This is a genomic window from Clostridiales bacterium (assembly GCA_018333995.1).
Taxonomy (GTDB): domain Bacteria; phylum Actinomycetota; class Coriobacteriia; order Anaerosomatales; family SLCP01; genus JAGXSG01.
Window position 1 is genome coordinate 1 of record JAGXSG010000023.1, and the last position, 48,522, is coordinate 48,522.

At 62.7% G+C, this 48,522-nt stretch carries 50 protein-coding genes; 22 read left to right on the plus strand and 28 right to left on the minus strand.

The window, feature by feature from the left end; all coding sequences use genetic code 11:
* From KGZ40_06800 to KGZ40_06825, 6 genes are all read right to left on the minus strand, one after another.
* Window positions 1-416, minus strand: a 416-nt coding sequence (locus KGZ40_06800) for a hypothetical protein (GenBank protein ID MBS3957220.1), incomplete at its 3' end; no start/stop codon positions are given.
* Window positions 416-1,126: a response regulator transcription factor gene (locus KGZ40_06805; protein ID MBS3957221.1), complete on the minus strand. Its 711-nt coding sequence runs from the start codon at window positions 1,124-1,126 to the stop codon at window positions 416-418. The genes KGZ40_06800 and KGZ40_06805, both read right to left, overlap by 1 nt.
* A gap of 143 nt (window positions 1,127-1,269) precedes the next feature.
* A complete protein-coding gene (locus KGZ40_06810) occupies window positions 1,270-2,067 on the minus strand; it encodes a hypothetical protein (protein MBS3957222.1) in 798 nt (265 codons plus the stop codon).
* A 169-nt stretch (window positions 2,068-2,236) separates the two neighbouring features.
* Window positions 2,237-3,226: a 2-hydroxyglutaryl-CoA dehydratase gene (locus KGZ40_06815; protein MBS3957223.1), complete on the minus strand. Its 990-nt coding sequence runs from the start codon at window positions 3,224-3,226 to the stop codon at window positions 2,237-2,239.
* Window positions 3,223-4,308 carry a hypothetical protein gene (locus KGZ40_06820; GenBank protein ID MBS3957224.1) on the minus strand — a complete coding sequence of 362 codons (1,086 nt, stop codon included), beginning with the start codon at window positions 4,306-4,308 and terminating at the stop codon, window positions 3,223-3,225. Before KGZ40_06820 ends, KGZ40_06815 begins: the two co-directional genes overlap by 4 nt.
* Window positions 4,309-4,319: 11 nt before the next feature.
* Window positions 4,320-5,252 (minus strand): hypothetical protein, encoded by a 933-nt coding sequence (locus KGZ40_06825; protein MBS3957225.1) that lies wholly within the window; start codon window positions 5,250-5,252, stop codon window positions 4,320-4,322.
* A 164-nt stretch (window positions 5,253-5,416) separates the two neighbouring features.
* Between KGZ40_06825 and KGZ40_06830 the strand changes: the two genes are divergently transcribed.
* The 9 genes from KGZ40_06830 (at window position 5,417) to KGZ40_06870 (ending at window position 10,749) form a co-directional block, all read left to right on the plus strand.
* Window positions 5,417-6,886 (plus strand): phosphoenolpyruvate carboxylase, encoded by a 1,470-nt coding sequence (locus KGZ40_06830; GenBank protein MBS3957226.1) that lies wholly within the window; start codon window positions 5,417-5,419, stop codon window positions 6,884-6,886.
* Window positions 6,887-7,017: 131 nt separating this feature from the next.
* Window positions 7,018-8,202 carry a radical SAM protein gene (locus tag KGZ40_06835; GenBank protein MBS3957227.1) on the plus strand — a complete coding sequence of 395 codons (1,185 nt, stop codon included), beginning with the start codon at window positions 7,018-7,020 and terminating at the stop codon, window positions 8,200-8,202.
* A gap of 243 nt (window positions 8,203-8,445) precedes the next feature.
* Entirely contained in the window at window positions 8,446-8,670 is a 225-nt protein-coding gene (locus KGZ40_06840) for an addiction module protein (GenBank protein MBS3957228.1), read from the plus strand.
* Window positions 8,667-8,963: a type II toxin-antitoxin system RelE/ParE family toxin gene (locus KGZ40_06845; GenBank protein MBS3957229.1), complete on the plus strand. Its 297-nt coding sequence runs from the start codon at window positions 8,667-8,669 to the stop codon at window positions 8,961-8,963. Before KGZ40_06840 ends, KGZ40_06845 begins: the two co-directional genes overlap by 4 nt.
* Before the next feature lie 95 nt (window positions 8,964-9,058).
* Window positions 9,059-9,268, plus strand: coding sequence for a type II toxin-antitoxin system RelE/ParE family toxin (locus KGZ40_06850; protein ID MBS3957230.1), 210 nt, complete (start codon window positions 9,059-9,061; stop codon window positions 9,266-9,268).
* A 14-nt stretch (window positions 9,269-9,282) separates the two neighbouring features.
* A complete protein-coding gene (locus tag KGZ40_06855; GenBank protein ID MBS3957231.1) occupies window positions 9,283-9,681 on the plus strand; it encodes a HigA family addiction module antidote protein in 399 nt (132 codons plus the stop codon).
* 125 nt (window positions 9,682-9,806) lie between these two features.
* A complete protein-coding gene (locus KGZ40_06860) occupies window positions 9,807-10,049 on the plus strand; it encodes a type II toxin-antitoxin system PemK/MazF family toxin (protein ID MBS3957232.1) in 243 nt (80 codons plus the stop codon).
* A gap of 116 nt (window positions 10,050-10,165) precedes the next feature.
* Window positions 10,166-10,441, plus strand: a complete 276-nt coding sequence (locus KGZ40_06865; protein MBS3957233.1) for a type II toxin-antitoxin system Phd/YefM family antitoxin — start codon at window positions 10,166-10,168, stop codon at window positions 10,439-10,441.
* Window positions 10,442-10,446: 5 nt separating this feature from the next.
* The gene (locus tag KGZ40_06870; GenBank protein ID MBS3957234.1) at window positions 10,447-10,749 is read left to right on the plus strand and encodes a type II toxin-antitoxin system RelE/ParE family toxin; all 303 of its coding nucleotides are present in this window, start codon (window positions 10,447-10,449) and stop codon (window positions 10,747-10,749) included.
* Window positions 10,750-10,782: 33 nt separating this feature from the next.
* Here KGZ40_06870 and cysK read toward each other — a convergent pair whose 3' ends face one another.
* The 5 genes from cysK to KGZ40_06895 form a co-directional block, all read right to left on the minus strand.
* A complete protein-coding gene (gene cysK / locus KGZ40_06875) occupies window positions 10,783-11,778 on the minus strand; it encodes a cysteine synthase A (GenBank protein MBS3957235.1) in 996 nt (331 codons plus the stop codon).
* On the minus strand, window positions 11,775-12,647 hold the full coding sequence (locus KGZ40_06880) for an ABC transporter ATP-binding protein (protein ID MBS3957236.1): 873 nt from the start codon (window positions 12,645-12,647) through the stop codon (window positions 11,775-11,777). The genes cysK and KGZ40_06880 overlap by 4 nt, the downstream gene beginning before the upstream one ends.
* On the minus strand, window positions 12,647-13,531 hold the full coding sequence (locus tag KGZ40_06885; GenBank protein MBS3957237.1) for an ABC transporter permease: 885 nt from the start codon (window positions 13,529-13,531) through the stop codon (window positions 12,647-12,649). Before KGZ40_06885 ends, KGZ40_06880 begins: the two co-directional genes overlap by 1 nt.
* Before the next feature lie 3 nt (window positions 13,532-13,534).
* Window positions 13,535-14,431, minus strand: coding sequence for an ABC transporter substrate-binding protein (locus KGZ40_06890; GenBank protein MBS3957238.1), 897 nt, complete (start codon window positions 14,429-14,431; stop codon window positions 13,535-13,537).
* A gap of 76 nt (window positions 14,432-14,507) precedes the next feature.
* Complete coding sequence (locus tag KGZ40_06895) at window positions 14,508-15,497, minus strand: ABC transporter substrate-binding protein (GenBank protein MBS3957239.1); 990 nt, start codon at window positions 15,495-15,497, stop codon at window positions 14,508-14,510.
* A 400-nt stretch (window positions 15,498-15,897) separates the two neighbouring features.
* Between KGZ40_06895 and KGZ40_06900 the strand changes: the two genes are divergently transcribed.
* From KGZ40_06900 to KGZ40_06910, 3 genes are all read left to right on the plus strand, one after another.
* Window positions 15,898-17,040, plus strand: a complete 1,143-nt coding sequence (locus KGZ40_06900) for a PLP-dependent transferase (GenBank protein ID MBS3957240.1) — start codon at window positions 15,898-15,900, stop codon at window positions 17,038-17,040.
* 202 nt (window positions 17,041-17,242) lie between these two features.
* Window positions 17,243-17,791: an ACT domain-containing protein gene (locus KGZ40_06905; GenBank protein ID MBS3957241.1), complete on the plus strand. Its 549-nt coding sequence runs from the start codon at window positions 17,243-17,245 to the stop codon at window positions 17,789-17,791.
* Between the two features lie 262 nt (window positions 17,792-18,053).
* Window positions 18,054-18,287, plus strand: coding sequence for a hypothetical protein (locus KGZ40_06910; GenBank protein MBS3957242.1), 234 nt, complete (start codon window positions 18,054-18,056; stop codon window positions 18,285-18,287).
* Between the two features lie 28 nt (window positions 18,288-18,315).
* Here KGZ40_06910 and KGZ40_06915 read toward each other — a convergent pair whose 3' ends face one another.
* From KGZ40_06915 to hisF, 4 genes are all read right to left on the minus strand, one after another.
* The gene (locus tag KGZ40_06915) at window positions 18,316-19,659 is read right to left on the minus strand and encodes an adenylosuccinate lyase (GenBank protein ID MBS3957243.1); all 1,344 of its coding nucleotides are present in this window, start codon (window positions 19,657-19,659) and stop codon (window positions 18,316-18,318) included.
* Between the two features lie 93 nt (window positions 19,660-19,752).
* A complete protein-coding gene (locus KGZ40_06920) occupies window positions 19,753-20,430 on the minus strand; it encodes a hypothetical protein (GenBank protein ID MBS3957244.1) in 678 nt (225 codons plus the stop codon).
* Between the two features lie 137 nt (window positions 20,431-20,567).
* Window positions 20,568-23,804 (minus strand): carbamoyl-phosphate synthase large subunit, encoded by a 3,237-nt coding sequence (carB, locus tag KGZ40_06925; protein MBS3957245.1) that lies wholly within the window; start codon window positions 23,802-23,804, stop codon window positions 20,568-20,570.
* Window positions 23,805-23,812: 8 nt separating this feature from the next.
* Window positions 23,813-24,580 (minus strand): imidazole glycerol phosphate synthase subunit HisF, encoded by a 768-nt coding sequence (gene hisF / locus KGZ40_06930; protein ID MBS3957246.1) that lies wholly within the window; start codon window positions 24,578-24,580, stop codon window positions 23,813-23,815.
* A 163-nt stretch (window positions 24,581-24,743) separates the two neighbouring features.
* Between hisF and cobT the strand changes: the two genes are divergently transcribed.
* A complete protein-coding gene (cobT, locus tag KGZ40_06935; protein ID MBS3957247.1) occupies window positions 24,744-25,847 on the plus strand; it encodes a nicotinate-nucleotide--dimethylbenzimidazole phosphoribosyltransferase in 1,104 nt (367 codons plus the stop codon).
* Between the two features lie 29 nt (window positions 25,848-25,876).
* Here the strand turns inward: cobT and cheB are convergent, their stop codons facing one another.
* From cheB to KGZ40_06980, 9 genes are read right to left on the minus strand one after another with little or no spacing between them, the layout of a single operon-like run.
* Window positions 25,877-26,947, minus strand: coding sequence for a chemotaxis-specific protein-glutamate methyltransferase CheB (cheB, locus tag KGZ40_06940; GenBank protein ID MBS3957248.1), 1,071 nt, complete (start codon window positions 26,945-26,947; stop codon window positions 25,877-25,879).
* A 37-nt stretch (window positions 26,948-26,984) separates the two neighbouring features.
* Window positions 26,985-27,815, minus strand: a complete 831-nt coding sequence (locus KGZ40_06945) for a protein-glutamate O-methyltransferase CheR (protein MBS3957249.1) — start codon at window positions 27,813-27,815, stop codon at window positions 26,985-26,987.
* Window positions 27,812-30,256 carry a HEAT repeat domain-containing protein gene (locus tag KGZ40_06950; GenBank protein MBS3957250.1) on the minus strand — a complete coding sequence of 815 codons (2,445 nt, stop codon included), beginning with the start codon at window positions 30,254-30,256 and terminating at the stop codon, window positions 27,812-27,814. Before KGZ40_06950 ends, KGZ40_06945 begins: the two co-directional genes overlap by 4 nt.
* Window positions 30,249-31,133 carry a protein-glutamate O-methyltransferase CheR gene (locus tag KGZ40_06955; GenBank protein MBS3957251.1) on the minus strand — a complete coding sequence of 295 codons (885 nt, stop codon included), beginning with the start codon at window positions 31,131-31,133 and terminating at the stop codon, window positions 30,249-30,251. The genes KGZ40_06950 and KGZ40_06955 overlap by 8 nt, the downstream gene beginning before the upstream one ends.
* Before the next feature lie 12 nt (window positions 31,134-31,145).
* Window positions 31,146-33,185, minus strand: a complete 2,040-nt coding sequence (locus KGZ40_06960) for a methyl-accepting chemotaxis protein (protein ID MBS3957252.1) — start codon at window positions 33,183-33,185, stop codon at window positions 31,146-31,148.
* A gap of 25 nt (window positions 33,186-33,210) precedes the next feature.
* A complete protein-coding gene (locus tag KGZ40_06965) occupies window positions 33,211-33,744 on the minus strand; it encodes a purine-binding chemotaxis protein CheW (protein MBS3957253.1) in 534 nt (177 codons plus the stop codon).
* Entirely contained in the window at window positions 33,744-35,783 is a 2,040-nt protein-coding gene (locus KGZ40_06970) for a chemotaxis protein CheA (protein MBS3957254.1), read from the minus strand. Before KGZ40_06970 ends, KGZ40_06965 begins: the two co-directional genes overlap by 1 nt.
* A gap of 11 nt (window positions 35,784-35,794) precedes the next feature.
* On the minus strand, window positions 35,795-36,166 hold the full coding sequence (locus KGZ40_06975; protein MBS3957255.1) for a response regulator: 372 nt from the start codon (window positions 36,164-36,166) through the stop codon (window positions 35,795-35,797).
* Window positions 36,167-36,169: 3 nt separating this feature from the next.
* Window positions 36,170-36,502 carry a hypothetical protein gene (locus KGZ40_06980; GenBank protein ID MBS3957256.1) on the minus strand — a complete coding sequence of 111 codons (333 nt, stop codon included), beginning with the start codon at window positions 36,500-36,502 and terminating at the stop codon, window positions 36,170-36,172.
* Window positions 36,503-37,032: 530 nt separating this feature from the next.
* Between KGZ40_06980 and KGZ40_06985 the strand changes: the two genes are divergently transcribed.
* Both KGZ40_06985 and KGZ40_06990 read left to right on the plus strand, forming a co-directional pair.
* Complete coding sequence (locus tag KGZ40_06985; GenBank protein MBS3957257.1) at window positions 37,033-38,082, plus strand: rhodanese-like domain-containing protein; 1,050 nt, start codon at window positions 37,033-37,035, stop codon at window positions 38,080-38,082.
* Window positions 38,083-38,215: 133 nt separating this feature from the next.
* Entirely contained in the window at window positions 38,216-39,100 is an 885-nt protein-coding gene (locus KGZ40_06990; protein ID MBS3957258.1) for a GerMN domain-containing protein, read from the plus strand.
* Window positions 39,101-39,126: 26 nt separating this feature from the next.
* Here KGZ40_06990 and KGZ40_06995 read toward each other — a convergent pair whose 3' ends face one another.
* The 3 genes from KGZ40_06995 to KGZ40_07005 are packed head-to-tail and all read right to left on the minus strand — an operon-like array spanning window position 39,127 to window position 40,434.
* Window positions 39,127-39,552 (minus strand): YbaN family protein, encoded by a 426-nt coding sequence (locus KGZ40_06995; GenBank protein ID MBS3957259.1) that lies wholly within the window; start codon window positions 39,550-39,552, stop codon window positions 39,127-39,129.
* A gap of 8 nt (window positions 39,553-39,560) precedes the next feature.
* Complete coding sequence (locus KGZ40_07000) at window positions 39,561-40,004, minus strand: GatB/YqeY domain-containing protein (GenBank protein ID MBS3957260.1); 444 nt, start codon at window positions 40,002-40,004, stop codon at window positions 39,561-39,563.
* 16 nt (window positions 40,005-40,020) lie between these two features.
* A complete protein-coding gene (locus KGZ40_07005; protein ID MBS3957261.1) occupies window positions 40,021-40,434 on the minus strand; it encodes a hypothetical protein in 414 nt (137 codons plus the stop codon).
* A 128-nt stretch (window positions 40,435-40,562) separates the two neighbouring features.
* On the opposite strand from KGZ40_07005, the gene KGZ40_07010 reads away from it, so the two are divergent.
* On the plus strand, window positions 40,563-40,895 hold the full coding sequence (locus tag KGZ40_07010) for a MoaD/ThiS family protein (GenBank protein ID MBS3957262.1): 333 nt from the start codon (window positions 40,563-40,565) through the stop codon (window positions 40,893-40,895).
* Window positions 40,896-40,899: 4 nt separating this feature from the next.
* Window positions 40,900-41,628 (plus strand): hypothetical protein, encoded by a 729-nt coding sequence (locus KGZ40_07015; protein MBS3957263.1) that lies wholly within the window; start codon window positions 40,900-40,902, stop codon window positions 41,626-41,628.
* Here the strand turns inward: KGZ40_07015 and KGZ40_07020 are convergent.
* The gene (locus KGZ40_07020) at window positions 41,623-42,858 is read right to left on the minus strand and encodes an inner membrane CreD family protein (GenBank protein MBS3957264.1); all 1,236 of its coding nucleotides are present in this window, start codon (window positions 42,856-42,858) and stop codon (window positions 41,623-41,625) included. The two genes, KGZ40_07015 and KGZ40_07020, sit on opposite strands and share 6 nt — an antisense overlap.
* A 246-nt stretch (window positions 42,859-43,104) precedes the next feature.
* On the opposite strand from KGZ40_07020, the gene KGZ40_07025 reads away from it, so the two are divergent.
* From KGZ40_07025 to KGZ40_07045, 5 genes are all read left to right on the plus strand, one after another.
* The gene (locus KGZ40_07025; protein MBS3957265.1) at window positions 43,105-46,005 is read left to right on the plus strand and encodes a cation-transporting P-type ATPase; all 2,901 of its coding nucleotides are present in this window, start codon (window positions 43,105-43,107) and stop codon (window positions 46,003-46,005) included.
* On the plus strand, window positions 46,002-46,649 hold the full coding sequence (locus tag KGZ40_07030) for a TrkA family potassium uptake protein (GenBank protein ID MBS3957266.1): 648 nt from the start codon (window positions 46,002-46,004) through the stop codon (window positions 46,647-46,649). Before KGZ40_07025 ends, KGZ40_07030 begins: the two co-directional genes overlap by 4 nt.
* A 13-nt stretch (window positions 46,650-46,662) precedes the next feature.
* The gene (locus tag KGZ40_07035) at window positions 46,663-47,079 is read left to right on the plus strand and encodes an NAD-binding protein (GenBank protein MBS3957267.1); all 417 of its coding nucleotides are present in this window, start codon (window positions 46,663-46,665) and stop codon (window positions 47,077-47,079) included.
* A 100-nt stretch (window positions 47,080-47,179) separates the two neighbouring features.
* Window positions 47,180-47,992: a Ku protein gene (locus tag KGZ40_07040; protein ID MBS3957268.1), complete on the plus strand. Its 813-nt coding sequence runs from the start codon at window positions 47,180-47,182 to the stop codon at window positions 47,990-47,992.
* Window positions 47,989-48,522: DNA ligase (locus KGZ40_07045; GenBank protein ID MBS3957269.1), on the plus strand; the 534-nt coding region annotated here is incomplete at its 3' end. The genes KGZ40_07040 and KGZ40_07045, both read left to right, overlap by 4 nt.

Consider the following 48,522-nt stretch of genomic DNA (forward strand, 5'->3'; position numbering starts at 1 on the left):
ACCACCGGCTCGCGCGGCATCCCGCCAGTCGCCTGCGGAAACGAGACCACGCCCCCCATGAGCTCGCCGGCGACCGAATCGTCGTAGATGACGAAGTTCTCTTCGTTCAAGACGTGCAGTCCAAGTCCGCTCATGATGCCAAATCGCGGCATCTGCGAAAATGCGTGCACGGACCAGCCGCCGTCCCGCTCATAGTACTTGCCGATGATATGAGCCGCGCCAACGGCCGTGGACTGCAGGCCGTCACGCACATACTGGTCGAACAACTGAGCCCACACGGCCGACAGAATGATCGCCGAGAGCCCTGCGGTAAGCAGCGCGACTGCGGCAAACGCGACTGTAAGCCGCGTCGTGAGCGTACGGAACACCCGTCCGAGCATGGGCGAGAGAGACACCGCTCGAACCGGGTCGCCCATCACTCGTCTCCGGCCGCCTGATACTCGAATCGATACCCGACGCCGTGGACGGTGCGGATGAAGGTGGGATCACGCGGGTCATCGTCAAGCTTGGCGCGCAGGTTCTTGACGTGACTGTCGATGGTGCGCTCGTACCCCTCGAAGTCGTACCCAAGAACCTTCTCGACAAGCTCCATGCGCGTGTACACGCGGCCTGGATACCGGGCGAGCGTCACGAGCAGCTTGAACTCGCTCGCGGTCAGATCTAGCTCCCGCCCGGACAGAAACGCCTTATGCGCGGCGACGTCGACGTCAAGAACACCGAAGGTCAGCCGGTCTCGCTGCGGTTCCTCACCTGCGTGCGCCCTACGCAGGAGCGCGCGAACCCTAGCGACGAGTTCCCTCGGCGAGAACGGTTTGACCAGGTAGTCATCGGCGCCAAGGGAAAGGCCAACGATCCGATCCTCTTCCTCACCTTTGGCGGTGAGCATGATGATCGGCACGTCGGAGGTGTCGCGGATGTCCCTGCACACGTCCTCGCCACTCACCTTGGGCAGCATGAGATCGAGTATCACCAGATCGAAACGACTGCGCTCAAACGCGTTGAGCGCTGCCTCGCCATCAGCGACAGCGATCACCCAGTACCCCTCTCGTTCGAGGTACGCGGTGACGACATCCCGGATGGACTTCTCATCTTCAACGAGCAGGATGCGGCGCGCGGGGTTTGCCATGCGATGTCTCCCGTCGACGGTGCACGCGGTCAGACAAGCAAAGTCTAATCCTTCGTACCCGCTTGGGGCCGTACCTCCACGCTAACTCCACGTACGCAATGCGTTGCCCATTGGTCTGGAACACCCGGTGCATCCTCAGTGCCCTACGCGTCAGTGCCTCGCGTCGAATCGTCGGCAGCGGCCGCGTTGGCACGAGACTTCGACGCCAACAGCGCTAGCACCGAGCCCGCGAAGACAATGGCGAGGAAGATGATGAGGTAGGACGGCACCGCGGACCCGCCTTCGCCAGTCCGCATGCCCTGTGCCGGGGATATCATTGATACCGTGTAACTAAGAGAGAGTGCAAGCGTGTCGCCTGCGGCCACCAGTGGCACATCCTTGTAGTAATACGTGTTCTCGTCGGGCCCAGTCGAGGCGAGAATACCCTCAGGAAGCAAGCTCACCTCGCCACGCGGAGACAGGGCGATGGCGAGGCGCGCCGTCTGAGCCGGGTTTGGTGTTACGAATGAGAATCCAGCCTCGATCTCGCCGCCTTCGATTGCGCGCGTAGCGTCGGGGTACACGACTTCTACCTGTGCGATTCGCGAGGTCGTCAGCGTGAACACGGCAACCGTCGCGCCGTCACGCTCCTCGATGACCGCGTCAGCTTCGATGTCGTTCTCGATCGCGCCGCCCATGATCTCTCCCGCCCACTCGATCTGCGAACCCGTGGGGACGGGCAGGGCGACTTCCACCGGCAGCGGCACATCATCGGGCACGACCGCGCTCACGAGGAGCAAAGGACCCCCGGCTTGGGCCTCGGTCAGAAGAGAGACGCCGAGGGACGTGTAGGTGATCGGTTGCGCATACGCGGCTGGAGCGATCGCGCACAACACCGCGAACGCGACGAGGGCGGCTGAAAGTGTAGGGCGTGGTCGGAGCGCTCGGGTCAGGCCGGACATGCGTCTACCTCCGTGGGTACGAGACAACGTGTGGGAAACGATGATACAGCGAGGAAGCCGGATCTAAGATCGTAACGGTCGATTCGGGCGACAGTGTCTCATACCACGGGTGCAAAATCACCGTGGCCACACGCAGTCACCACATAAACACCACGGTTACGGCGTGGTGCTAACGGATCGCGGCCGCCTCCTCGGGAAGGAGGTGCGTCCGGACCCTCTCCAAACCGCGAGAGCACCGGTTGCCCCATCCGTCGAGAAATGCGCCGTCGCACACGACGATGACGACCTCGCAGTCGTTGGGACAACCTCCGCACTCCTCGCCGAGCGTTTCGAACTTCAAGTCACGCACCGCGAAGTCGAAGGGCTCCTCGACTCCCTCTTCTCGCGCAACCAGCGCTACGCCCAGCGCGCCCATGAGGTGGCCGTCCTCGTCCACGAGGATCTCGTGCCCGGTCGCGTCGTGAAACGCCTTGACGACGCCCACATTCTTGCTAACGCCTCCCTGGAACACGATGGGGCTGAGTATCTCCTTGCCCTTGCCCACGTTGTTTAAGTAGTTGCTCACGATCGCGTTGCACAGTCCCGCGATGATGTCTTCGACGGGATGCCCGATTTGCGCCTTGTGAACAAGGTCTGACTCGGCGAACACCGTGCATCGTCCCGCGATCTTGGTAGGGCGCCTCGACCGCAGGGCGTACTCACCAAACTCCTCGACAGGCACGTCAAGCCGACGTGCCTGCGATGACAAAAATGAGCCTGTGCCCGCCGCGCACAACGTGTTCATGGCGTAGTCCACGGGGACTCCGTCCCGCACGATGATGATCTTGGAGTCCTGCCCGCCGATCTCAAAGATCGTGCGGACGTCCGGATGGCGAGAAAGAGTCCCCACCGCGTGAGCAGTGATCTCGTTCTTCACGACCTGAGCGCCTAAGACCGCGCCGATCAGCTCACGAGCCGAGCCCGTGGCCCCGACCGCGACGATCTTGACCTCTGGCCCGGTCTCAAGCTGTGTCGAGAGCTCCCCTAGCAAGCGTTTCACCGCTCGCAGCGGGTTTCCCTCCGTCCACAGGTACGAACCCGCAAGCACCGTTCCCTCGGCACTAACGACAACGCCTTTAGTTGAGATCGAGCCAACATCCACGCCCAGATACGCCTTCACGCGCCCATTCCCACCTTCCGTTTCCTCATCCTCAACATGTCACAAAACGCATCGAGCCGGGTCGCAAGTCCCGTTTCGGATGTCTGCGCATCGAAACTGATGAACAGCACCGGAAACGTGTGCTCCCGGGAAAGCCGCTGGAGCGCGGCCATCGCGTTTACCTCGGGCATGCAGCCAAACGGCTTGAGATGCAAGACGCCGTCGAACCCTTCACGCATGAGCGTGTTTGTCATAGCGACGCTCTCGGTGCCATGAGCGCCGATGTGATAGCGCAGGTAGGGATCTGCCTTCGCGATGATGTCGCGAAGGTGCTCGTGCTTCCGCGGACCTGCGTGGTCGATCATGCTGGTCACCGTTGAGAATCGGTGCACCTCGACACCGCGCTTCGCGAGTTCACGCTCGATGAAGAAGTTGGAAAACGGCTCCAGGAGCACGTATATCTCGCCTACCACGCCCACCCGAAGCAAGTCGTCGCGATGCTCGGTGGGCAGTGCCTCAAGTTCAGTCCGATGAGCGGTTTCAACTTGTTCGACCTCACTGATCGTTCGGGTTGTAGCGAGAGCAGCCAAGAACCGCTCGTGCACCCGGTCAAACGAGCCAGGCTCGAGTTCGAAACCCGACCGCTTCCGCACGATGTCTTCGATTAGGTCGAGCGCGCGGGTCTGCCGAGACGCAAGCCGGTACGTCTTGACGGCACGCACCATGTTGAGGCGGGAGTTTCGCGACTTGAAAGCGTTGTAGTGCTCGAGAACCGTGAAGCCGCCCGCAAGCCGTACCATCTCGAACTCGTAGCCGAGATCGCGAAGAATCGCCTCCTGGACCTCGCCGTAGTATCCAAACCGGCAGCCGCCTCCCGCCTGAAAGAGCAGATTCGCCCCCATCTCAAGGGCTTCGATGTAGTTTCCAACGTTGTACTTGAACGGGACGCACACGAACTCGGGACTATGCCGAGCTCCAAGCTCGAGCGTACGTCTCGTCATCTTTGGCGGCGGGACAATTTCGCAATCGAGCATCCCCGCAAGCGTGACGACCGGGATGTCGTAGTTGCCCATATGCGGAAAACTCGCCCGGAATGGGCCCACCCTTCGCCTTCTCACGACGCGGCCTTCGCGCGGGCTGCCGCTTTCAGAAGATCGACAAAGCTCTCAAGCCGTGTCTTGAGACCCGCCTCTCCCTGGAGCTCATCGAGTATGATCGTGATCGCCGGCGTGCCCGGCAGACGCCTGATACACAACTCCGTCATGAGAGAGTCCGGACCGCACGGAAACGTCACGAGATACACGATACCGTCGACGCGCTCACGGTACAGTTCCACCGATCCGAGCAACTGCTTGTTGTACGTCCACGGGATGTCGGTCGAGATTCTGCGGGCGAGTTTGCGCGCAAGACGCATGTTAGCAAGCTCAGAGCAGACGACCGAGACCCCCTGCTCTCGAAGGATGCGCATGAGCGGCACGCCGAGCAACTCGTCGTACAGGTTGTACTCGTGCCCCACCACGAGAACTTTCACGCCGTCGCCCTGGAGAGCGGCGACCTGTTCGCGCTCGAGGGCACGACCGTGCGCCTCGTGCGCGGCCCTAGCGTCCCGATAGGCGCGCCTAACCGCCCTGCCGCTGTCAGAGAAGCGCGCTCCCAATCGGCAGAGCTCGGCTCGCTCGGTGATTCCATTTGCGACATCGACGTTGTACTCAATCAAGTTCACGCCAGGGACCGAATTGCGGGCGACATCAAACGCCCCCCAGAACTTCACACATGCGGTCTCCTGCTTGGTAAGGGTCACGACGCGGGGCACCAGGATGTGCTCAGCCTTGCCACGCAACGCGTCAACGTGGCCGAGAAACACCTTGAGCGGCAGGCACGTCTCGTCGACCGCCAGATCGATACCGCGCTCAAGGATCGCCCGGTTACTCGGCGGGCTCGTGATGGTGCTGACTCCAAGGCCCTCGAAAAAAGTGCTCCACAACACGTGGTACTTGTGGAACAGCAACGATCGCGGGAACCCAACAGTCGCCTGCGAGCACTCCACCGTCTGCCGCCCCTCTTCAATCGTGCGGTCAATTCCTTCCTAGTCAGGGTAGTGTACCCACTTCAAGCCCTTCCCGTTAGCATTGCGCCGTGAAGCGGGAACAATCGTCCTACACCCGACCGCTCCAACCAGCCCGATCCACCACCGCCACGGAAGAGACGCCGATGCCCCGAGCACCGCGCTGCATGAGCACCCAGCACCCCGACAATGTCACCGTCCCGTTCTTCGCGGAGCGTGCCGATCTCGGCGGAGAAGATGAGGTGACCGAGGCGTACTACGCGTACTCGCATCTTGGCTGCGACGAGCAGATGTGGGACGTCGAGGGCAAGGAGGTCGACGCCTTCGTCGTCAAGAAGCTGCTCACGCGCTATGAGGACTACTTCCACGCCAATCGGCTCGGAGACGATGTTCGCCTCACCCTCCGCGTGCCAAACCCAACCGTCGAGCGCGCGGAAGCGAAGGTGCTGCTCGAGACCCTTGAGAGCATCCCGCGCTCGTACGATGCTGCGCGTCTGTTCTACGGCGGGGAAGATATCCCGCCGCCGATCTTCGAGGTCATCTTGCCGATGTGCGCCTCCCACCTCTACGTGGAACGCATTCGCCGCTACTACCGTGAGCACATCTACAAACGCCAGTTTCTGCCGTTCTTCGACGGCGACATCACCATTGGCGAGTGGATCGGGCAATTCCTTCCCGCTGATATCGAAGTCATCCCTCTGTTCGAAGATCGCGACCACATGCTCGCGGCGGACACGATCCTCAGCCGCTACCTCGACTCGTTCGAGGGTCCCGAACAACGCGTCTTCCTAGCCCGCTCGGATCCCGCCATGAACTACGGAATGCTCAGCGCGGTCCTGCTCAACAAAGTCGCGCTCGCTCGACTCCACCGCCTTGCCGAGAGCCGTGGCATCACCATCCAACCGATCATCGGCGTAGGCTCCGCACCGTTTCGCGGCAATCTCACGCCACGCACGGTACATCGAGTGGCCGAAGAGTACCCGAGCGCTGTGACGTTCACCGTGCAATCAGCGTTCAAGTACGACTACCCCCCGGCCGAGGTCGTCGAGGCCGTGCAAAGCCTGCGCGAGCGAGAGGTGAGGAGGCCCGCGGAGATTGATGAGGAGCGTGCGGTGGATCTCATCGATCGTTTCGCTGCGGAGTACCGCTCACACGTCGTGGAGCTCGCGCCGCTCATCAACTCGACCGCCGCCCACATCCCGTCCCGTCGGCGCCGCAAGTTGCACATCGGCTTGTTTGGATACGCGCGTGACGTCGAAGGCATCACCCTGCCACGAGCCATCTCGTTTACGGGCGCGCTCTACTCACTTGGCGTACCGCCTGAGCTGTTCGGCCTTTCGGCGCTCACCGACGACGACGTCCGGTTCCTTGAAAACGCGTATCCCGGCTTCATGTTCGATCTCGCGGACGCGGCTCGCTACTGGGATCGAGACAGCGACCTCATGCCAGCCGCCGTCCGCGCCGCCGCCGGGCGCCTTGGCCTGGACGGAGTCGAGCGCGACGAGGCACATATCGCGCTGTCTCGAAACATCCGGGCGACCATCGAAGCTGGCGGGCGGGAAAGCGCCACGGCACAGCTCGTGGCGGCGGGGCAGATTCGGCGATTCCTCGGCTGATGCGCCTGCGAGGGCTGTTGTGAACTGGCGCATGAGCGGTGTAACAATTGTGACATTGTGAATGGTGGCACAATCGTTGCGTCCCTGGTATCGTTGACCCGCACACGTACGCTCTATCCTGGAGGATTTCCATGGCCCACGTCCGCTCGCTCTTCTTCGATGGACCGCTCACCGAGGTTGAGAACAAGTCGGTCGCCGCCTACAAACTCGGCCGCCCCTCCGAGGTCATCTGGAACATCACAAATCGCTGCAATCTGCTGTGCGAGCACTGCTACATGGCCGCCGATGGTCACGCGCTGCCCGGCCAGCTCACCGACGAGCAGACGATCGACCTCGTAGACCAGATGGCCGATTCCGGAGTCCCGCTGCTCTTCTTGACGGGCGGCGAGCCGTTCATGCGCGGCAACTTCTGGGAGATACTCGCGCGTGCCCGCGCGCACGGCATCCGCGTCACCATCTCAACGAACTGCACATTCATCGACCGCGATGTCGCCAAGAGGCTCAAAGCGCATGGCGTGGGGTATATCGGCACGTCACTGTATGGCCCGGCGGACTTCCACGACAGCCTCGTTCGCGTGCGCGGCACTCGGGACCGCGTTATCGAGGCGATCAAGATTCTGCGCGAAGAAGGTGTCGGCGTCGCGCTCAAGACGGCTATTTCCACCGACACGTGGCCGCACATCTACGACCTCATCCAAGAGGCCAAAGATCTCGACTGTGGGCTCATCTACCTGTGCGACCTTATCGTGTCGGGCCGCTCTGAGGGTGAGGCCGACGGGCGCATCTCGGCGGACCAATGGCGTGAACTCGCTGACTTCATCGCTGACGACATCACCAACCCCGCGAGCAAGCTTGAGTACGACATCGGCGCAATGCCCTCTTTCGTCCCCTATGTCGCCGAAAAGCTCATCGCGCGCGGCTACGACCTCACGCGCGGACTCGAGCGCCTCAAGATCATGAGCGCGTGTCCCGTGGGCAAGGGCCACATGAACATCAACTCCGAGGGCGGCATCATGCCATGCCAATTCGCCCAGGACTGGACGATCGGCAACATCAAGGAGATGTCGCTCGCCGAGGCAACCCGAGAACTGTTCAAGCTCGCCGACTCGCCAACTACCGGCATCTGCGCCGAGGAGAACTGCGAGTATGCGCAGATCTGCCGAGGCTGCCGAGTGAAAGCGTTCCACCAGTACAACGACCCGTTTGGCCAGGACACCACGTGCATCGTCAAGTCCGCGGGCGCGAGTGCCCCCCACGCCGCGCGGCACGAGGCGCCTCTCGCGACGCTCCCCTGCGGCGGTCCGAGCTGCGGCTAGAAGTGGTTGTCGTACCGCGGGCGTGCGCTGCTGGTGCGGGATCTGCGGCCGGAAGAGGCGCGATACGTCACCGAGATGGTGCGTCGGATCGCAACGCTCGTGCTGATGGGGCCGGAACTCGATGCGAACTACGAGCGCGTGAAGGCGGATGTGTGGGAGTGGCAGTCTCGCCGGGTCTGGCTCTGGTGTCAGGGCGCGTCGTATGATTGCAGTCGCACGAATACACTTGAGAGGTGATTCGCGATGACCATCGATGAGCTGAAGCGCGAGGCGTTAAGCCTCGACCCTCCGAGCCGCGCCAGTCTCGCCAGGGACTTGCTCTCGAGCCTCGACGATCTGCCGGAAGACGAGATCGAGCAGCTCTGGGTCGAAGAGGCGCTGCGACGCGACGCGGAGATCGATGCCGGCACCGCGCGCAGCATTCCGGCAGACGAGGTGTTCGCCGCCGCCCGGGCTCGTCTGCGTTGAGGCACTCACGCACCTTCCACGAGGAGGCCGCAGCCGAGTTCGATGCGGCTGCTGCTTACTACGCTGTAGAACGCGCCTCTCTGAGCGAGGCGTTCATCTCGGCGGTTGAAGGTGCCGTGGCCCAAGCTCTGCGCTACCCCGAAGCTGCGCCCCTGATTCGCGGTCGCGTCCGCAGTCTCCGCGTCGAGCGCTTTCCGTACTCCGTGAAGTACTCCGTTGTTGACGAAAGCATCAGGGTCCTTGCGGTGGCGCATGATCGTCGCCGTCCGTTCTATTGGGAGGGTCGCCGGTAGGTGGCGTAAGGTTCGAACAAGCAGTTCGAGCGGACTCACTTCGTTCGCCGCTCAACTGCTGCACGTTTGGCGAACACCCGGGAGCGTGGACTTGACTGTTGACGAAGCGAGCCCGCCGTCGGCTGGAGTACGTGGACTACGCATCGTGCATCGAGGATCTGAAAGAGCCGCCTAGCAACCGGCTTCACGCCCTCGGCGGCGACCGCAAAGGCCAGTTCTCCATCTCCATCAACGACCAGTGGCGCATCTGCTTCCGGTTCGAAGACGGGGACGCCTACGACGTCGAGATCTGCGACTACCACTGAGAGAAGGTGTGACCATGGCAATCCCCAACACCCAAGAGCGCACCGTCCGTCCGACGCATCCGGGCGAGATGCTGCGTGAGGACTTCATGCCCGACTACGATCTGACGGTCGCCAGCATGGCAGACGCCCTCGGCGTCTCGCGCCAGACCGTCAACGAACTCCTGCGCGAGCGTCGCGCCCTGAGTCCCGAGATGGCACTGCGGCTCTCCCAGCTGTTCGGCAATTCGCCGGAGTTCTGGCTCAATGCGCAGCGCGCTGTCGATCTTTGGGATGCGAAGCAGAAACTCAAGCGCAAGGGCGCTCACATCAAGCGAGTCACCGCCGCGCTCAACGCCGTGTGTGATCAAGTCGCAACTGAAGACTCCGCGTTCATCGCTGAGGCTGCGCGTCAGGCAGGCGAGCGTATCGAATAGTGATCTCCCAAGGCGAGGTATGATGGGCTGATCTCGGTCGGCCCGTCGGCTCGACCCCCGGCTTCAGGCGCCCGGTTGTAATCGTCCAGAACGACTCGTTCAGCCGCAGCCGGATCGCGACGTGCGTGGTCAGCAACGACCTGTTCAACAAGCACACGGGGCTGTGCATCGCATGCCCGATCACCAACACACATCGCGGCTACCCCTTCCATGTCGCGATCCCCGAAGGCCAGAAGGTCACTGGTGTGATCATGGTTGAGCAAGTGAAGTCCATCGATTTCCGCTCACGCGACGTGAAGCGCATCGCAAGCGCACCGGAAGCAGTCCTGGAGGAAGTACTGTCGATACTCGACGCGTGCATCTACTGAGCTGAGCCCTGACCTGCGGAAGCAACCCTACCAGCTTCGCTCGCAGCTGACGCCCAAGGACGTTAGCCACGGCACCCTGTGTGGTATCATTGGTTGTACCTTAGGAGGTGCATCCAATGAGTACTCTTCCCGCGATCATCCCGATTTCCGATCTCCGTCAGGACACCGCTGGTGTCATCAAGCGTGTCGTTGCCACAGACGAGCCGGTCGTCATCACTCAGCGTGGGCGTGCCTCGGCGGTGCTTGTGAGCGCGGATGCCTACGAGCGCACCCAGTACGAGAACGAGCTCTTGCGGGCCCTCGCACGAGGTGACGCGGAGATTGCCGCCGGAATCGGTCGCGATGCAGAAGACGTGCTAGCTGAGGCTCGAGCGCTGCTCAGGACGGAGTAGTCTCGATGTGCGTACGCTTCACGCCGCAGGCCGACCGCCAGTACCTCGAAGCACTTGCCTACCTGCAGAAGAGGAACCGAGTCGGCGCGCTCACCGTCATGCAGCGCGCTGAAGCGGTGATCGCCCAACTGCGGGAGCATCCGCATTCCGGTCACGCAATCCCGGAGTACCCCGATCTGCCGCACCGCGAGCTGCCAGTCCCACCGTACCGGTTCTTCTACCGTGTCGTCGGAGACACGGTGTGGATCGTTGCGGTGTGGCATGCGCGACAACTGCCGGAAGATCCCGACGATGTGGCGCGCGGCTAACCGGTAACAAGCTTCGCTCGCGGGTCATGCGCCCTACCGCTCGCTGTCGGACAACTGCGTCGAGATGTAGCGCTCGCCCGAGTCCGGAAGGATCACCACGATCATCTTGCCGTGATTCTCCTGGCGTGTGGCCACTTGCACCGCGGCCCACACTGCGGCGCCACAGGAGATACCGACGAGTATACCTTCGGTGCGCGCGACCTTTTGCGCGGTGTCGAACGCATCCTCGTTGGTGACGCGTACAATCTCATCCACTATCGAGCGGTTGAGCACCTTGGGCACGAACCCGGCGCCGATGCCTTGGATGCGGTGCGGACCCGGGCGACCTCCCGAGAGTACTGGCGAAGCATCGGGCTCAACGGCGATCATCTGTACACTCGGCTTGCGCGCCTTGAGCACTTCGCCAACCCCGGTGATCGTGCCGCCGGTGCCAACGCCTGCCACGACTATGTCGACCGCGCCATCGGTGTCAGCCCAGATCTCCTCGGCGGTCGTCTCACGGTGCACCTGCGGATTAGCGGGGTTATCGAACTGCAGTGGCATGTAGCTGTCCTTGACGTGCCTCGTGAGCTCCTGCGCCTTCTTGACGGCGCCCTCCATGCCGTCAGGGCCTGGGGTGAGCACCAACTCAGCGCCGAGCATCTGCACGAGCTTGCGTCGTTCGATCGACATCGTCTCGGGCATGGTGAGGATGAGCCTGTAGCCCTTCGCAGCGCAGGCGAAGGCTAGCCCGATGCCGGTGTTTCCGCTGGTCGGCTCGATCACCGTGGCGCCGGGTTTGAGCTTACCGGTGCGCTCGGCCGCTTCAATCATCGCCGCACCGATGCGGCACTTCACGGAGTTGGCGGGATTGAACGCCTCGATCTTGCCGTACACGTCCGCGAACAGACCGGCCGACAGTCTCCCCAGCCGCACGAGCGGGGTCGCTCCGATCGCCTCCGTGATTGACTCGTACGTTCGACCACGAAACGCGGCCACGCGCGCGCCGCTCGAGCCGAAGGCGCTATTGGTAATGGGGGTCTCGCTCATATCGAGTACTCGCTTTCGTGGTCGGTGTCGTATTTGAACAGGGCGTCGATTCGGCTGTGCAGTTCGGCGAGTACCGGATCACTGCGTCTGCGTGGCCGCGGCACGTCGATCTCGAAGCGATTGCGGATCGAGCCCGGCTGCGGAGAGAACACAACCACCTCATCGGAGAGGTAGAGCGCCTCACCAATGTCGTGGGTCACCAGCACGATGGTCACTCCCGTCGAGCTCCACAAAGCGCAGAGGTCGTCTTGAAGCCGCTCGCGTGTCAGTGTGTCGACGGCCGCGAACGGCTCGTCCATCAGTACGATCTTCGGCTCGACCGAAAGCGCCCGGGCGAGAGCCAAGCGCTGCCGCATTCCGCCGGAGAGCTGAGAGGGGTACTTGCCGAGCGAGTCGGTGAGCCCCACCATCTTCAAAAATTTCAGCGCCTGGGGTTCACGCTGAGCAGCGGGCAGACCCCGCAACCGCAGCGTGAAGGTGACGTTCTGCAGTACCGTCATCCAGGGAAAGACCGCATAGTCCTGGAAGATCATCGCGATGTCATGCTTAGGCTGATCACGGAAGACGCTGTTCGCGAGCGGCGAGATGAAGCGATAGCGCCTACGGTAGGCCTCCATCTCCTTGCGCGTCGACGGTAGCGGCTCAAGCACGCGCACTCCATCGATGTATACCTCCCCCTCGCTGGGTGCTTGCAGGCCACCTAGAATCTCGAGGAACGTCGACTTACCGCTGCCCGAGGGACCCAGCAAACTCACAATCTTGCCGTCGGCGATCGAGAGCGATACCGAGAGCACCGCGGTGAGTCCCGCAGCGGTGCGGTCCGCATTCATGATCGAGTGGAACTTGCTGATGTTCTTCGCCTCGATCATCAGCGTCCCACCTTCCACACCGCGAGCTTGACCTCGGCGAACTTGAGCACCTCGATGAGGAACCAGCCGATGATCCCGAGTGTCACCATGCAAACGACCATGACGGGGATCTGGAAGAACTCCTTGGCCTCCATCAGCACATAGCCCATCCCAGAGCGCCCCCCGTACATCTCGGCGATGACGAGCATCACGAGCCCCATGGCGACCCCGGTCTTCACACTCATAATGATCGCTCCCAGGGCGTCCCAGATGTAGATGCGGGTGATGAGCGTGAACTCGCTCGCGCCGAAGACCCGCGCCGACGCCAGGTAGCGAGGGTCGGTGTCTTTGACCGCCTGATAGGTGTTGAACAGAATGGGATAGAACGCGCCCAGGAAGATCAGGAACGTCTGCATCGGCAGCCCGATGCCGAAAATGATGATGGTGATGGGCACCCACGCGGGTGGTGGAACCGGCGCAAGAAGCTGGAAGAACGGCAGAACCCGCTTGCGCACGGCGATGTTCCAGCCCATCAGGACGCCGATAGGAATCGCCGTGGCGAGCGCGATGGCGAGCGCGATGAAGAACTTACCCATGCTGTGAGCGATGTGCATAAGGTACTCGCCTGAGACGGTCATCTCCCACGCGGTGACAGCGACGGTGCTGAGCGGGGGTACCAGCGTACTCGGAACCACCCCCGCGCGGGGCAGTACCTCCCACAATGCAAGCGCAGGCACGAACACCACGATGAACTCCGGCGAGAAGATGCTCCCAAAGGCGTTGCGGAAGAAGAAGCCCGTCTCGCGTAGGACGAGGCGGGGTCCTTTGACGCGGTACTCGGTCATCGCCTCACGTCCGTCCTCGGCGGACAGCCCCGTTTGCCCCGAAGCGCCGAGTGCGAACAACGCCTAGTTCTCATCCTCGCCCTCCCGGTCGTCATACCCAAGCAACTCCTCGACGAGCCCACGATCGGCCACCTCGAAACGACCGACGGGCAATCCTTCGAGAGTCGCGGTCGGTATCCCCGTCGCACGCGCGACGGCCGAGCGCAGATCTGCCTGAGAAGCCAGCTGGTAGGACTCGAGCAGCTCCGGCAGCACACGCAGTGCATCCGTGTTGTCGCGGTGCGCGAGCAGGATGGATTCGACCTGATCCGTCGTGGGTGGGCAGCAGCCGTCGCCAACGCTTGGATCGTTGCCCGTCTCCTCTACCTCCCAATTCTGATACAGGATCGTGTGGCCCTCCTTGATGGCCACGGCCGCGAGCGCGCCTCTGAGCACCACCGCGTCCACAACGCCCGCCTCAAGCGCGGGGATCATCGCATCGAAATGCATGGCCTGTAGATCAAACGACCCCGCGTCGACACCAAGGCGCTCGGCGTCGGCCTTGAAGGTGTCCCACAGGACGCACTCCGGTTGCGAGATGCCCACCTTCTTGCCCTCGAGATCGCTCAAGCGGAGACTGAGACCCTCGCGGACCACAAGCGTTGCGCCGAATGGGTAGGTGATCTTGCCTACGACGGAAAGTGTCTCGAACCCAGGAAGTCTCTCGATTTCCTCGTAGCGAGCGGGGTCTATGAAGCCCGCATCGAGATCGCCCGAGAGCAACGCGTATCCCACATCGGCAGGTGTTCCAAACCGGCTTAGCTCGAAGCGGTCGCCGAACCCGGGACTGCCTTCGGCTACGTAGGCCGCCGCAAGGAGCGGGCCGCCGCTGTGGCCGATCACCGCAGTGTCGCGCTCACTGCAGCCGCTAAGAGCGCCGGCTGCAGTGAGCAGGGCGACGAGCGACAGCAGAGGCGACATCGGTAACCGTCGATGTGATCTGAAAAGCGCGCACTTCATGTGTCTGCTTCCTGACTCGGAGTGATTGCGTGTCGAGCTACCAGGTGATGCCTTTGAACGCCCGTGAGAACAGGGCTTCGCCCGGGTTCTCGTTGATGTTCCCGAGCGTGACGAGATCGTCGCCCAGGGACTTCAGCCCCACCGTATCGAGCTCGATGTCGAACTTCAGCCGGTCGTTGCCCTTCACGATCGCGTCCGCGGGCGCACTCGTGTACTTCACGGCGATAGCGACGATCTCATCTGAGGTCGGATCGGCCAGAATGATCTCGTTCGCCTCGTCGATCGCCTCGATGAAGAGCTTGTACTCTTCAGGATTGCTCTCGATGACCGCGTTGCGCACGTTGATGGTGCGGCACGGGATGCTCTGCGATACCTCCGGGAACAACACCTTGAAGCCCTTGAGCTCGGCGACGCTGACATGGGGCTCCTCGAGGATCGCGCCATCGACCGCGGCGCCCTCGAGCGCCGCGATCGCTTCTCCGCCCGCAAGCTTCTCAAGCTGGAATTCAACGCCCGCCTTCTGTGCTACACGGGTGTAGGAGATGACCGCTTCGCACGCGGGTGAGATGCCCGCAATGCGCTTGCCTGCAAGATCCTTGATCTCAACAATGGGCGAGTCTGCGGAGACGACCAGGACCGAGGTGCAGGGCTTCTTGACCTGCGCGATGGTCTGGATGGGCGCACCGTTGGCGATCGCGGCGATCGCGACCGTTGGGCACGACCAGAATGCATCAGCCTCGCCCGACACGACGAGGTCGCGCGCGGCCGTCAGGTCCGCGGACTCGACGATCCTAACGTCAAGGCCCTTGGCCTCGAACAGGCCCTTCTCCTTGGCCACGTACAAGTTCAGATGGTGGGTGCTCTTCGCGTCCGCCACGACGATCACGAACGGTGCCGCATCAGCGCCCCCTGTCTGCTCTGGCGCGTCGGTCTCGGCATTCGGTGCGCAGCCGACGAGTCCGCTCAACGCGAGCAGGGTCGCGAGGCATACCTTGAGATATCCCTGTCGCCTTGTCATGCGAATCATGTCTGTTCCTCCATAGTCATCCGCCCCGCAAAGGCGTTCGTCTGTCAGCCGATCTCGCCCCGAACGGAGCGATCCTGCTTAGGCCGGACTATGGGTGCGGCGCAACCCACCATCAACTACGACTAAGGTGCGGAAATTGTGCGGAGCGAACTGCCGAGGTACTACCGTCATCACGCAAGAGGCGCCGTGGACAAACGTTTCCCCTGCTCAGCGCCTGTCGCGAGGCATTCTCTGAACCGGTGGCACAACATGCGGATGTGGCAAGATGCGCACTCGAATAGTGCGCGATCGAGTGACCGCGGTACCCTTTGCGCGACCCTCCCTATCCGATGCTCGACAGGTTACAATCTCCACTCGCCGTTGTGCTGCACACATCGCCCGCGAGCCCGAGGAGCCACCCATGAAGTTCGAGACACTCGCCATCCATGCCGGACAGGGCCCCGACCCCGCCTACGGCGCGGTCATGCCGCCGATCTACCAGACCTCGACGTTCGCCTTCAAGGGATTCGACACGCCCGGCGAGTTCGACTACACCCGCTCCGGCAACCCCACCCGCAAGCAGCTCGAGGACTGTCTTTCGGCGCTCGAGGGCGGGACGAAGGGGTTCGTCTTCTCCACCGGCATGGCGGCGATCGCCACCGCGCTGTGGAGCTTTGATGCCGGCGACCATCTGATCGTGCACGACGATCTGTACGGCGGCACGTACCGGCTACTGACCTCGGTCGTGGCCGAGAAGGGCATCGAGGTCGACTTCGTGAACTTGCGCGACATCGCGGCGGTCGAAGCAGCGGTCGCGCCCCACACCAAGGCGATTTGGATCGAGACTCCGACAAACCCGCTCATGAATCTCGTCGACCTCGCCAAGATCGCCGCTTTCGCCAAGTCGCGCAACATTTTGACGATCTGCGACAACACGTTCCTGTCGCCGTACTTCCAGCGCCCTCTCGAACTCGGCATCGACATGGTGATGCACTCCACCACGAAGTACATCAACGGACACTCAGACGTCGTCGGTGGCGCGCTCATCGTCAACAGCGAGGCGCTCGCTGAAAAGATCGGGTTCCTGCAAAACGCGCTCGGTGCCGCGCAGGCGCCCTTCGACTGTTTCCTCGTACTGCGCGGAGTCAAGACGCTCGCGGTGCGGATGGAAGTCCACAACCGTAACGCGCTCGCGCTCGCCCGCTGGCTCGAATCCCATCCAAAGATCGCTCAGGTACTGCACCCGGGCCTCGAAAGCCACCCGCAGCACGAGCTCGCCCTGCGCCAAGCGACCGGTTTCGGGGGCACGTTCTCTTTCAGGATCAAGGGCGGGCAGGACGAAGCTCGCCGTTTCCTTGAGGCGTGCGAGTTGTTCGTTCTCGCCGAGTCCCTCGGCGGCGTGGAATCGCTCATCGAGCAGCCGTACACAATGACGCATGTGTCGATGCCCGAGGACGTACGCCGTACTATCGGCATCACCGAAGACCTGATCCGTGTCTCGGTGGGCATCGAGCACATCGACGACCTCATCGCGGACGTGGAGCGCGCGCTCGCAGCAATCTGACGGTTGAGCAGGCTGTCCGAGCGCCGAGCTCTCGTCGGTTAACGGATTGGTGGGGCGATGATGACGAGCACGGCGGAAGTCGTCCGGGAATCCTGGTCGGGGCGATGGTACTCTCTGTCATGGAACGGTCGTGCGGCCCGCCCGCGCCGGTACCCGCTCAACTCGCACGCAGCGAGCGTCACTGAAGAGAGGAATCGCCGAGATGCGCAGTGATATCGTGCTAACCCTGACGGGTCCTGACCGCGTCGGTATCGTCGAAGAGGTGACCGGGGTCCTGCTCGGTATCGAAGGGAACGTCGGCACGGGACGGATGGCGCGTCTGGGCGGGGAGTTCGCGATGCTCCTGCTCGTCTCGCTTCCCGCCGCCAACGTGTCTCAGATCGATGCGGCGTTCACCTCTCTCGCGCACGAAGGCTACAAGATCACCTTTGGAGAGACCGCGGCGGCGGCAAAGGCTTCACCGGCGGCTTTCGACGTGTATCGGATCGACGTGCGCGGGGCAGACCACGAGGGCATCATCCACGAGATTGCCCGCGAACTCTCCCGGCTCGGCATCAACATCGAGTCCGCCGAGACGGGCACGGTGGAGGCGCCGGTCACGGGCGTGCCGCTCTTCTTCATGAAGACGCTCGTCCACGTTCCGGCCCAACTCGCCGAAGCCGAGTGGATGGCCGCACTCGATGAGGCCGCACGCGCCTCCGGCCTCGATATCGACATCTCCTTCGAGCCGGCGGCGGACCCTGGCTCTTAGCGGGTCAGCGGTTCGAACACGAGAACCTCGTCGCCCCCGGCGTTGGAGAGCGCCAGCCGCTCAGCGGTCACCTCGTAGGATGTCGCCTCAGCCAGGAGCCGGAAGTACGACGTTCCCGTGGCTCGCACGGTTCACGCTCCCTAGGTGAACTTCTTGCGCAACCGCGCGACTGGACCGATACTAATCTAAGATAAGGAATTCGTTCGTATACTCCCAAACGACACCATCCCTCTTGCGAGATGACCCGTGAAGGAGGAACACCGTGCGACTCGACGCGTCCGACATAGACCCTCACGACAGCAAGCCCGTGCATATTCGTCTCGACCTGATCAGCCGCACCGGCGGCTCCGGGCTGTGGTGGGTCGCACAGCAGTTCGAGGACGGCACTCGGAAGCCAGAAGGGATGTTCACCGAATTCGATGCCGCACGCGCCCTCGCCACCGAACTCGCTGCATCGCTCGGAATCCCGATCATCGAGAAGGACTTCGCTTCCTGAGTCGGCCCGTCGTGCGAGACGCCCTCGGCTAGAACTCGCACCCCCCGAGCCGCTCGAAGACCACATCGACGCGGCGAAGGAAGGTGCGCGGGTCGAAGAGCTCGTCCAACCGGTCTTCGGTAAGTGCGCATCTCGAATCGGCTTCGAGGCGCTCACGGAAGGTGGCACCGGGACGCGCCTGCTGAATGTCGTCCCACACGCGCATCGCGTTACCCTGCACGATCGCGTAGGCGTCCTCGCGCGTCATGCCGGTATCGACGAGCGCGAGCAAGACGCGGCTGCTGTAGATTAGCCCACGCGTCGCCTCGAGGTTCGCCCGCATACGCTCAGGGTAGAGCACGAGCCCATCGAGCACCCACGCAAGCTTGTCGAGAAGGTAGTCGAGCGCGATCGTCGAGCCGCTGAGGACCACACGCTCCGCGCTTGAGTGACTGATATCGCGCTCGTGCCACAGCGCGACGTTGTCGAATCCAACCTGCGCGCCCGCCTTCACGACCCTCGCGAGCCCGCAAATTCTCTCGGCGGTAATGGGATTGCGCTTGTGCGGCATCGCACTCGAGCCCTTCTGTCCGCTTGTGAAGGGCTCCTCGGCTTCGAGCGTTTCACTCTTCTGGAGGGCGCGGACCTCGGTCGCGATCTCCTCGGCGGTGGCCGCGAGGGTTGCCAGCACCGCGAGAAATTGCGCGTGCCGATCGCGTGGAATGACCTGTGTCGAGAGCGGCTCGGGCGTGAGGCCGAGACGCTCGCACACGTACGCTTCCACGAACGGGTCGATGGTGCTGTAGGAGCCCACCGCTCCCGAGATCGCGCCAACCGCGACGACCTCGCGGGTGCGCTCGAGCCGATCGAGCGCTCGGCGCATCGCCCAGGCCCAACGCGCGAACTTCATGCCCATCGTCATCGGCTCCGCGTGAATGCCGTGGGTGCGGCCTACGCAGAGCATCTCTCGCGTTTCAAACGCACGGCGCTTGCAGACTTCGCCCACCCGTCTGACGTCATCGATGAGGATGTCTAGCGCTTGCGTCATCTGAAAGCAAAGCGCGGTGTCGCCAAGATCGCTTGAGGTCATCCCATAGTGGACCCAGCGGCTCGGTTTGGGGTCACCTTCGCTGATATCCGCGTCGATGTTCTCGGCCATGGCGGTGAGAAACGCGATGACGTCGTGGTTGGTGGTGCTCTCTATCTCGTCGATCCGCTCGATCGAAAAAGCGGCGGTCGCGCGAATGTGTGCGGCGTCCTTGGCGGTGATACCGATCTCGCCGAGCGCCGCCTGGGCCTCGCACGCGAGAAGTTCGATCTCCTTCCAGATCTCGAACTTGTTCTCGAACTCCCAGATGCGGGCCATCTCGGGGCGTGAGTAGCGAGGGATCATCGGCGGAAACCTTCCGGCGCTCGGGGATGCATGACATCGAACCAAACCGCCGTGCGCGGCTCACTCGTATTATCGCCGAGACGCCGCCGCCGGTCATCCCGTCCAGATAACCGCGCTCTTCGCTCTAGCGACAGGCGCGACGCTGACTGCCGCCAACGCGGACGCTGGCGTCGATCCCAATCCCTTCAGGGGCTCCCCGAAGATGTCGGCGACCTCGCCGTACATCGTTTCGGCGTACTCCTGGTGCCAGTCATCGAGCGAGAGGTAGAACAGCGGCGAGAAGGCGAGTCCCATAGCGGCAACAAGCTCGACGATGACGGGCAGCAGCGTGACGCGCGCAAACAGCAGGTCGATGATTACCGGGTTGAGGTAGTCGCCCTCATGGAAGGGCATCCACATGTGCGTGAGCCCGTCCACACGCACGACGATGTCGTAGCAGTGATTGCCCTCGCCCAGCAAGACGATGGTGTAGTGCCCATCCGGATCCTCGCACTCCCTCTCCCAGCCATGACCCGCCCGTTCGAGAGCCCAGATGCCAGCGAGTGTCTCGAAGTCCGTCGGCATCGTGAGAGGGCATCTCGGCAGTTCTCTAATCGACTCGCGGATGTTAGCGGCGTACGTGAGATGCTTCTCGCAGATGGCGTCCCGGGCGAGCGTCATCGCAAGACTCGCCTCAAACCACGAGGCCGAGTTGATGACCGTACGGAGAAGGTCCGGGTCATTGTGATAGTGCGCGCGAATCGCGCCGATCAGTCGTGTGAGCGGTTGCACAGTTCACTCATTCGGTCGTGTCGGTTCCGCGTGGGAAGTATCGACACGCTTCGCGCCGATGATGAACGCACGCGATGAACGGCGGCCAGCGCGAACCAGCGAGCCGCCTCCGCACCGCAGGGCGACGGCGCCGGAGTCTACTCGATATCTGCGTGGTACGCCTGGAGCGAGCGCACGCCGTCGCGGGACTCTCTGTAGGCAGCAATGCCCGTCGCCGCCGCAAGGGCTGCCGCGGTGGTGGTGATGTAGGGCACTCGGTGGCGGATCGCCGCCTTGCGGATGTACGAGTCGTCAAACTCGCTTGATTTGCCCGCCGGCGTGTTCACGACGAGTTGAATGTCGCCGTTCTTAATCGCGTCTTCGATGTTTGGGCGTCCCTCGTGCACCTTCAGGATCGGCTCGGCGAAGATTCCATGCTCGCCGAGGAACGCCGCGGTTCCACCGGTCGCCCGGATGGAGAATCCTAGCGCGGAGAACTCCCGCGCAGCGGGAAGCACGAGTTCGCGGTCTCGCTCGGCAACGGTGATCAGAACGGTCCCTGTGTCCGGCAGGTGCTGTCCGGCGGCCTCCTGCGCTTTGTGGAACGCGAGCCCAAACGAACTCGCCAAGCCGAGCACCTCTCCGGTCGAACGCATCTCGGGCCCGAGCACTGGATCGACCTCGGGGAACATGTTGAACGGGAACACCGACTCCTTGACTCCAAAGTGCGGCACTTCTCGCTTGACAAGCCCGAGACTGCCGAGCGGCTCACCCAACACGACGCGCGTCGCGAGCCCAGCCATCTGCACATCGCATACTTTTGAGACGAGGGGCACGGTGCGCGACGCCCGCGGGTTCGCCTCAAGCACGTACACGGTGTCTTCAGATATCGCGAACTGCACGTTCATGAGACCTACCACGCCGAGTTCTATGGCGATTCTTCGCGTGTGCTCCTCGATGGTTGCCAGGTGCTCTTCTGCAATTGAGACCGGCGGGATCACGCACGCCGAGTCACCCGAGTGCACGCCCGCGTACTCGATGTGCTGCATGACGGCGGGAACGAAGGCGTCCGTGCCGTCGCAGATCGCATCCGCTTCGCACTCGAGCGCGTTTTCAAGAAACGAGTCGATCAAGACCGGCCGCTCGGGCGCAAGCATCGCCGCGGCGGCCATGTAGCGAGCGAGCATCTCCTCGTCGTGTACGATCTCCATACCTCGGCCACCAAGAACGTAGCTCGGTCGCACCATCACCGGGTAGCCGATCTGGCGGGCCACCTCTCGCGCGTCTTCAAACGTCGAGGCCATCCCTGAGGCTGGCATCGGAATACCGAGGCGCTCCATGATCTCTGAGAAACGGTCGCGGTCCTCGGCAAGGTCAATCGTCTCGGGAGAGGTGCCGACGATCGGCACACCGGCCGCCTCAAGCTCTCGCGCGATGTTAAGCGGTGTCTGACCGCCAAACTGCACGATGACGCCCTCGGGCCGCTCCTTCTCGTAGATCGCGAGCACGTCTTCGACGGTGAGCGGCTCGAAGTAGAGCTTGTCGGAGGTGTCGAAGTCGGTCGAGACTGTCTCGGGGTTGCAGTTGACCATGATCGTCTCAAAGCCAGCTTCGCGAAGCGCGTATGCCGCATGCACGCAGCAGTAATCGAACTCGATGCCCTGGCCGATACGATTGGGGCCTCCGCCAAGCACCATCATCTTACGCCTGCCGCTCACCGGCACCGTGTCGGGCGCGTTGTATGTCGAGTAGTAGTACGCCGCTTCGGCCACGCCGGACACCGGAACCGGTTCGTAACCGTGCACGACACCCAGGCCGATGCGCCGCCTGCGAATCTCGGCTTCCGGCGTGCCGAGCAGGCGCGCGAGGTACGCGTCGGCAAAGCCGTCTCGCTTCGCGCGCGCGAGGAGATCGCCTGGAAGCTCCTCTCCCGCTCGCCCGCCCTCGCCACGCACGCCACCAGCACTCGCGTAAGAAAGCACCTCTTCCTCGAGCGCGACGAGCTCAGCCATCTGCTCGATAAACCACCGCTTGATCTGAGTGCGCGCGTAAAGCTCGTCTACGCTCGCACCCTGCCTGATCGCCTCGTACATGATGAACTGCCGCTCACTCGATGGTTCCGCGAGCAGCCCCATGAGATCCGCAAGGGGCCGCTCGGCAAAGTCACGCGCAAAACCGAGTCCGTAGCGGCCGATCTCCAGCGATCGCACCGCCTTTTGGAATGCCTCCTTGTAGTGTTTGCCGATCGACATCGCCTCACCCACCGCACGCATCTGCGTGCCGAGCTTGTCGATGGCGCCCGGAAACTTCTCAAACGCCCAGCGGGCGAACTTCACGACAACGTATTCGCCACTCGGCTCATAGCTGTCGAGAGTGCCGCCGCGCCAGTAAGGGAACTCGGCGAGCGAAAGCCCAGCGGCGAGGTTCGCGCTCACGTAGGCGATCGGGAAGCCGGTTGCCTTGCTCGCGAGCGCAGAGGAGCGCGACGTGCGGGGGTTGATCTCGATGACGACGATACGCCCGGTCTCGGGATCGTGCGCGAACTGCACGTTCGTCCCGCCCACAACCTCGATCTCCTCAACGATGTCGTAGGCATGCTTCTGCAGCCGGGCCTGGACATCGGGCGCTATTGTGAGCATTGGCGCCGTGCAGAAGCTGTCACCGGTATGTGTCCCCATCGGATCGACGTTCTCGATAAAGCAAACGGTGATGAGACGTCCATCGGCGTCGCGAACGATCTCAAGCTCGAGCTCTTCCCACCCGAGCACCGACTCTTCGACAAGCACCTGCCCCACCATCGAGGCCTGGATACCGCGCGCGACGACGGTGCGCAGCTCCTCGATGTTGTAGACGAGCCCGCCGCCGGTGCCGCCCATCGTATACGCGGGACGGATGACCACGGGGTAGCCAAGGTCTGCGGCGATCTTTTCGGCCTCCTGTACCGAGTGGCAGACCTCACTCCTCGCGCACTCCACGCCGAGGATCTCCATCGCCTTTTTGAACTCCAGGCGGTCCTCCCCGCGCTCGATCGCGTCGATGTTCACGCCGATGATCTCGACCCCGTGCTCGTCGAGCAAGCCCGCACGCTTGAGCGCGGATGAGAGGTTGAGCGCCGACTGCCCCCCGAGATTGGGAAGGAGCGCGTCAGGCCTGGAGGCGGCGATAACCGCGGCGACAGAATCGAGATTGAGCGGCTCGATGTAGGTCTCATCGGCCATGACGGGGTCGGTCATGATGGTCGCTGGGTTCGAGTTGACAAGTACGATGCGATAACCGAGGCGGCGCAGAGCCTTGCACGCCTGGGTGCCCGAGTAGTCGAACTCTGCGGCTTGGCCGATGACGATTGGGCCTGAGCCGATGATCATGACGGTGCGGATATCGTCGCGTCTAGGCATGCATGCTCCTACCAGTTGACAGGAATGTCGCGGCTCGCGAGATACTCCTTGACTTCGCGGACGGAAAACGTACGGAAGTGAAACACGGACGCGGCGAGCAGCGCTGTCGCGTGACCCTCGGCCACACCTTCGTAGAAGTGCTCGAGCGTGCCGGCCCCGCCTGAAGCGATCACGGGAAGCGAGACCGCGTCCGCGATCGCGCGGGTGAACTCCAGGTCATAGCCCGCAAGCGTGCCGTCACCGTCCATGCTCGTGGGAAGAAGCCCGCCAGCGCCAAGCGCTTCGCACCGCACCGCCCACTCGACGCAGTCAACTCCGGTACCAACCGTGCCGCCCGCGACGACCACCTCGAACCCGCTCGGCATCTCGGCGCTGCGACGGCCGTCGATGGCGACGATGATCCGCTCGTTGCCGAACTTCTCGGCGGCCTCCGTCACGAACGCAGGGCGCTTCACCGCCGCGCTGTTGATGCTCACCTTGCTCACGCCGACATCGAAAAGCGCCTCGATATCGTCGAGCGTCGATATCCCGCCGCCTACCGTCAGTGGAACCCCGCCCAACACATCCGCAACGGCGCGGGCCCACTCAAGTCTCGTCGAGCGGTTCTCCAACGTAGCGGCGATATCGAGCATCGCCACCTCGTCGGCACCGGCCTCAGCGTAGAAACGCGCGTTGTCGACCGGATCGCCAGCGTCGCGCAAGTCGACAAAGTGCACCCCTTTGACGACGCGGCCGTCCTTCATGTCGAGGCACGGGATGATAGGCACAGGGTCCACGTGCGCGCTCCTTCCCTCGGCGGTGCGCCCGGTCGACGACACTCGGTTGACGGCATTCTAACGGAAGCGCAAGGCCGGTGCGCGAACGCCTTCGCCCACAGCGTTCGAGCTACCGCGTCGCGGTAAACTGTGACGTGACGAAGCCCGACGAGGAGGAGCTGTGATGACGCGACCCGCATCTACCGCAACCCAGTCAAAACCAGGTCCATCCGAGCGGGAGCTGCTATCTGTTGCCGCTTCAATACGCCCGACCGATCCCTCTGGGGAGCATGCGGCGCGCACCCGGCTCGACCAGCTGACCAAGCCGCCGGGATCTCTCGGTCGGCTCGAAGATATCGCGGCACAAGTGGCCCGTGTACAAGGCCTGGAGAAGCCTTCCGTCGCGCGAAAAGTCGTGCTCCTCATGGCGGGGGACCATGGAGTGGTCGCAGAGGGAATCACGCCGTACCCGCAAGATGTCACCTGGCAGATGGTCGCCAATATCGTTTCAGGCGGCGCCGCTATCTGCCAGATCGCGGCAAGCGTCGGAGCGGACCTTCGCGTCTACGATGTAGGCGTCGCCCGCGACATCACGTTGCCAGGCGTGGTGGCTCGAAAGGTTGCCTACGGCACGCGCAACATGGCTGTGGAACCCGCGATGACGCGTGAAGAATGCGCCGAAGCAGTGCTGACAGGAATCCATGCCGCGCGTGACGCTGCCGCAGACGGCTACACACTGATAGCCACAGGCGAAATGGGCATCGGCAACTCCACTGCCGCCGCCGCTCTCACCGCCGCGTACACAGGAGCGGACGCGGGGGCGGTTGCGGGGCCCGGCACTGGACTCAGCAAAGAAGGTGTCGCCCGCAAGGCGCGCATCCTGCGCGACACGCTTGCTCTTCACGCAACGGCTGACCTCGACGCGCTTGGCAAGCTCGCCGCGGTGGGCGGTCTCGAGATCGCGGCGCTTGCCGGCGTGCTGCTTGGTTCCGCGGAACAAGGCATCTGCGTGGTTTCGGACGGCTTCATTTCGGGTTCAGCAACCCTCGCGGCGGTCGCGCTGTGCCCAGTCGTTGCCGAGTACGTGTTCGCCTCGCACCTCTCGGCAGAGCCCGGACACCCTATCATGCTCGCCCACCTTGGGATGCAGCCGTTACTCGACCTCGACATGCGGCTCGGTGAAGGGACAGGTGCCGCGCTCGCAATGGCAGTCATCGATGCCGCATGCCGCTGCCTGTCGAACATGGCCACCTTCTCGGAAGCAGGCGTGTCGAGCGGAAACGCGTGACGATCAAAAGGGTGCCTAACAGGCCGTCTTCATCCAACTGCCCCACTGCGACGACCAACGATGCGCTGGACTACCATCTCGATAATCTCGGAAAGCTCCGCGACCTCACATGCCGCTCCGCACTCAATCGCGGCTCGCGGCATGCCCCACACCACGGCGCTGCTCTCCGCCTCGGCGACGGTGTACGCGCCGGCGTCGCGCATCGCACGAAGACCCTCAGCTCCGTCGGTGCCCATCCCGGTTAAAAGGACGCCCATCGCCGAAGCCCCGATGACATCGGCGGCCGATTTCATCGCCACATTCACCGAGGGGGCATGCGCTGTATTTGTTGGCCTCTTGTCGAGCTTCAACACACGCTTTCCATTGACGCGCTTCATGTGAACATGCATACCAGCCCTGCCGATGAGGACGCGGCCTCCCTCAAACAAGTCGCCGTCGCAGACCTCGCGAACCGGAACACGGGCGCACATGTCGAGACGCGATGCGAGAGCGGCGGTGAACCCCACCGGCATGTGCTGAATGACAAGCACCGGCGTATCGAGATGCGGGGGAAGCGCCAACAGCAACGCCTTAAGCGCAGCCGGTCCTCCCGTGGAGCAGCCTACGATGAGGGCATCCGTCACCGGATCGCCTTCGCGCGCTCCCACCGCGCCGATCGGGGCATTCTCGTTTCCGCGCCGGTCGTGAGCGCATAGCGTCGCAACATCAACGGATGCCGCCGCCCGAATCTTTTCGAGCAGCTCTGCGCTTATGCGCGACATGTTCATGTGGGTAAAACCTGAGGGCTTGCTCACAAAATCAACGGCGCCCGCTTCGAGTGCGGACAGGGTGTGCGTGGCGTTTTCTGTCGTTACCGAGCTCAGCATGATAGTCGGCACCGGACTGACCCGCATGATCTTGGTAAGCACCGTGACACCGTCTTCACCCGGCATCACCACATCAAGGGTTATCACGTCTGGCTTGAGCGCCGGAATCAACTCCAACGCTTGGCGACCCGACCCCGCCGCGCCTACCACTTCAATGTCTGGCGCCGAGGAAAGAATGCGCGTGATCGCCCTGCGCATGAATGGTGAATCATCGACTACCAGTACCCTGATCATGTAGTTCGGACCCCTTCGACCCCGCAAAGCCAACGAGTCATGCCATATCAACGGGCTTGCGATACCCGATCGCTTTGCCAACCTGAACCATTTCCAGGGTATTAGTCACGTTGAACAGCGACTCAGAATGTCCAACGAACAGGTGACCCGCCTCGCGCGTCACGCCAATCAGCCCATCGAGAGCCCTCAAGCGACTCGCCGCATCGAAGTAGATCATAACGTTGCGGCACAGCACGATATCGAACATGCCGAGCGAGCGCATTCTCCTTGTGTCCACCAAGTTCGCCTGCGAGAAGGACACGCGGCGGCGGAGCGCTTCGTCAATGCGCAACACTCCGTCAACCGGCTTGAAATACCAATCGAGGTATCGTCCCTCCGCACTTCGGAATGAGTTGCTCGTGTACTTCGCATGCCTTGCCTTTTCAAGCGCACGACTCGAAATGTCGACTCCGTGTATCTCGACACGCCGCTCGACATCGAACAGTCCCGCTTCGTGGAGCAGCATGGCGATCGTATACGGCTCCTCTCCCGTAGAACACCCTGCCGAGAGGATCCGGACAGAACGCGCTTTCGCTGGAGCATCCCGTACGATGTCGAGAATGGCCTCAATCTGACCAATCTCGCGAAAGAAGTACGTCTCGTTGTTGACGATCGCGTCGACCGCCCGTTCGAGCTCGAGGCCGTCACCGTACTTGAGCAGGTGATAATACTCGGTGAAATCCGCTGCCTGGGTGGCCTGCATCGCTTTAGCGAGCTTGCGCGCGAACGTGGGCATTGCCTCCTCTGGCGGATATATGCCGCAGTGTTCGGAAAACAGCTGCCGCATGAGCCGGAACTCGTACGGACGCATCTCGAACATGGCGCTCATGAGACGCCGTTCGGTGAGGCGGACTCAGCATGAAGCGTGGCCGCGATCGCGGCGGCGACCGCCACGTCCTTCTCCACAACAAGCGCATTCCGCAATTCGTCGACCAGCGCCCCTGGCTCATCGCTCACTGAAAGGCCAAGCGCAGCGGCCCATCGGCTATCGGTATCTGAGGCCCGAAGTTGAACGGCTAGGTACGACAGCGCCTCGGGCGTTCCGATACGTCCAAGCGCGAGACACGCGATCGCGCGCCGCTCATCAACCGTACTTGCGGCGTGCGCGAGGAGCTGGGAAACAGCGGCGGCTCCCAGTGATACGAGGCTCTCGGCTGCGTGCTGCGACAGGAGACTGTCGTCGAGAAGCGCGATCAGCCGCTCTGGTGCGGCGGGATCGGAAACGCCCGCCATCGCGCGCACCGCACGGATCCGAACGAGTGGCTCAGGATCGCTGATGACTCGCTCTAGCAGGTTAGAAGCCTCCGGCGCGTCGCATGACTCGAGAGCCTCAACTGCGGCGAGCCGGACGTTCCAGCTCTCCTCTTGTCCGCCGAGCACCCGTGCCGCCACTTCACAGACACCCGGCCAGCCAAGCGCGAGGAGTGCTCGAAGCGCTGCCTCTCGCACGTCGGGGACTGCGTGCTCAACGTGCTCGGCCACTGCGGGGATCTCCCGGGAGCCTCCGCACTTGCCTAGTGCCGCCAACGCTGCGACGACCACACCTGGATCCGAGCTGTGGAGCAGGCTCCGCATCAACTCGATGTCCTCCGGCGAGGCCTCGACAGCAAGGCCCTTCACCGCCGCTGCCGTGATCGATGTCGAACCTTCCTCTACGGCTTGACGCAGGACCCGCCTTGCCGTCGGCTCGTTTCGTGTCGCGAGCGTTCGAATTGCAGTCACTCTGAGCAGATGATCCACGTCGAGCGCCAGAGTAAAGAGCACCGATAACGCCTCGTGTCCGGGAATCATCCCGAGCGCGGGAGCAACCTGGCGCCTCACGAGCGGGCTCGGATCACGGGCCAAGGTAAGAGCGATGTCCCAGAGCGCTTCGTCCCCAGACCGCTCCGGTAGACTAGCGAGCATCCGCGCGACTGACTCACGTACGCGCTCGTCACCCAGCTCCACTGACTTGCCGAGCGCACCGGCAACACGCAGTGGCCCGAGACCAGCAAGCGCCTCTGCCGCCGCGAATCTGATCTCATCGAACTCATCGTGAAGCAGATCTACGAACACCTCGATGTGCTCAGCTCCACCTAGTCTCGCGAGGGCTTCGATGGCCCCGGTGCGAACTGACATATTCTCGTCACCCGTTAACCGCAGGAGACGGGGAACGTCCCGCTCATCGCCAGCGGCGGCGAGCGCGCGCACCAGCACTGAGCGGACCGCGGGAAACGAACTCCGCTCGGCGGCGTCAAGTTGCGACCTCACAGCTTCGAGATTCTCCGCAAGGAAGCTCGATGCGTCCTCGATCAGATCTGAGGTTTCGGCAGCCTGGCACACCGAAGGGGCAAACGACGGATCGCCGAGCCACAAGGCGACCACCATGCCCGCCGCTCTGTCGGGACCCTCGCTGCGAAGCGCCGCGTTGACTGCATCACGCAACGTGGTGGGCGCCGAGTCACGCACGTCAGCGGTGATACGTCGAAACACCGGCCTGGTTCCGTCGTCGATCACCTTGATGATTCCTGCCAACGCGCGAACGACACAGGCGCCGTAGAATGCGCTTGCATTCGCCGCCGAGTGCACAAGCGGCACAAGGGAGCGCACGTCCCCGATCCGCCCGAGAGCCTCAGCGCACGCGGCACCGATCGGATCGTCACCCAGCTTCCCAGCGAGCTGGCGGATCGCCCGTTTTGAGGCGATCGTACCGAGCGCTTCAGCCGCGGCCACAGAGGCGAACGTGTTCTCCTCAAGCACCTCCAGTAGCGCATGTACCGCGCTCTCGTCGCCTATACACCCAATCGCCTCGATCAGCATGTGGCGTACGTTCTCGTCCTCTTCGGTATCGAGCATCGGGATGAGATGCGCCAGGGCCGCCGGATCACCGATCTGTCCCAACGCGAGCGCCGAGAAGTTCCGTACATCCGCGACGTCCGAAGAGAGGTGTTCCACAAGAACCGCAATCGACTCACCGCTGCGCTTGATAAGCGCCTTGATCGCTGCGTTACGCTCGCCGGCATTCTCGGAATACAGCAGATCGCCCAAGAGCGCGGACGCGTCAACATCCGAGTCAACGGCCAACGCCTGGGCGGCGGAACGGCGAACTCGCCAGTCACTATCCGCAAGTGACTCGACCAGCCCAAGGACAGCGCCCGCGCCCCGGTCGATTCGAAGCCGCTCTACCTTTCGCCGACGCCGCTCGCCATGGTCGAGAGACTCGAGGTCGTCTGCGCCTATCGCAATCTCGGCCGAGGCGGCTGAAGAGCGAAACGCCGCGGAACTATCCATGAAGTTCGCCTCCGGTTCGCAGCGGGGAAGCGGAAAGGGGTCGGCGGTAGAGTGCCACCCGGCCGTAATTCCGTGTCTCGAAGAGGTTGGGGATCTGGTGGATCAAGTCGGCCTCGCCGGTCAACAGCCAACCGCCTGGAACGAGCGAGTCCCACAAGCGCCTAATCAGCCTCTCGCGGGCGTCAGTTGACAGGTACATCATCACGTTGCGGCATAACACGAAGTCCTGACCGCGCACGGGTAGCGTCCCAAGCAAATTGCGCACGGCAAACCTCGTGTTCCTGCGGATCTCCTCGGAAACAGATATCATGCCCTCCGCATCCGCCACGGTGTAGCGGTCAAACAACGATCTAAACTCACGGCCGCACGATCCCTCTTCGGGCTCGCGATACACGCCGCGCCGGGCGGTTGCGATCGCCGAAGCGGAGATATCCGTACCCACCACCGTGTAGGGCAAATCCCTGCCTTCACGGGTACACTCGGCGGCGAGCATTGCCAAGGAGTAGGCCTCTTCTCCACTTGCGCATCCGGCTGACCAGACTCGTAAGGGCATCTTGCGCTCGATAGCCCGCTTGCATACATCAGGCAGAACCTCTTCACGCAAGAGGCGCATCTGACCGGCATCCCGGAACAGACGTGTCTCTTGCACTGTCACCTCGCCCACCAGCCTCTCCACCAGCGCCGAGCCTGTCCCCGGCGCATCCAGAAGCGTCTCGAGTTGCTCCCACGTTGTCGCGCCATTCTCCCGCATCACAGCGGCCAGAGCACCGGCGGCGCGATACTCCCAGCGCTTGTCTAGACGCACGCCAGCGGTCTCGATCGCGCGTTGCTCAAAGTACCTGCGGAAGTCCTTTGGTGCGAGGATAGAACCCGTCACGTACCGCCCCCGTCACTTCAGCTTGAAGCCTTCGACTACTTCTCGGAGGTTGGATGATTGCTCGGCCAAGTTGCCCGCGGCTCTAGCAAGCTCCGTGATTCCGTCCAGATTCGTCCGCGTCGCCTGGGCGATGTTTTCCATCGCCATGACCATGTGCTCGCCCCCGCGCTTCTGTTCACCGGTCGCCGAGACAACCTGAGAAACAAGGTTCGTCATGTGTTCGACCGCAGTCACGATCTGCTGCGAACCATGCGCTTGCTCCTGGATCGCGGTGTCTACCTGACGGTGGAGCAGCTTCATCTCGTCGACCTCAGCGAGCACCGTGCGTCCGCTTCGCACCTGTTCAGCGGTGGCCGAACTAATCTCACGCATCGCCTCGATCACTTCATCGAAAGTCTCGCTGATGCCGTGGAGAGTCGCTTTCGCCTTGTCGCTCACAGCGCGAGACTCTAGCGCCCTCTTGGCGCTCGTCAGTGTGGACTCGACAGCGTGCTCCGTGTCTTCCCTGATGGTGGCGATCAGCGCGCTGATTTCCTTCGTGGATTCTGTCGAACGCTCGGCTAGCTCACGAACCGCCTCAGCCACAACCGCGAAGCCACGGCCGTGTTCGCCGGCGCGCGCCGCTTCAATCGCGGCGTTGAGCGCAAGTAAGTTGGTCTGCTCGGCGATATCATCGATGACCCCCGTGATCTCCCCGATCTCCTTGCTGCGCTTGCCCAGACTCTTGACCACCTCGACAGTGCCTTCGATCGACTCCGCGATGGCAGCCATCGCGTCGGCCATCGACTCGACCTTGTCAACGCCCTCGTTGGCCGCCTTTCCGGCCTCATCCGTCATCTTGGACACGCGATCCGCGCTCTCGGCGACCCGCTCCGTCGACTCGATGACCTGCTGGATGCCGTTCGCGGTGCTTGCCACCACCGTAGACAGCCCCTCAACGCTGTGAGCGATCTGTTCGACAGACGCGGCCATCTCACTAATGGTCGCGGAGGTTTCATCGGCGCTCGAACCAAGTTGCTCGGCGCTCGATGCAACCTGATCGATGGAGGCGGCCATCTCCTCCATCGAGACGCTCGTCTCCTCCGTTGCCGAGGACTGCGTCTCCGCGCCCTCGCTGATCATCCTAGTCGTCGCCGATATCTGCTCGGCAGCGGTCGCAAGGTCATCCGAGGAGGTCTTGATGGTGCCAATGATGAGCGAGAGTTTCTCGGTCATCTCATTGAGCGCGATGGCGAGGTCTCCGAGCTCATCACCTGAGCGGGCGTGCATACGGGTAGACAGGTCTCCAGAGGCGATCGTCTCCGCGAAGGCGACCGCACGGCGGAGCGGCACCGTAATCTGACGGGAGATGAACCAGCCCACGCCAACCGACGCGAGCACGCTCAGAACCAAGATGACAGCCATTATGGAATACGCGAGCACCTGGGTCTGCTCGGCGCTCTGCTGCGCTGCCTGGATGTCAGCTTCCACAACCGACTCAAGCTCATCAAGAGCCACGAAAAGCTCTTCGCGCTTCCCGTCAAAGGTCCCCATGTACTCAAAGATCGACATGCCAGTACCGATGTCGGCACCGCCCTGCAAATTGCGCACGTGCGCACGAACCATCTCGCCGCCCGCCTCGAAGAACGTCTCATACGCCGCGATTGCCCTGTTTAGCGCCTCAACTCCTGCGGCGCTCTCCATCCTCTCCAGTCCCAGCTCTGCGTCACCCTGCTGGAGAGCGGTCAGCAAGCGTCTCGCCTCAGCGTCGTAGGTGTCAGCCTCTCCCGAAACCGCACGCGCCTCGCTCGGGGTGATCTGGATGAGGGACTCTGTGTACAAGTCACTGAGCTTCATGGCTGCGACCTGCGCGTCGTGAGTGGTGATAGTGCGGGGGATATGTTCGTGCACTATCCGGTTGGACGCATTGGCGACGCGCTGCACCGACATAATACCGGCCACGGCCGCGAGCACGACGATCGCCGCAACCACAAGAAAACCCAGCGTCAACTTCACGCGCACTGTTCGCTGCATTCGTGGAAGCTGCTTTGGCAACGGGATTCTGAACTTCATCTTCTCGACCCTTTCCTCTCGAGCCTCAACCGGCAAGGCTTCCCATGGCGTCGGTCTCTTCCTGCGAGAACATCATTTCGAGATCGAGCACGACGACCATACCGCGCTCCACCCTGCACACACCTTCCACGAACTCGGTGCCGACGCCGGCCGCAAGATCCGGGAGGCGCTCGACCTCGAGCGAGGAGACGCGAACCACCTCCACCACGGCATCAACGACAAGTCCTATCGTCCGAGCGCCAACGTGCACGATAATGATGCGGGCGGTCTTTCCGAGCGCCTCAGCGGTAAAGCCAAACCGTTTACGTAAATCCACTACGGGGACGAGGCGACCGCGGAGATTGATCACGCCTTCAACGAACCGTGGCGCGTTGGGGATCGCGGTGATCTTCATTGCGCTGTACCGGATAATCTCCTGCACTTTGCCGATGTGGAATCCAAACTCGTCCTTCGCGAGCAGAAGCGTGACCAGCTGAAGCGTGTCCGCATCACTGACACGAGCTTCCCTGACAGAACTTAGGTCCTCATCGAGCACTTTGGGTGCGCGTTTTCGCGCCATCAACGGACCCCACCTCCCACGACCGTTTCGTTCTTGGAACGCCCGGCGATTAAGTCAACCACGCCGTCCACGTCTATGATGGGCACCACAGAACCATCGCCAAGAATCGTCGCGCCCCCGATACCCGGTGTGCGACCGAGGGTTTCCTCGAGATTCTTGACCACTACCTGCTGCTGGCCGACAAGCGCGTCAACCAGCACGCCGAGCCGATGGCCTACCCCTGAGACCACTACCACGAATCCTTTACCGGTATGGCTCGGCTCCTCCTCGAAACCGAGCGTATGACCTAGATCGACTACCGGTAGCGAGTGTCCGCGTAAGTCCATGACCTGCGACCCCTTGATCGTGCGGATTTCGCCTCGGTCGACTCGCAATACCTCCGCAACCGATGCGAGGGGGATCGCGAACGCACGCTCTTCCTCGCTGACAAGCAGCGCTGACATGATCGCGAGCGTCAGCGGCAAGCGCATCGTAAACGTCGTTCCGCCGCGAAACTCTGTCTCGAACTGAATCGTTCCACCGAGTTCCGCGAGCTTCTTGCGCACGATGTCCATGCCGACACCGCGTCCCGAGATATCGGTGATCGTCTCGGCGGTGGAAAAACCCGAGCCTGTGATGATATCGACGATCAAAGCGTCGCCGATCTCCTCGTCGGAGCTAATCCTGCCTTGCTCAACCGCTTTGTTCCAGATTGCGCCGACATCGAGGCCTTTCCCATCATCCCGGGTCTCGATGAATACGTAATTGCCCTCATGACCCGCCGCCAACGTGATGGTTCCTTGCCGGGGTTTTCCCGCCGCAACTCGCTCTTCCGGTGTCTCAATCCCGTGGTCGCAGGCGTTCCTCACCATGTGCAACAGTGTCTCTTCGACCTGTTCTATCAGACGTTTGTCGAGCTCGGTCTCCTCGCCCTCGAACACAAGCTGAATCTCCTTGCCGGACCAACGCGCAATGTCGCGGACGGTGCGATGGAATTTCGAGAACAACTGATTCACCGGTACCATGCGCAACCGCATCACTTGGTCCTGTAACCCATCCACGAGCCGTGACAGATCTTTCGCCGCACCCGCGAGTAGCTGCACGGACTCATCTTTTCGGTTGGCCGCCTTGATCTCGCCCACCAGATCCTCAAGTCTCGTCCGCGCGGTGACAATCTCGCCGGTCAGGTCCATAAGCTCGTCGAGTCGCCCTATGTCGACTCGGATGATGTGCTGCGCGCTCGCGGCTACTGTCGGCTCGCATACTTCCGCATCCGATTTCTGGAGATCCCCGGTACCAGCGATCGTACGTATTGTCGACACACTCACGCCGAGGTTGTCCCCGATCTCGGCATCGGTGATGTCGGTGAGCGCAACAACCTCGAATGTCACGTCGGTACGCGCCGAGTCAGCCTCAAAGATCATGGGTATGTCGTCGAGGAGCGGCCGGGCTTCGAGCACCTCCCCCTTGCCGAGCGCACGTTCGATCGCGCTGATCCGGAGAGCACCGAGCCGAAGTTCGATTCCCCACCTCAGCAAGAGCCTCACCGCCCGAAGCCCTTCGTCCGGCGCCTCGGCTATCCGCGCCTGTGCGTACTCGCCGAGACCGGCAAGCCCCGTCGGCGTCCGGTCTGCATTCTCCGTGACTGGCACCGAATCGAGCAGGGCGTCAATCGCGCGCACCGCGTCGCGTGCGGAACCAACTACTTCACCTTCCCCGGCGGACACAGCAGCCAGCGCATCCCGCAGTGCGTCCACCCCGCGGAACAGCACCTCTAGACACGCCTCGTCGACCGCACGCTCCTTCTTTCGGAACGCCTGGAACACGCTTTCCATGACGTGCGAAAGATTCTTGATGTCGTCGAAATCGAACATCGCCGCGAGACCCTTGATGGTGTGGGTCGCGCGAAACATGTTCTCAATCAGGTCATCCGGTGCTTCGTCCGTGAGATAGATCCGCTCCAAAGCGAGCAGATCATCGTCGAGCGACCGGAGGTACTCGTCGGCCTCGACGATGAACTCCTGCACGAGAGACGCATCGTTGAACTCTTCGGGGGCCATTGACAGATCGCCTAGTCCTCAAACCGATCGATGATCGAATGCAGCTTCTGCGGTTGAAACGGTTTCACGAGGTACTCTGTGGCGCCGGCGAGCATCCCCTTACGAATGTCCTCGTCGCTTCCCTCAGTCGTGAGCACCACGATCGGCAAGCTCCGCTTGTCCGGATCCTTGCGGATCGTCTGGATCAACTCGAGGCCGTTCATCTCCGGCATGTTGATGTCCACGACCATGAGGTCAGGGACTCGCTCGGCGACTCGCTCAAGCGCCTCCACACCGTTTGCCGCCTCCCTGATCTGACACCCCCAATACTTGCCGAGGGCAAACGACACCAGCATCCTCATTGTCTTTGAATCATCGACTATGAGGACGTCTCCAAGTTGCATGACTCACTCCCTTCCAGTAGAGCTGGCCACCTGATCAGTAGCTACGTCTACGACGTCGAACACGGTGTCCAGCCTCCACTCGGCAAACGAACGTGCGATATCCGCGCTTGCGGCCACGGTAAGTGACCTGCCTGTTGGCATCGAGGAAGCGGCACGCAAGATAACCGCGAGACACGCTCCGTCTATCACATGGGCATCTCGCAGGTCGACGCGTATGTCCCCAGCGCCGACGTCCAGCGCCTCAGTGATTCCGCGTCTCAACGCGTCGAGCCCCTCGGGGCCCCTCGGGTCAGGTGCGGTCACCACGTGGAGCCTGACCGCTCTTCTGGCACTCATGACTCACTCACCAGTCATACTCCCCCCGGGGCGTCACAACGGCCACGTGAACGCATCCGCTACTCAATGTACAGTTTCGTGCAATGATTCCTGAATAGATACATCGGCTCACATGCCTGGGAGTTTGAGACACCATATCCAGCGCGTGTGCTCGATCCGCTATGCGCGGCGGCTATCACATGCCCGGAAGCCCGCACACTGCACCCCCGTGATCCTGGCTATTGATATGTGGTCACACCTGCGTACAGCATACAGAAATCCACGCTCGCACTTCACGTCCTTAGTAAGCGAACGTCGGCACCTCAGATGCAATAGACGCATGAGCTGGTCAAATCGAAATAGCGGGCGCCGACCACAGGCTCAGGTATCATTTGACGGGAGTAGTCGCACAAGCGATTGTGAATTCAGTCATAAAGCGTCGCCGCATGAAGGCCGATACTCTCTTGTGACGGCGTCCTGGTCGACGCTGTATGGCACGCCGCCGGTCGCGACGCGACACGGCAACTTGATTCCCGGCCAAAGGGGGAACGATGATAGCGCGCAGAGTGTTGCTTGTCCTTATGAGCCTCATGATATTCGCGGGGCTCGCCATCCTGCCCGGTTGTGGCGAGGCCGAGACGCCCGCTCCGGCACCGCCGGCGGAGGAGCCAGCGGAAGCCCCATCGATCGACGAGGCCGCTGAGCTCATCGAGGTGACGAACGAGTACCTGAGTTCCGAGTTCTCGCAGAACTGGGTGGTCAACGCCGCAGACCTCAATGACCTGCTGTTCGTGAAGAACGATGATTCGTTCCAGCTGATCGACGTTCGCAGCCCGGAACACTACGCCGCCGGCCACATCGAGGGCGCGATCAACATCCCCTACGAGACGATCGTAGACGAGGACCAGCTCGCGAAGCTCAATCCCGACAAGACGCAGCTAGTTGTCGATTACGACGGCTCTAAGGCGACGGGCGTGGTGTGTGTATACAGCCAGCTCGGTTACGAGGCGATGTTCCTGCGCTTCGGCATCAGTGGCTGGACCACCGACCCGGCACTCTACGGTATCGACGGCGGCAAGGTGTGGGACGGCGTGGGCGCTGACTATCCGGTGACAACCGAAGGATTCACCGCCGAGCCCACCTTCGACCTCCCCACGCTTGACACCGGCGCTGCTGACGTTCGTGAGGTCGTCATCAATGCGACCAAGGCGTTCCTTGCCCGCGGAGGCAACACGAATCTCATCACCGCAACAGAGCTCAACGGATGGATCGAGGCCGGCGCGGACGACTTCATGCTGATCACCGCGGTCTCCCCTGAGCACTACGCGCTCGGACACCCCGAGGGTGCGATCAATATTGGCCGCGCGAAGCTCGCGACCGAAGGGGTCCTCAAGCAATTCGACCCCGACAAGAAGATCGTCGTCACCTGCTATCAGGGACATAATTCCGGCTTCATGCAGATGTTCCTCGGTCAACTGGGTTACGACGTGTACGCTCAGCGCTTCGGTCTCGGTGCGTGGACCAACAACGCCGAGGTGCGCGGCGTGCCGATGTACGACCCTGCCAAGGTTCAGAACTTCCCTGTAGTCACAGGCCAATAGCGGCGGCGTACGCACCGCTCCCTGGAAGGCCTCGTCCACTGGCATGTGGGCGGGGCCTTCCGAGTATGAACGCACGCGGATCGTGCGTGACGGGTAGATACTCCTCGTCGACTCAGAAGAAGGAGACGCAACGATGATATCCTCCCGCAGATTGAAAACCGCGCTCGCCACCGCGGCGCTCAGTGTTCTCATGGCGATGTCTGTCACCGGATGCCGCGAAGCGGAGTCCGAGCCACCTGCCCCTGTGCCTGGACCAGCGACGGAATCGCCCGCATCCCAAGTCCCGGAACCCGCCGCCAAATCCACATCCGTGCTCGTGTACCTTGTCGACGGGGAGAAACTCACCGTAGCGCGGCGTGAGATCAGTGCGACACCCGGGGTCGCCGCCGCCGCTATGGACGAGCTGCTCACCGGAGTCGCGGAGCGCGAATCGGAGCTTGGCTTCGCCACGGAGATTCCAGAGGGCACCGTGCTTCTCGGCCTTCAGATCGAAGAAGGCGTAGCTACCGTTGATCTGAGCGGCGAGTTTCAGTCGGGAGGCGGCTCGACATCGATGCTGCTGAGAGTCGCCCAGGTGGTGTACACCCTTACCCAGTTCGACACCGTTGACACGGTAAGCTTCATGATCGACGGCGTCCCCGCTGAGGCAATCGGCGGTGAGGGCGTCATGGTCGACCCTCCAGTGGGCAGAGAAGACTTCACCGACAACGTCTTGCCTCTCATCTTCGTTGAGTCGCCCGCGCCGTGGGATGCAGTCGAACCGCCGCTACGCGTGACCGGAGTTTCAAACACGTTCGAAGCGACGCTACTCCTCGAACTCGTGGATTCGGGCGGGCGGATCATCTTCGAGGGCATGGCCACCGCCACCGCCGGCTCAGGCACATGGGGCACATTCGACGTCGTTATCGACTACGAGGCTGAACTCGAAGGAAGCGGATCGCTCATCGTGTTCGAGGAGTCGGCCGAAGACGGCTCACGCATCAACCTCAAAGAGATCCCGATCGACCTCAAGCGCTGAGGCAGCGACCGCAAACGCGATGAGGGTCATTCATGGGCCTCACGCTCTGGTACGGCGTCGTCATCTTCGACCGGCCGGGTAACGATGTACACGCTCACGATCGAAGCCGCAACAACCATCGCCGTCGGCGCGGCGATGGCCACGAACGTACTCGACGCGGTGAGAACGACAATGACGCTTGAGATCAATATCGCTGGCCACAATGTGAGTAGCGCGGCTCTCTTCGCTCTTCGCGGAACGCCGCCGCCGTAGATGAATCCTGCCACGTAGCCCCCGAACCGCGGATGCGTGACGAGCCATCGATGCATGCGCTCGGATGAGCGTGCGAAGCAATACGCGGCAAGCAGCAGAAACGGCGTCGTAGGCATCACTGGCAGTACCATTCCTACGACGCCGAGTCCCAGCGACACCGTTCCAAGAATCAGCAGCGCCGGACGAACGAGGGCGTTCACAGGGTGTCCTACCCGAGTCTCGCGGCGACGATCCTCGCGACCTCGGCCTTGTCGCAGTTCCCGCCGGTCACCTGTCCCACGAGTCCGATCACCCGGCCCATCTCGCGCTTGTCCGAGACTCCCTCCTCGGCAAGTATTCGATCGACTATCGCGGCAAGTTCCTCGCCGGTCACCTGAGTTGGCAGATAACCCTCAAGGATGGCCACCTTTTCCCGTAGCGATGCGGTCCGCGCCTCATCGGTGCCAGCCTTGATTGAGCCCTCAAGGGTCTCGGCCGTCTGCTTGAGCACCTTCTTCAGCGCCGAAACGACCTCGGCTTCAGCGGCGTCTCGGCGAGACTCCTTCTCGAGTGCGTCGACCTCGCTCTTGACAAGGCGCAACACCGACACGCGCTGCTTGTCGTGTGCGCGCATCGCGTTCTTGATCTCCGAGATAAGCGACTCTCTATCCACTCCGTGACCTCCTTGCCTAATGAAGATCAAGCGCGTCGTGAACCTTGTCAACTTCAGCCTTAAACGCGTCGAGTACAGGCTGGATCGCCCGCAACGCCTCGCTGGCGGTCATTTCATCGGGTACCTGCGCCGTGGCGTCGACCAATTCGTCATAGGCGGCCTGAGCGGCTGAAATGTCGACGCCTTCAAGGCCCTCGGCCGCCGCGGCCACCGCCGCCCACTCGGATGAGAGACGCTCAACCGCAGACACGACATCTTCTGCGGGACCGTCCGGGTCGACATTGAGGAACCGGACAAACGTGCTCTCCACATCGTGGATGGCCTCGTCGAGCACCTTGTAGGCGTCCTGTTCAGGCGGGTTCGGAGCACACCCTGCGAACATCCCAAGCAGCAACATTACTCCCGCCGCCAGCGCTACCACCTTCTTCACTGGTCCGTCTCCCCCCTCGAATGCGTCCGGCCGTCCCGGCAATCAGGCGACAACGCATCGGACTTCGTGGCCGCTAAGTTGGCAGTTTATCACATGGTATCGCAGCTCCGGGATGGTATCTTGAAGGCATGAAAACGATCGCGCCCGTGACGATACGGATGTTCGGGATGCTCCGCTCGGCGAGAACAGAGCGAGGCCTAGCGCCGATATCGGAGATGACACCGCCCGCTACGGGATTGTCGGCGCGTGACATCGCTCACGCGCTTGAACTGCCGGTCGACCAGATTGAGGGCGTGTTCGTCAACCACGTCGTCCGTGGACTCGACCACATCGTCATGCCCGGTGACCGAATCGCGTTCGTCCCACCGGGCACGCCAGGCCCCCATCGCTTCTTACTCGGCCTCTTCGGAGCACACCAAGCACCGACTGTGGACACGATGCGCACGCCGCCCGCAAGGTAGTAGTATGCAACGTGCAACCCGGCGTCCCGCCGGTCGTCGAAAGGTCGTGGAATCAGTGGCGGACCCGCAAAAGGAACGGCAGCAATACGCGCTTCAGACGATCTTCTCCTTCTTTCTCGGACTCATGGTGCTCGCGTTCATCGGTATCGGCGTGAACACGTTCTACCCCCAGCCGGAGCAGTGGGACACTCCCGAGATGCGTGAACTCCAAAACGAACAGGACCAGATCTACCGCGTGACAAAGGGTGAGCTCTCCCCGCAGGATGAACGGCGCCTCGGTGAGATCCAAGAAGAGATGCGCGTCCTGACGGACCAAACCGAAGCGAACCGGCAACTATGGGCACGCAACACGAGTATCGTGCTCATCTTGTTCGCGACGATGGTCATGGGAGTCTCGCTCGTACGCAGCGATCAACTCCGTGTCATCTCCAACGGCCTGTTGCTCGGCGGCTTGTTCACTATGGTCTACGGGGTCGGATGGATCATCTTCAGCGGGGAATCGGTCGCGCGCTTCGCCGTCATTGTCTTCGCCTTGCTCGTAACATTGGCGCTTGGCTATCTGCGTTTCGTGCACGGCAAGACGTCGAATGGTACGGGTGTACCCGTTTTCTCAGGGTCGCCGGCGGCGATCACCATGGGGGACTCGGATGCCGCGCTGGTTCTAGCGAGAATCGAGATCCTCGAAGCGCGCGTCGATGCGGCGGCCGAGGCACTAATCGGTCGGCGGCTATGATGTTGGCGGCACGTGTGCTGCCAGCGCCTGCTGCCGCTCGCGGTCGGTGACCCCACGCTTCGCCGCCCGCTCCGCCGCGTTGCGCTCAAACAGCTCGGCCCAATCGATGTGGGCGGTGCGGAACATGAAATACGCGAGCGTCAAGATGGTGCCGATCGTTATCGCAAGCCCCGTGTTGCCCTCAAAGAAGAAGCTGAAGCTGAACAGCACGAGAAAGACAAACTGTCCTACGGCCGCCTCTATAAGCGTCCGGCGGTCGGAGACGGCAAGCCGCAGGTAGCTCACGCACAGCGCCACCGAAACCGCCGAGGCGATGGCAAAAGCGGCAAGCAGATCGATGCGGTCGACAAGGTACGCAAAGAGCAGGTGAAACGCGAAGAACCCGGCGGCAAGGAACGCGAAGTTCACGGGGTGGATGTTGACCCGGCGTATCGCGGTGACAAGCACCAGGGCGGCAAAGTAGAAGATGAGCGAGACCGGTGCGAAGAACGAGATACGTGAAGCGACCGGTCCTGGGTTGAGCGGGGTCGGCATCGTGATGGCGATCGGGCGACCACTCACAAGCGTGTCGTAGCTCCAGGTCAGTTCCCAGCCATCCTCCGTCGCTTGCTTCGATGTGGGAGAAACGCCATCGGACGGGAAGTCGAACCCGTCGAATCCGGTGCGCATCACAAGCGAGAAATCGTTGATCACGTCAACGCCATCCGTGGCGATGTAGCGCCACGCGTCGAGCCCCTGCGTGCGGTAGCCGGTCTCGACACGAGCTTGTGCCCCCGCCGCAAGCGAAAAGGTGGCGATCGCCTGACCTCCATCGAATCGTACCGGAACCGTCGATCCGTCCACGGTGACAAAGAACCCGTCGTAGACACCGGTCGCGGTCGGGAATGAAAGCGCCATCGTGACTTGCGTCGCCTCACGTGACGAGTTGTGAATCCCATATGCGCCCGAAAAGTCCACGGTGTACGTCGAGTACCACAGTAGACCTCTTCGCCGCTGGTCAAGTGTGAAGTCAGCGGTGATCTCACTAGATGCGACCGGCACCGGTTTACCGTTTACCTTGAACTGTGGAACTGATTGTGCCTGGGGCTCGCCCCAAAGGGACGACACGCCCTCCCATCCGGCACCGTCAGCCTGGTGAGTTCTCGCCTCAATCGAGCCCCCAAGAAACACCCAGCCAAACGCCGCGACGATAAACACGACAAAGATAGCGAAGAGTCTCTGCCCGCTCACCGCTCCCCCTTTCCTCACAGCCTTCCGTGTCAATCCAGCGGTCGCACCATCTCATCGTCACGCACTCGGGAGCCGCGCCCGTTGCGGTGAGAACACACCTCGGTAACGGTTACGTGACGCGGACACAAAGACAAGCCCTCACCTCCGCCACCATTTCGCATAGACCGTCAATGTTTGACCGAAATCGGGAATCAACTCATGTCGCGGCGCTTTCTCTTGCGCTGCGCCTGCTGCGGAGATGGGGATATGTCGGCGGTTCGCGTACCCAAACGCACTGTCAAGCGCCCCACGGGTGAGGAGTACGCCGCCCTCACGCGTCACGAAGTGTTCGCCCAGACAGGATCGGGCCCGTCAGGTCTCGATCAACCCACCGCGGCCGAACGGCTCCTTTCTGCCGGGCCAAACGAGATCAACGAGGCGGTGGTCCATCCTCTGCCGCTTCGGTTCTTCGAGCACTTCTACCACTTGTTCGCGCTCATGCTCTGGGTTGGCGCCGCCCTTGCGTTCCTCGGCGGATTACCTGAACTTGCCTGGGCGATCATCGCAGTCATCGTGATCAACGCCGTGTTCTCCTTCTGGCAGGAGTACCGCGCCGAGAAGGCGACCGAGGCCCTCAAGCGGCTGATCCCCCGCACCGCACGAGTGGTTCGCGCCGGGGTGACGCTCGAGATACCCGCAGCCGAGGTGGTGTTTGGCGACCTTCTCGTGCTTGAGGAAGGCGGCAGCATCCCGGCGGACGCCCGCCTCGTCGAACAGTTCGAGTTACGTGTCGACCAGGCCTCTCTCACAGGCGAATCGACGCCAGTACGCCGAAGCGCAGAGCCGGCCACCGAGCGGTACGCCAACTCGACCGACATCCCCAACCTCGTGTTCGCGGGCACCAACGTGGTTCACGGACGCGGCTCGGCCGTAGTGGTCGCGACCGGCATGGACACGCACTTCGGAACCATCGCCGGGCTGACCCAGTCACTCGGCGATAGTCTATCGCCCCTTCAGCGCGAGATGGGCAGGGTGACGCGCCTCGTAGCGGTGCTCGCGACGACACTCGGCGCGGTCTTCTTCTCGCTTGGCTACTTCGTCGCAGAGCTGCCGCTAGTCACCGGCCTTCTCTTCGCTGTGGGAATCATCGTCGCGAACGTTCCCGAGGGCCTTCTGCCCACCGTCACTCTAGCCCTCGCCATGGGCGTGCAGCGGATGGCGCGCCGAGCCGCGCTCGTCAAGCGTCTCTCGGCGGTAGAGACCCTTGGGTCGACCACAGTGATCTGCACCGACAAGACCGGCACGCTCACAGCGAACGAGATGACCGTCCGGGCGGTCTGGATCCCGGACTCTACGGTCGAGGTGACCGGGACCGGATACGAACCCGTCGGCGAGGTGCTGCTCGAAGGCTTAGCGCCTCCCTCAGACACGGCAACCCGGGTCGCGCGCGCACTAAAGGTCGCGGCCGCGTGCTCGGACGCGCGTCTCGTCGAACCGGATGATTCGCGGCCGTCGTGGCGCATCATCGGCGACCCTACGGAAGGCGCGCTCGTTGTCGCCGCGCGCAAGCTTACTCGGCCGGTTTCCGGAGATCATGCCGGAGCCCCCGCAGGCGAACCCGAAGCCACTTCCAGCTCTGCTCCGCGCGTCTTAGAGTTCCCATTCGATTCGGTCAGGAAGCGGATGAGCACCGTGCACGCCGCGCCGGAGGGCCTCGTGCTCTTCGCGAAAGGTGCTCCGCGCGAACTGCTCGAGTTGTGTGCACGCCTTTGCGACGAACAAGGCGTGCGGCCAATGACCGAAGATGACAGGGCGCACGCTATGCGGCGCAACGATGAGTTCGCGCGGGCGGGCATGCGTGTGCTGGCCGTGGCCGAGCGGCACATCGGACACACCGATGCGCCGCGCGCCCCGGACGAGGCCGAGCGCGATCTCACCTTCCTCGGTCTCATCGCGATGCACGACCCGCCTCGTCCCGAGGTCGAACGCGTGGTCGCTCAGTGCAAGACGGCCGGCATCCGCATCATCATGGTGACCGGCGATTACGGACTGACAGCCGAATCGATCGCACGCAGGGTCGGCATCGTCGAGGACATATCGACGATCGTCTCCGGGCCTGAGCTCGAGGCGCTCTCCGAGGAAGACCTCGCTGCGCTGCTCGCAAGCGACAAGCCCATACTTTTCGCGCGGGTCGCGCCAGAGCACAAGATGCGGATAGCGCTCTCGCTCAAGTCGCTCGGACACACAGTTGCGATGACCGGTGATGGCGTGAACGACGCGCCCGCGCTGAAAGCGGCCGACATCGGTGTGGCGATGGGCGCTTCCGGAACCGACGTCGCACGCGAGGCCGCCGACATGGTGCTCGCTGACGACAACTTCGCCTCGATCGTCCACGCGATCGAAGAGGGACGCGCGGTATACGACAATATCCGTCGATTCGTGACGTACATCTTCACGAGCAACATCCCTGAGATCGTCCCATTCATCCTCTTCGTGATATTTGGCATCCCGTTGCCGCTGACGGTGCTCCAGATCATCGCCATCGACCTGGGGACCGATATCCTCCCCGCGCTCGCCCTCGGAATCGAAAAACCGGAACGCGACGTCATGCGGCGTCCGCCTCGGCCGAGAAGCGAGCGGCTCCTCGACCGCCGAGTGTTGACCCGAGCGTACTTCTTCCTCGGTCCCATACAGGCGGTCGCCTGCATGGGAGCCTACTTCTGGGCGTACTGGAGCCGCGGATGGCGGCCTGGAATCGAGCTTCCCGACAGCGGGGAGCTCTACATGCTTGCTACGACGATGACGTTTGGGGCGGTCGTAGCGACCCAGATCGGCAACGCGTTTGCGCAGCGGACGACTCGTGAATCGATCACGACCGTCGGGTTTTTCTCCAATCGGCTGCTCCTCGTGGGCATCGCGACAGAGATTGCGCTGTTCGTCCTCTTGACGCACTGGCCTCCACTTGCTGGCGTCTTCGGTTTTGTCCCGATTGAGGCGCGCGACTGGCTCGTGCTCGCCGCACTCGCGCCTGTATTGCTCATCGCCGACGAGTTGCGCAAGTCGGTCCTTAGGCGGATGCGGGGGGACGGAGTGTCGGCGGACGCTCCCCTCGGCGGGAATACTCCCCGCATGCACATGCGTGTCACCCATTTTGAGGAGGCATCGTGAACGTTGTCATCGCCGGGAGCGGCAGGGTTGGAATCCTCCTCGCGACCCGCCTATCGCTTCGCGGACACGCGGTAGCCGTCATCGATCACGACCGTGCGGCGCTCGCGCGCCTCGGCGCTGGATTCGGCGGAACCGTGGTGCACGGCAAAGCCTTCGATCGAGGCGCCCTCGAGGCTGCGGGCATCGAACACGCCGACGCATTCTGCGCGGTCACGAGCGGTGACAACTCCAACGTCGTATCGGCAAAGGTAGCGCGCGAGGCCTACCGCGTTCCCCGTGTCGTAGCACGCATCTACGACCCGAGGCGCGCGGAGATATACCGCCGCTTGGGCATCGCGGCCGTTTCGTCGGTATCGTGGTGCGCTCACGAGGTCAGCTCCCTACTGCTCCACCCGGGTCTTCACCATGAGCTGAGCTTTGGTGACGGAGAGGTACGCCTCGTGACAGTCGAGGTGCCGCCGTCGCTCGACGGCAGACCGGTCGATCTGCTGCAGCGACCCGGATCGATCTCGGTCGTCGCCCTCGTTCGTTCCGGGTCGTCGTCGATGCCCACTGCGGGTACCGCTTTGTCAAGCGGCGACATGCTTTATGTAGCGGTTTCCAACGACACGCTGCTCGACCTCGAGCGAATGCTCGAACCGTAGGAGGAGGATCGCTATGTTCGTGCTCATCGTGGGAGGCGGCAAGGTCGGTGCGGCGCTAGCGCAGGAACTCGGCGACACCGGCCACACGTGCCGCGTCATCGAACAGGACCCCGCGCGTGTCGAGCACCTCGCGGAGGATCACCCTGCTCTCGATGTGCTGAGAGGCGATGGCTGTGAGCCCGTCGTTCTCGAATCCGGCCGAATCACTCAAGCGGACGCGGTTGCCGCGGTGACCGGTCACGACGAAGACAACCTCGTTGTATGCCTGCTCGCCAAGCGGGAGTACAGTGTCCGGGTCACCGTCGCGCGCATCAACGACCCGCGCAACGAGTGGTTATTCACTGAGATGTTCGGGGTCGACCACACAGTGTCGAGCACCCGGATGATGGCGCACATCCTCGATGAGCATCTCGAGGGGACGAGCGCGTAGCCGGTCACCTCGCGGACCATGCCAATGGGTGGGTATCTACTGTTGCGTCGGCCGGTCGGGCCCGTATCGGCCGCACACCCTTACATGCGAGGAGCAACCCGTGCCACACGCCATCTGGAAGGGCTCGATATCATTTGGCCTCGTGACGATTCCAGTAACTCTCTATCCTGCCGAGGAACGCCGCGACCTCTCGTTTAGGATGCTCGACAGGCGAGATCTCACCCCCGTCAAGCAACTGCGCGTTAACGCGCGAACCGGAAAGGAGGTGGCGTGGGGGGAGATCGTCAAAGGCTACGAGCTCGAGGACGGCCGGTTCGTGGTCGTGACAGAAGAGGACTTCCGCGCCGCCGACGTCGAAGCAACCCGTACGATAGACGTGCTCGGCGCTGTGTGCGCGGATGAGATCGATCCGGCTTACTACGACAAGCCCTACCACCTCGAACCCGCGCTTTCCGGACGGAAAGCGTACGCGCTCCTGCGTGAAACGTTGCGCCGTACCAAGCGCGTCGCACTCGCCAAGGTGGTGATCCGCACGCGCCAGCATCTTGCCGCGCTCGTCCCCCACGGACCGCTGCTCATGCTCGAGATCCTGCGCTACCCGCACGAGCTTCGCGCAGCCGATACGCTGAAGCTGCCCCCGGCAGACATCACCGAGGCCGGCCTGACCGAAACCGACCTCGCGATAGCGGCGCAGCTGGTTGAGATCATCTCGCGCCCGTTCGACCCATCCGCCGAGGAGTACCGCGACACGTACCGGGACGCCGTACTGGCGCTCATCGAACGCAAGGCCGAAGGTGGCGCGGTAGCCGCACCGGAAGAGGTGCCGGAGGCGTGGGCCGAGACCGGCGAGGTCATCGACATCACGGAACTGCTCAAAGCGAGCCTCGAAGCCGCGCGAGCGCGTACGTCGTGAGCGCCATGCCGCTCGACGAGTACCGCAGCAAGCGTGATTTCAGCCGGACCGCCGAACCCGCTGGCGAGCCGGACGGCGGACACCGGCGCGTGGCTGTCGGCGCGCTCTCCTACGTGGTGCACAAGCACGCGGCGCGGAATCTGCACTACGATCTGCGCCTGGAACTCGACGGCGTGCTTCTGTCGTGGGCGGTGCCCAAAGGGCCAAGCCTCGACCCAGCGGACAAGCGGCTCGCGATGCGGGTCGAAGACCATCCGCTCGAGTATGGCGCGTTCGAAGGCACGATCCCTCCAGGCGAGTACGGTGCGGGAGCGGTGATCGTGTGGGACCGCGGGACGTGGCGACCTCTCGCAAGCGGCTCCGGAAGTGCGCACGCGGAGCTGGAAGCCGGAGCGCTTAAGTTTGCGCTTCAAGGCGAGAAACTCACCGGTGCCTGGACGCTCGTGCGAATGAAGCCACGCCCGCGGGAACGCACAGAAAGCTGGCTGCTCATCAAGGAGCGCGACGGGCACGCGCAGCCTCGCGGCGAG

Bases quoted from the DNA above. Each gene is read 5' to 3' on its own strand.
- KGZ40_06835 (MBS3957227.1), top strand. From the start codon at position 7,018: ATGGCCCACGTCCGCTCGCTCTTCTTCGATGGACCGCTCACCGAGGTT.
- cysK (MBS3957235.1), bottom strand. From the start codon at position 11,778: ATGAGCGAGACCCCCATTACCAATAGCGCCTTCGGCTCGAGCGGCGCG.
- KGZ40_06895 (MBS3957239.1), bottom strand. From the start codon at position 15,497: ATGATTCGCATGACAAGGCGACAGGGATATCTCAAGGTATGCCTCGCG.
- KGZ40_07035 (MBS3957267.1), top strand. From the start codon at position 46,663: ATGTTCGTGCTCATCGTGGGAGGCGGCAAGGTCGGTGCGGCGCTAGCG.
- carB (MBS3957245.1), bottom strand. From the start codon at position 23,804: ATGCCTAGACGCGACGATATCCGCACCGTCATGATCATCGGCTCAGGC.
- KGZ40_06865 (MBS3957233.1), top strand. From the start codon at position 10,166: ATGAGTACTCTTCCCGCGATCATCCCGATTTCCGATCTCCGTCAGGAC.
- KGZ40_06950 (MBS3957250.1), bottom strand. From the start codon at position 30,256: ATGGATAGTTCCGCGGCGTTTCGCTCTTCAGCCGCCTCGGCCGAGATT.
- KGZ40_06970 (MBS3957254.1), bottom strand. From the start codon at position 35,783: ATGGCCCCCGAAGAGTTCAACGATGCGTCTCTCGTGCAGGAGTTCATC.
- KGZ40_06870 (MBS3957234.1), top strand. From the start codon at position 10,447: ATGTGCGTACGCTTCACGCCGCAGGCCGACCGCCAGTACCTCGAAGCA.
- KGZ40_06990 (MBS3957258.1), top strand. From the start codon at position 38,216: ATGATATCCTCCCGCAGATTGAAAACCGCGCTCGCCACCGCGGCGCTC.
- KGZ40_06855 (MBS3957231.1), top strand. From the start codon at position 9,283: ATGGCAATCCCCAACACCCAAGAGCGCACCGTCCGTCCGACGCATCCG.
- KGZ40_06945 (MBS3957249.1), bottom strand. From the start codon at position 27,815: ATGAGCGCCATGTTCGAGATGCGTCCGTACGAGTTCCGGCTCATGCGG.
- KGZ40_06960 (MBS3957252.1), bottom strand. From the start codon at position 33,185: ATGAAGTTCAGAATCCCGTTGCCAAAGCAGCTTCCACGAATGCAGCGA.
- KGZ40_06840 (MBS3957228.1), top strand. From the start codon at position 8,446: ATGACCATCGATGAGCTGAAGCGCGAGGCGTTAAGCCTCGACCCTCCG.
- cobT (MBS3957247.1), top strand. From the start codon at position 24,744: ATGACGCGACCCGCATCTACCGCAACCCAGTCAAAACCAGGTCCATCC.
- KGZ40_06805 (MBS3957221.1), bottom strand. From the start codon at position 1,126: ATGGCAAACCCCGCGCGCCGCATCCTGCTCGTTGAAGATGAGAAGTCC.
- KGZ40_07010 (MBS3957262.1), top strand. From the start codon at position 40,563: ATGAAAACGATCGCGCCCGTGACGATACGGATGTTCGGGATGCTCCGC.
- KGZ40_06900 (MBS3957240.1), top strand. From the start codon at position 15,898: ATGAAGTTCGAGACACTCGCCATCCATGCCGGACAGGGCCCCGACCCC.
- KGZ40_07025 (MBS3957265.1), top strand. From the start codon at position 43,105: ATGTCGGCGGTTCGCGTACCCAAACGCACTGTCAAGCGCCCCACGGGT.
- KGZ40_06880 (MBS3957236.1), bottom strand. From the start codon at position 12,647: ATGATCGAGGCGAAGAACATCAGCAAGTTCCACTCGATCATGAATGCG.
- KGZ40_06965 (MBS3957253.1), bottom strand. From the start codon at position 33,744: ATGGCGCGAAAACGCGCACCCAAAGTGCTCGATGAGGACCTAAGTTCT.
- KGZ40_06985 (MBS3957257.1), top strand. From the start codon at position 37,033: ATGATAGCGCGCAGAGTGTTGCTTGTCCTTATGAGCCTCATGATATTC.
- KGZ40_06830 (MBS3957226.1), top strand. From the start codon at position 5,417: ATGCCCCGAGCACCGCGCTGCATGAGCACCCAGCACCCCGACAATGTC.
- cheB (MBS3957248.1), bottom strand. From the start codon at position 26,947: ATGATCAGGGTACTGGTAGTCGATGATTCACCATTCATGCGCAGGGCG.
- KGZ40_06975 (MBS3957255.1), bottom strand. From the start codon at position 36,166: ATGCAACTTGGAGACGTCCTCATAGTCGATGATTCAAAGACAATGAGG.
- KGZ40_06890 (MBS3957238.1), bottom strand. From the start codon at position 14,431: ATGTCGCCTCTGCTGTCGCTCGTCGCCCTGCTCACTGCAGCCGGCGCT.
- KGZ40_06980 (MBS3957256.1), bottom strand. From the start codon at position 36,502: ATGAGTGCCAGAAGAGCGGTCAGGCTCCACGTGGTGACCGCACCTGAC.
- KGZ40_06915 (MBS3957243.1), bottom strand. From the start codon at position 19,659: ATGATCCCTCGCTACTCACGCCCCGAGATGGCCCGCATCTGGGAGTTC.
- KGZ40_07015 (MBS3957263.1), top strand. From the start codon at position 40,900: ATGCAACGTGCAACCCGGCGTCCCGCCGGTCGTCGAAAGGTCGTGGAA.
- KGZ40_06905 (MBS3957241.1), top strand. From the start codon at position 17,243: ATGCGCAGTGATATCGTGCTAACCCTGACGGGTCCTGACCGCGTCGGT.
- KGZ40_06810 (MBS3957222.1), bottom strand. From the start codon at position 2,067: ATGTCCGGCCTGACCCGAGCGCTCCGACCACGCCCTACACTTTCAGCC.